This window comes from Dyella terrae (assembly GCF_004322705.1).
In the GTDB taxonomy this organism is placed as follows: domain Bacteria; phylum Pseudomonadota; class Gammaproteobacteria; order Xanthomonadales; family Rhodanobacteraceae; genus Dyella_D; species Dyella_D terrae.
The window spans coordinates 1-56,601 of sequence record NZ_SIZZ01000004.1 but is presented as its reverse complement, the minus strand read 5'-3'; the positions used below and the strand labels follow the sequence as shown (position 1 = coordinate 56,601).

Sequence of the window (56,601 nt, the reverse complement as noted above, 5' to 3'; positions counted from 1 at the left end):
ACTGTTCGGAGCCCAGCTGGCGCTGTTGAGCGCCGAGCTGGGTCTGGCCCGCAGCGCGGTGTTCTGGTTGTTACTGACGGCGCTGGCGGCCACGGTGGCCGGTGTCGGCATGGGCCTGAGCTTGCTGGCGCTCTCCGCCTTGTTGCTGGCCAAATGGTTCGGGTCGTGGATTTGGGCCCTGCTGGTGCTGTCGGTGCTTGAAGGCCTGTTCCTGCTCGGCATGATCGTATTCTTCCGCCGCTGCATGCACTGGATGACCTTGCCGGAATCCCGCCGCGAATGGCGTGCGACCCTGCAGCAGGCCATGCACCGGGCCGATCGCCAGGACCGGCCATCGCCGGAAACGGACGCGGAGAAAGACCGATGAGCGTGTTCAAGCAGGTAAACCGGGTGCGCGAGGCGCAGGCGCGGGTGGTGCTGGCGCGCGAGGCGGTGGCCGAACCGGCAACGGCCTTGCTCGACCGGGCGCGTGGTCGTCCTTTGACCACCGTGGGCGTCGCCACCGGGCTGGGCTTCGTGCTCGGCCAGCTGGGCGTGCACCCGTTGCGCGTCCCGGGGCTGGGCGCCTTGCTCAGCGGCAGTGCCGCCGAACTGGTCACCCAGGCCGTACACTTGGTCTCCGAGTTCAGCCAAGGCGGTTTCGACCGGTCATGAACGACCCCAACCCGATTCCCGCGTCGCCGGCCCCTGCCGACGGCGCCGAAGTGCTGGGCGCCGTCGAGGCGCTTGAGAGCGGTTATGCCTGGCGCCGGACCATGCATCGCGTGCATGCCGTCCGCTCGATGCGCCGGCATCTGCGCGGCATCCGCATCGTGCTCAATATCCTCGCGGCGCTGGCATTGCTCTATACGGTGACGCTGGCCAAGGCGCTGCTGATTCCGCTGCTGCTGGCGGCCTTCATCGGCCTGGCGCTCAACCCGATCGTCGCCACGGGCGCGCGCTGGCGAATCCCGCGCTGGCTGTCGGCCGTCGTGCTGATGGTGGCGCTGATCAGTGGCATCGTTGCCGGCATCGCATCGCTGTCGCAGCCTGCGCTGGAGTGGTTCCACCAGGCGCCGACGGCGGTGCGTACCTTCGTTCCCAAGTTGCGCAGCATCACGCAACCGCTCGAGGCCGCCAACCGCGCGACGCAAACCCTGGTCGGCGGGGCGACGACCCGCGTGCAGGCCGCCCGCCCGCCGGCGGTCTCGTTCAGCACCTGGGACGTGTTGCTCACCACACCTAAGATCCTTGCCGCCGTGCTCACCGTGCTGCTGCTGGTGTTCTTCTTTTTGATTTACGGCGACACGTTGTTGCGACGACTGGTCGAGATCGCACCCAACTTCCGCTTCAAACGGCACGCGGTGTCGATCGTGCGCAGCATCCAGATCGAAGTGTCGCGCTACATTCTCACCACGGTGCTTATCAATGCCGTGCTTGGCACCATCACGGCGGGCATGTTGTGGCTCTATGGCATGCCCGATCCGCTGTTGTGGGGCACGGTAGCTGCGCTCGCCAATTTCATTCCGTACGTGGGCTCGATCACCACCACGACCGTGCTTGCGCTGGTCGGCCTGATGAACTTCGATCAAGTCGGACAGGCGCTGCTGCCGGCCCTTACCTTCGCCGGCATCACCGCCATCGAAGGCAACATGATCACGCCGCTGATCCAGGGCCGGCGCATGCGCCTGAGCCCGGTGGCCATTCTTTTGTGGCTGCTGATCTGGGGCTGGCTGTGGGGCATTCCGGGCGCTTTGCTGGCCGTACCGATGTTGACGAGCGCCAAGCTGGTGGCCGAGCGTGTTCGCGGCTGGACCTGGTTCGCCATGCTGGTGCAACGCTGACATGACCCTGGTCCGCGACGCCCGCATTGCCGACGCCCCCGCCATCACCGCGCTACTCGATGCCCTGGGTTATCCCGGCACCGCGCCTTTCATCGAAGAGCGCATCGCGCAGATGGAAGACCATCCTGACGCCGAGCTCGTGGTCGCCGTGCAAGCCGGTGAGGTGGTCGGCGTGCTGTCGCTCAACTTCATGCCACAGCTGGCGCTGGCGGGTGATTTCTGCCGGATCAGCTATCTGTGCGTCTCCGAACAGGCCCGCGGATCGGGCGTGGGTGCCCTGCTGGAGGCCCATGCCGTGGAACGGGCGCGCGTGCGCGGTTGCGACCGGGTGGAACTGCACTGCCACGCCCGCCGTACCGATGCCCATCGGTTCTACGATCGCCAGGGCTATGACGACTCGCCGCGCTACTTCGTAAAGTCTCTCGACTGAGTCCCCAGTACTTCTACGGGTGACACCCATCGCGGAGGTTTTTACCATCGGCGGGTGATTCCATTCATGCAGGGGGACGCATGGCCACGGAACCGATGATCCGCCTCGACGGCGGAGTGCTTCGGGTGGGTACGGACGGACACGTCCAGGTCGACAGTTTCTGGATCGACCGGCGTTGTGTCACTAACGAGGAGTTCGCGTGCTTCGTCGACGCCACGGGCTTTTCGGCCGACGCACCCGATGACCCTTATGTCGCGCAGGTAAGCTACGACGACGCCTGCGCCTTTGCGTCGTGGGCGGGGAAGCGATTGCCGACCACGGTCGAAGCGGCGTTTGCCCGGGCCAGCGGCGTGGAGCTCGCCGATAGCGAGTGGACCGCCGACCGCGCGCATGGCCGGCGGAGTTTCCGCTGCGTGCGCGATCTCCTCTAGAGCGGAATCGTGGCGCTGATCATCGCCGGGTTGCCTTTCAGGCGATTGGTCACGTCGAACTCGTGCAGCCAGCGTGCCTGGAATTCCACCTTGCTCTTGCCGAAGGTGTGGGCGTAGCTCACGAGGGGGCCGAGGGCGACGGAGCGGCCCTTGAAGCCGTTGAGGCGGTCAGCCGTGGGGCCGGTGTCCTTCTCCAGCTGGTAGATCCAGCCACCGACGACGCCCAGTCCCCAGCCCGAGGGCCAGCGGTTGAGCAGCATCGAATCGATACGGAACACATCGCCGTTCTGGTAGTCGGTGGCGCCGTCCTTGGTGTAGATATCCACCGCCGCCGTCGTGCTCCATTCAAGCGTGCCCTTGTTGAACAGCGCCGTGTAGCCGACGGTGGGCGAGAAGGTCCAGTTGTGCAGGCTGAGATTGGTCAGGTCGCCCTTGTGGTACTCGCCGGTTGGCGCATAGACATACAGCGCCAGCGACATGTGTTGCGTCTGGCTGAAGTGGTGACTGGCGATCAGCGGCACGAACGTCATGTCGTAGAGGCCGGTCTTGCTCTGGCTCTTGGAGCCGGTAAACCGACCGATATCCAGCGTGGCGTCCACGTTCGCGTAGGCAAGCGGCACCGTCACCATCGAGGCGAAATTCCACGCGCCGGGTTTGGTGTCCCAGATGTACAGGGCGCTGGCGGTGAACATCTGGAACTCAGCATCCAGACCCAGCGAACTGCCGCCACCGACCAGCGGCACTTCGCGCTTGGCGCCGATGGAACCGCTGTAATAGACGTAACCGAGCGCGAGCGTCCAGCCGGGCGTCGGCGGAACCAGGCCGGTATACGACTGCACCTGGAGGCCAGTGATGGGTCGACCGAGCGCGCCTTCGGTGGCATGCGCGGGCAAGGCGGCGGCGAGTCCCAGCAGGAGGGGCGCGAGGGTGAGCTTTTTCATGACGGGGCACATGCGGCACGAATTCGACTTCCAGCGTGTATCCCGTGCGCAACACCGGCAAGCGAAAATCCACCTAGGTCGATGCCGTAGAACTACTGAACGCCCCCCGACGTTGTTCAGCCGGGAGTCCGAAGGCTGAAGCGATCGCAAACCCACACGCAGCAAGCACAGCCTTTCAACACAACCGCCACATCCTCCCGTCGACATTGGCTCCGGCACCAAAGGAAGAGGGATGAGCCATGTCTCGAACCACCACGGCGGGCACCTGCCTGTTGCTGCTCGGACTGGTCGCCTGTGCAGGCGCGGCAACGCCGCCGGGCGTGCAGATCAAGGACACGCACACGCTGAGCTATCACTGCGCAAACGACAAGAAATTCGACGTCACTTACTGGAATGCGACAAACGGGCAGAGCTTTGCGTTGGTGCCCGTGGATGGAAAGGGTTTGCTCTTCGTCGACACGCTGGCGGCATCAGGCGTGCGCTACGTGGCGGGCCGCTATGCGTGGTGGAGCAAGGGCGAGCTGGCGGATCTGTATGACACCTCGCAGGGGGAGAAGGCGCCGCCGCTGGTGTCCGATTGCCAGGTGGTGAAGGGGAAGAATCAGAAGGATGCGGCGAATACGGGGATGATTTGAGGCATGGCGTTGCCCGCGGCTGAAACGACAGCAACGCTTGCGCTTTGCAGGTCACCCGCTGTTTTCCAACATGGCCGTCATTTCGGCAGGCCACCTGCTACTTTCCACCATGGCCGTCATTTCGGCAGGCCACCTGCTACTTTCCACCATGGCCGTCATTTCTGCAGGCCACCTGCTACGTTCCACCATGGCCGTCATTTCTGCAGGCCACCTGCTACGTTCCAACATGGCCGTCATTCCGGCGAAAGCCGGAATCCAGTGGCGATATCGTCGGGTTGTCGCGACCGACCCACGGCCCTCGCATTCTTGATGCTTCGCTCGATATCCAAACGTGGTCGCCACTGGATGACTCGCTTCGCTCACCCCTTCGGGGCCGACCTTCGGTCGTTCTCCGCCCTTTGGGCTCCGTCCGGCTTTCGTCGGAATGACGACATCGGGGGGAGGTGCTGCAGGTTTAAACTGTACGTATGCGACCCACCCCCGACCTGCTCCGCGCCCATTTCGAAACCATCGAGTCGCTTGAAACCCTGCTCGAAGAGGATCCCTCGCAGCGCGAACAGGTAACCGAACATCTTGACCGGCTCGATCAAGTTACCCGGAGTTTCATCGAGCCGTATCGCCGCGCGATCGCCGAAGGCAACGGTCGGCGAGCCCTGCTGCCCTTGCTGACCGAAGGTAGCGATTCGCCGCCAAGCGCCCACAGTTACGACCACCTCGACAGCTTTCTCGCCGAACTCCTTCCATTCGACGATCCGGGCGACCCCGTCGCGCTCTCGCCGGACATGGTGTTCTATCAACCCACCCCGGCACGCCACGCCTTCGCCTTCCTCCACGCGGCGCAGCTCACCGCGAACGACACCTTGATCGACATCGGCTCCGGGCTAGGCCACGTGCCCTTGCTTGCAGCGATCACCAGTGACGCCTCATGTATGGGTATCGAACAGGACATGGGCCTGGTGCGGTCTGCCACCTCATGCGCCGAAGCGCTGCACCTGTCGCGTATCGCATTCCACACCGAGGATGCACGCGATGCGGACTTCAGTCGTGGCACGGTGTTCTATCTGTATTCGCCGTTCACCGGCGCGATGCTCGATCAGGTGATCGAGCGACTCCGTCTGGAAGCCGCCCAACGTCCCTTTCGCATCGGCACCCTGGGACCGTGCACGAATGTCTTCGCGCGCCAGCCGTGGCTGCACGCCGCCTCTGTCGACGAACATCGGCCGACGCTGTTCTACACCTGAGCCGACCGCCGCGGTGCCAGCCACGCAAGCACGGCCGCCGCGATCAAAAGCGCAGGCACATCGCCCATCAAATGCCCCATGCGGCCCTCGTGCATGAACGACTGCACCGCCATGATCGCGCCGTGGACCACGCTGGACCACACGGCAAACCAGATCAGGCTGGCGTGCTGCGCGGGATGGCGCGCCGCGCGAATCAGGAATACGCCAAGCGTGGCGTACACGCCGACGAGCATCATCGGATAGTCCGAATACCCGCTATGCCACGCCCAGCCTGAGGGCCACAACAGCATCAGGGGATACAACGACAGGGAGACCAGTCCGGCCACCCATAACGCGATGCGCAGCAGGGTCATGCGTTGGTGTTCGGTCATCGTCGTGCCTCCGTGGATGGGGCGAGCATGCGCCCGCCGCATCCATGAGGCGAGTGCCTACCAGTCGATGGGCTGGCGATCGCGGAAGAAGCCGCCGGTGACCGCGCCCGCCGTGGGCAGGCAGGCCGCCCAGACGATGCCGGCCGCGCCGTCCGCAACGGGTCGCCCGCCAGGGCCGCCCATGTCGGTGGCCACCCAGCCGGGACACACCGCATTGACCACGATGCCGCTGCCGCGCAGTTCGCTTGCCAGCATGCGCGTGTACGTATTGAGGGCGGATTTGGAGATGCGGTAGGCGGCGCAGTCTTCACCGGTGCTGCCGCTGGCGCCGCAGCCGCTCGAGACATTCACGATGCGGCCGTAGGCGTGGCGTCGCATCATGGGCAGCACGGCTTCGCTCAGGCGCCAGGCACCAAGCAGATTGGTGTCGAGCGCGCCGCGCACCTGGCCGAGGTCGGCCGTGGATGCCCGGTCATTGAGATCGAAGAAGGCGCCGGCGTTGTTCACCAGCACATCGAGGCGGCCGTAGTCGCGCTCGATAGCGCGGGCCGCGGCATCGACGTCGTCCTGGGCGGTGACGTCCAGCTTCACCGCCACGACATCACCGCCCTCGCGCCGCAGCTGCCGCGCCATCTTCTCGCCCGCCGCCAGCTGCCGCGATCCCAGCAGCACGGTCATGCCTTGCGACGCCAGCTGGCGCACCACTTCCAGGCCCAGTCCGCGATTGCCGCCGCTGACCAGCGCGATGCGCTGATTCAACGGCGGTTCGACCACCGCACGCTCACGCGGAGAGCGGCGAGGGAAGGCGACGGCATTCATGACTCACGGGGCCTGGGCCAGATCCGAGCACTGCTCGTTGCCACAGGCTTCCCAGCCACCACCGATCGCCTTGTACACCGCGACGGCGCGGATGTTGATCCCCGCTTCCGCTTCGGCCAACGCCTGCTCGGCAAACAACTGCGTGCGCTGCGCATCCAGCAAGGTCAGGTAATCGACCGCGCCTTCGTCGTAACGGATCTGCGCCAGATCCGCCGCGCGCCGGCTCTGCTTCACCTGTTCGAGCAGCTTTTGCACGCGCTCACGTTGCAGGTTGAACCCCACCAGCGCATTGCTGACGTCTTCCACGGCGGCAAGCACCGTGCGCTGGTAGGTGGCCATCGCCGCGTCGGCACGTGCCTCGCTGGCATTCACGTTGGAACGCACGCGCTGCACGTTGAGTCCAGGCCAGCTGATGCTCGGCGCGATCGACCAGGCCCGCGTATTGGCGCTGCCGAAGTCGTTGGCCTGGCCAGCGAGGAAACCGACGAAACCACCCAGCGAAATGTGCGGGAACCAGTCGGCCTTGGCCACGCCGATGCGCGCGTTGGCGGCTGCCAGCTCACGTTCGGCGATGCGAACGTCAGGGCGACGTGCGAGCACATCACCGGCGTTGCCGATGGGCAGGCTCACGTCGATGGGCCTGAAGCTCTTCGCGCTCAGGTCGATGTCCAGCTCACCGGGACGCTCGCCCAGCAGCACCGCCAGATGCGCGGCATCGGCATGCGCCTGCGTTTCCAGCACCGGCAACTGCGCTTCGACCGAACTCAGTCGCGCATTGGCACTGGCGACATCCTGCTCCGAACCACTGCCGACCTGGGTGCGTGCTTCGATCACCCGCAGCGACTGGCGCTGGTTTTCGATATCGCGCTTGGCCACGTCAATCTGCAACTGCGTGCCACGCAGGTCGAAGTAGTAGCGCGCGACGTCGGCGAACAACGTTACCTGCGCATCCTGCAGCGAGGCCGCACTGGCCTGCGCCTGTGCACCTGCCGCTTCGACCGAACGCCGCACACCGCCGAACAAGTCGATTTCCCAGCTGGCATCGAAACCGGCCTGGTACTGCTCGACCGTCGTGCGTTGCGAGGTGAAGCCCGGCTGCTGCCCGCGGCTGCGCGAATAGCTGGCATCGGCGTTCACCGTGGGCCACTGGTCCGAACGGGCCACGCCGAGCAGGGCGCGCGATTCACGCAGGTGCGCCATGGCGATCTTCAGGTCCGGCGCATTCTTCGCCGCGCGCTGGATGAGGGCATCCAGTGTGGGGTCGTTGAACTGCGTCCACCAGCGGGCCTGGAAATCCTGCGCGACCACTTCCGTCGACTGGCTCACCGACAACGGCGCCGTATCGGGCTTGTGATAGTCCGGGCCGACGCTGGCGCAACCGGCCAGCAACAGCGCGCTGGCCATGGCGGTCAGCTGCTGCCGCCGGACTCGTGCCCGCAGGGCAGGCACGAGTTGGACAAGGCGTTGCGGCATGGCGACCGCAAAGACATAACGAAGGTAACTAAGCATCTCAATGTTCCTCCAGCGCCGGTGCCGGCAGGCCATGGGCGGCCTTGCGCGCGCGGCGGCGTTCAATGATTCGCTCACTCCAGCCGCGAATCAGCACATAGAACAGCGGCGTGAAGATCAGGCCGAAGAAGGTGACGCCCAACATGCCGGCGAACACCGCCACACCCATCGCATGACGCATCTCCGCACCGGCACCGTGCGAGGTCACCAGCGGCACCACGCCCATGATGAAAGCGAACGAGGTCATCAGGATCGGGCGCAGTCGCAGGCGGGCGGCTTCCAGCACGGCCTGCACGCGGTCCATGCCTTCGTGGATCTGCGCTTCGCGGGCAAACTCCACGATCAGGATCGCGTTCTTGCACGCCAGGCCCACCAGCACGATCAAACCGATCTGGGTGAAGATGTTGTTGTCACCACCGGACAGCCACACACCGCTGATGGCCGACAACAGCACCATCGGCACGATCAGGATCACGGCCAGCGGCAGGGCGAGGCTTTCGTACAGCGAAGCGAGCACCAGGAACACCAGCAGCACGCACAGCGGGAACACCAGGCCTGCGGTATTGCCGGCGAGGATCTGCTGATAGGTGAGTTCGGTCCATTCGAAGCTCATGCCATTGGGCAGGTTCTGGCGCGCAATGCGTTCCATCGCTTCCTGCGCCTGGCCGCTGCTGTAACCCGGTGCCGGGCCGCCGTTGATTTCGGCGGTCGGATAACCGTTGTAGTGCTGCACGCGATCGGGGCCGACGCTCTGGCGCACGGTAACGAACGAACCCAGCGGGATCGCCTCGCCGCTCGCATTGCGCGTCTTCAGTTGCAGGATGTTCTCAGGCTCGCTGCGGAAGCTCTGTTCCGCCGACACATTCACCTGGTAGGTACGACCGAAGCGATTGAAGTCGTTGACGTAGAGCGAACCGAGGTAGGCCTGCATGGTCTGGTACACATCAGCCAGATCCACGCCTTCGGCCTTGGCCTTCTCGCGATCGATGTCGGCGTCAATCTGCGGCACGCTCACCTGGTAGCTGGAGAACAGCCCCGCGAGTGCCGGTTCCTTGTGGCTGGCGGCGATCAGGTTCTGCGTCTGGTTGAACAGTTCCTCGAAGCCCGCATCCGAACGATCTTCCACCTGCACGCGGAAACCACCGATCGTGCCCAGGCCCATCACCGGCGGCGGCGGGAACACCGCGATATACGCATCCTGGATGGCGGCGTATTTCTGGTTAAGCGCACCGGCAATCGCACCGGCCGACAGCGACGCATCACGACGTTCCTCGAAGGGCTTCAAGGTGACGAACACGATGCCTGCATTGGTGCTGTTGGTGAAGCCGTTGATCGACAGGCCCGGGAAGGCCACCGCGCTTTCCACGCCCGGCTGTTTCAGCGCGATGTCGCTCATGCGACGGATCACCGCTTCCGAACGATCCAGCGACGAGGCATCCGGCAACTGCGCGAACGACACCAGGTACTGCTTGTCCTGCGGCGGCACGAAGCCGGTCGGCACCTTGGCGAAACCGAAAGCACCCAGCAGCACCAGGCCACCGTAGATCACCAGCGCGATGCCGCCGCTGCGCAGGATGCGCTTCACGCCACCGACGTAGCCATTGGCACTCTTCACGAACATGCGGTTGAACGGACGGAAGATCCAGCCGAACAGGCGATCGATCCAGATGCTGAGCTTGTCCTTCGGCGCGTTGTGCTCTTTAAGCAGCACGGCGGCAAGGGCGGGGCTCAGGGTGAGCGAGTTGAAGGCCGAGATCACCGTCGAGATGGCGATGGTCAGCGCGAACTGGCGATAGAACTGGCCGGTCAGACCGCTGATAAAGGCGGCCGGCACGAACACCGCGCACAGCACCAGTGCCGTGGCGACGATGGGGCCGGTCACTTCGCTCATCGCGCGCCGCGTCGCATCTTTGGGATGCATGCCGTGCTCGATGTGTCGTTCGACGTTTTCCACCACCACGATGGCGTCATCAACCACGATGCCGATGGCCAGCACCAGGCCAAACAGCGACAGCGCATTGAGCGAGAAGCCGGCCAGATGCATCACGGCGAACGTGCCGATCAGCGACACGGGGACGGCGACCAGCGGAATGATCGAGGCGCGCCAGGTCTGCAGGAACAGGATCACCACCAGCACGACCAGGCCAATGGCTTCGAACAGCGTATGCACCACCGCGTCGATCGAACCACGCACGAAGATGGTCGGGTCGTAGACGATGCTGAAATCCACGCCCTGCGGGAAATCCTTCTTCAGCTCCGCCATGGTGGCGCGGACTTCGTCGGAGATCTGGATGGCGTTGGAGCCCGGGCGGGCAAAGATCGGCAGCGCCACGGCCGGACGGTTGTTGAGCAGGCTGCGCAGGGCGTAGTTGTTCGAGCCCAGTTCCACGCGGGCGACGTCGCGCAGATGCGTGACGGCACCGGTGGCGGCGTCCGTGCGCACGATGATGTTGAGGAAGTCTTCCTCGTTGATCAGGCGGCCCTGCGTATTGATGTTGAGCTGGAACGCGGCGTTGCTCGGGCCGGGGGGCGCATTGAGCGCACCGGCGGCGACGGCAACGTTCTGTTCCTGGATCGCATGGATCACGTCACCGGTGGTGAGCTGGCGGATCGCCAGGCGCTGCGGGTCCAGCCACACGCGCATGGAGTATTCGCCGGCACCGAAGATCTGCACGTCGCCCACGCCGTTGAGGCGCGCGAGCTGGTCCTTGATGTGCAGGCGCGCGTAGTTCGACAGATACAACATGTCGTAGCGCTGATCGGGCGAGATCAGATGCACCACCATGGTGAGGTCGGGCGAGCTCTTCTGCGTGGTGACACCCAGGCGCTGCACTTCCTGTGGCAGCTTGGTGAGCGCCTGCGCGACGCGGTTCTGCACCTGCACCTGGGCGTTGTCCAGGTCCGTGCCGAGCGCGAAGGTCACGGTCAGCGTCATGGCGCCGTCGCTGGTGGCCTGCGAGGCGGTGTAGAGCATGCCTTCGACGCCGTTGATCTGTTCTTCCAGCGGCGTGGCGACGGTTTCGGCGATGACCTTCGGGTTCGCACCCGGATAGCTCGCTTTCACCACCACCGTGGGCGGCACCACTTCGGGGTATTCGCTGATCGGCAGCTGGAACAGCGAGATCGCGCCAGCAATGACGATCAGTACGGATAGGACGCCGGCCAGAATCGGCCTGTCCACGAAAAATTGGGCGATTTTCATCGAATCGGTCCTGTTGGTTGCCCGCATGCAGGCATGCAGGGCTCCATCACGCCGGCACCTGCCGGCATGTGAGGTATGGCTCGGGGCATTCGGTGTTACGGGGTGGGCGCTATCCCGCGACCCACCCGTGAATCAGTTCTTCTTCGCGACCTGGGCCAGCTGGCGATCCGCATCCTGTGCGCGGCTGTCCATCGCCACCTTGGTCGGATTCACTTCGGCACCCGGGCGGATGCGCTGCAGGCCGTTCACCACCACCACATCGCCGGCACCGAGGCCGTCATTGACCACGCGCAGGCCATCGAGGATCGGGCCGGTGGTGATCTTGCGGTACTCGACCTTGCGGTCCTTGGTGAGTACGTAGACGTACTTGTTGCCCAGGTCCGTGGCCACAGCGCGGTCGTCGATCAGGGCGCGCTTACTCTGTGCATCGCTGCGCAGTTGGACGCGGACGTAGAGACCGGGCGTGTAACGGGCATCGGCGTTGTCGAACACGGCGCGCAGGCGGATGGTGCCGGAGCCGGCGCGCAGCTGGTTGTCGACGAAGTCGATGCGACCGGCGTGCGGGAAGCCCTTCTCGTTGGCCAGCGCCATCGCCACGCGCGGCGCACCGCCGTGGGCGCGACGCTGTTCGTCGAGCTTGAGGTAGCTGTGCTCGTCGACGTCGAAGTAGGCGTAGACCGGGTCCACGCTCACCACGCTGGTCAGCACGTCATTGCTGGTGACCAGGTTGCCCGGGGTGACCAGGGCGTTGCTGACGCGGCCGTCGATCGGCGCGCGCACCTCGGTGAAGCCCAGGTTGAGGCGGGCGGCCTGCAGCGCGGCGGTGGTCGAGGCGACCTGGGCCTTGCTGCTCTGGGAGGCGGTGTCGAGGCGGTCGGCCTCTTCGCGCGAGATGGCGTGCTGGTCGAGCAGCTTGCGGCCGCGGCCGGCGTTGGCTTCGGCCAGGGCCTGTTCGGCACGGGCCTGGTTGAGATTGGCGGTCAGACGATCCACTTCAGCCTGGAAGGGACGCGGATCGATACGGAACAGCAGCTGGCCTTTCTTGACCGCCGCGCCTTCGGTGAAGTGGATCGAATCCACGTAGCCGCCGACGCGGGGGCGCAGCTGGACGGTGTCCACGGCCTGGAGGCGGCCGGTGAATTCGTCCGAATCGCTGACCTGGCGCACCAGTACCTGGGCGACGGTCACTTCCGGCGGGCCACCGACGGCGGCGGTTTGGGCGTGGCTTTCACCACGGGTGCCGACAACAGCCCAGCTGCCGGCAATGGCCACGGCGGCGAGGGAGGCGAAGATCCATCGTTGTTTCATGGGGAGGAGCTCCTTGAATTAGTGAACCGTTCGGTCCAATTCGTTCGAGGCGCGAGAGAATAGATGTACTTTGCGGTATAGAAAATCCGTTTCTTGTGCAATGCAGTGGTGACTGGCAGTCACGAATAGGCGGAGAATCGTCCCTATGGAAGACTTTGCAGCAATTTCGGCCTTTGTCCGGGTGGTGGAAGCCAAAAGCTTCGCCGCGGCGGCGTCCCAACTGGGCATGACTCCCTCGGGTGTCAGCCGCGCCGTATCGCGCCTGGAGGAACGCCTCGGAGCGCGCCTGCTGTTCCGGTCGACCCGGTCCCTGCGCCTTACCGACGATGGGGCCGCGTTCCATGCACGTTGCAAGGAGATCCTCGCCGATCTCACCGAGGCGACCGAGGCCCTGAACTACGCCACGCGCAAGCCGACGGGGCGTTTGCGGGTTGGGCTGTCGCTGGCCGTGGGCCGGGCGGCGCTGATTCCGCGCCTGGACGAGTTCGAAGCGCGCTATCCGGATATCCGCCTGGAGCTGTCGATGAACGACGCGCCGGGCGACCTCAATGAAGAGGGTATGGATTGCGCCATTCGCGTGGGCCAGTTGGAGGATTCTTCGCTGATCGCCCGCAAGATCGGCTATCTGCGCAACGTGGTCTGCGCCTCGCCGGCCTATCTGGCCCGCTACGGCGCGCCGCAGAGCATCGAGGACCTGCGCCATCACCGCTGCATCAACTACATCATGCCCAACGGCAAGCCGCGCCAATGGCAGTTCGACACGCCCAGTGGCCAGGTCGGCGTGGATATCGATGCCCACCTGCTGATCAACGACGCCGAGTCGGTGATCCAGGCCGTCGGCGCCGGGCTCGGTATCACGCAGGCGCCGCACATGCTGGTGGCCTGCATGCTCGACAAGGGCATGCTGGAGCTGGTGATGACCGACACGGTGTCCACCGGCAAGCCGGTGTGGATCGTCTATCCCCAGAAGAAGCACTTGTCGGCACGGGTGCAGGCCTTCATCGAGTGGGTGCGCGAGCTGTTCGACCGCACCAACGAGCCGGGGCTGAAAAAGATCGTCGGCGTGAAGTCCGTGGGCGAGCAGCGGCTGAGTGCGTAAGCGACTGATTCGTCGCCACTTCATTTTTCTTCATTCGGGCATCAGGCACTTCATTCGCTGATCGGTTCCCGTGGGTCTCCCCTAACGGAGATCCACCATGAACACCCGGTTCCTGCAATCCGCCCTGACGGCCGCCCTCGTGTGGGCCGGTGCGGTAACGCCCGTAGTCGCTGGCGACTATCTGCCGCCAGCAAAATCCGACGACGGCTGGAGCACCGGCAACGCCGCCGCCCTGCATTGGGACACCAGCCGCTTCGGCGCGCTCGAAGACAAGCTTGCCGACAACACCTACAAGGGCATCACCAGTGTGCTGGTGGTCAAAGACGGTGCGCTGGTCTACGAGAAGTACTTCAACGGCAGCGACGCCACCCAGCTCAACGACATCCGTTCGGCTAGCAAGAGCATCACGGCCTGGCTGGTGGGCGCGGCGATCGACCGGGGTTTGATCCCCAGTGCGCAGGCGAAGGTCTATGGCTACTTCCCTGACAAGCAGCCGGTGCAGCACCCGGATGCGCGCAAGCAGGCGATGACGCTGGAAGACCTCCTCACCATGAGTTCGCTGTGGGAATGCGACGACGAAAACCAGTTCTCGTCCGGCAACGAGGAGCGCATGTACGTCAGCGAAGACTGGCTGCAGTTCGCGCTGGACTTGCCCATCAAGGGTTTTGCACCGTGGATGACCAAGCCCGCGGACAGCCCGCATGGCCGCGCCTTCTCCTACTGCACCGCCGGGGCTTTCGTCGCCGGCGCCGTGGTGGAGCGCGCCACGCACCAGCCGCTGTCGGCCTTCGCCGCCGAAGCGCTGGAGAAACCGCTGGGAATCACCCAGGTGCACTGGAACGCTTCGCCGCTGGGCATCGGGATGGGCGGCGGTGGCACCCGCTACCGCAGCCGCGACCTGGCCAAGCTCGGCGAGCTGGCGCTGGATGGCGGTCGCTGGAAGGGCAAGCAGATCGTGTCCGAAGCATGGGTGCGCAGCATGCTGACGGTGCACGCCCAGGCCCGCGATGATGCCGACTACGGTTACCTGTGGTGGCAGTTCCGGTTTCCGGTGAAAGGCACGGACGAACCGGTCTGGGCCATGTCGGGCAATGGCGGCAACTACGTATTCGTCATGCCCTCGCGCAAGCTCGTCGCGGTGGTGACCAGCAAGGCGTACAACCAGCGCTATGCGCATCCGCAATCGCAGGAGATCTTCCGCGATTACGTGCTGAAAGCGCTGCCGTGAGGTCGGGTGCTGCGCGCCCTGTTATGCCGCCCCGCGTGGCGGGGCCGTGAACGGGGAACGGAAAAGAGCGGGGTGTGGTTGCTGACAGGGGATGTCAGCAATGGGGTGGGATGGCATGGGTTTGGGTGGGGGGAGCTGTCATCATGACTACCCCACTTTCCCCGGTTACATCATGTCTTCCCGTTCTCCCGTTGCTGAAATGGCGCTGGCCGTTGGCGTGCTCGTCGTTGCGATGGTGTCGTACCAGTGCGGCGCGTCGCTGGCCAAGCATTTGTTTCCGCACGTCGGAGCGCAGGGTGCGACGGCGTATCGCCTGGGGTTGAGCGCGCTGATCCTGATCCTGTGGCGTCGTCCGTGGCGCCGCATGGATCAGTGGAAGGACTGGCACGCGATCTGGGGTTACGGCTTGTCGCTGGGCGCGATGAACCTGGTGTTCTACATGTCCCTGCGCACCATTCCGCTGGGCATCGCGGTGGCGCTGGAGTTCACCGGGCCATTGACGCTGGCGCTCGTCGGCTCGCGCCGACTGCTCGACTTCGTCTGGATCGCGCTGGTGATCGCGGGTCTCCTGCTGCTGCTGCCTTTGCGCGGGCAGGCGCAGGGCCTTGATCCCGTCGGCGTGATGTATGCGCTGGCGGCGGGCGTGGGCTGGGCGCTGTACATCGTGATGGGCCAGAAAGCCGGTGCCGGCTTCGGTGCCGATGCCGTCACGCTCGGGACGTCCATCGGCGCGCTGCTGGTGATTCCCTTTGGCGTGGCGCACGCCGGTACCGCGTTGCTGTCGCCCGAACTGCTGCCTTACGCGATCGGCGTGGCCTTCCTGAGCTCCGCCTTGCCGTATTCGCTGGAGATGATGGCGCTGACGCGCTTGCCGGCGCGCACGTTCAGCACGCTGCTGAGCCTTGAGCCGGCCATCGCGGCCATGGCGGGCGTGATCCTGTTGAGCGAACACCTCACCGCCGTGCAGTGGATGGCCATCGTGGCGATTATCGTGGCGGCGGCGGGTACCGCGATGAGTTCGCGGAGTAAGAGCGGGGATGTCGCGCCTGCGGCGCTGTAAACGGTAAACGGAAAAAGCTGAGCGAACGGCCGTCCGAACCTGCTCTTACCTGTTCACCGTTCACAGCGCCGCAGGCGCGAATTCACCGTTCCTCCGACCGGGCATCGATCTCCGCGCCAATCGCTTTCGCGTACTTCTCCAACGAACGGATCGTGGCCGGATCCAGCCGGCGCGGCAGGGGATCGACCGCACATAGCGTGCCGAAGAAGCGGCCATCCGCCCGATAGATCGGTATCGAGATGTAGCTTTCGAACCCGTACAGCGCCGGCGTCGGATGGCGGGAATAATGCGGATGCGCGCTGGCGTGGTCGATGGTGACGATATGGCCGTGCTCGCGGATCTCGTTGCAGATGGTGGTTTCGAGCACCAGGTCCTGGCCGGCGCGCAGGCCGAAATTTATCGTGTCGTACACGGCGCAGGCGGTCCAGCGCGTGTCGGATACGCGCGCGACGGTGGCGAAGCGCATGCCGGTTTCACGCGATACCGCTTCGAGGATTTTCCCGATGACGGGGATATGCGCCACCAGGTCGACGTCGCGCGTGGCGGCCTGGTTTTCTTCTTCGGGTGTCGATGACGACCCGGATCGCAGGCGCTCCATCACGCGCCGCTGCAGGCTGATGCGCGACACGCGGTGCACGAAGTCGCGCACCGTCGTGGTCAGTCCGCGCAGCTTTGCGATCGGGCCGGCGACGACAAGGCTGCGCACGTCCAGACGCACCTGCTCCAGTTCATGGCGCTTCCGGAAGGTTTCGACCTCGCAGGCGAAAGCCTCGATCCAGAAGTGGTCGGGTTGTGTATCGAGGAGGGCAATCATCACCGGCGGCACGTCGGGGTGCGTGGTGGACGAGGGCATGTCGAATCCGACCACGGACGGTGGCCAGGCGTAGTCCGACGATGACTCTTGCGTGGGCATGGCACCGGCTCCCCTCCGAGCTGCCTGTGCGGAGTATGACCACGGCAGCAGAGACTTGAATAGGAATAATTTCGGCTACGCCGAAAGTTGGGTAAGGCGTCTCAGGGCGATGGCGCGGCGAGGTCCGCCGGTCGCCAGGGGGCGGCCAGGACCTGCGCGCGTTGCGCGGCGACCCGGCGGCTGATGCTGTCGATGGCCTGGGCGTAAACCGGCTCGGCCGACAGCGACTTGAGCAGGGGCGAGACCTGCAGGTACGCCTGGTCCGAGTAGCCGGCATCGACGGCACGAGACAGCGTCGTCAGGGCATCCGCGCGCTGGCCGTGCGCCAGTTGCAGCATGGCCAGCTCCAGCTGGTCGGAGGGGTAACCCATGCCTTGTCCCAGCTGCTTGCGCATATCCGTGATGCGCGCCTCCAGCCACGCCGGGTCCGGTGCCTGGTCCTGGTAAAGGGCGACCAGGGTGGTGGGCATGCTCATCTGGGGGCGTAGCGCGGCGGCCTGCCTGAAGGCGGCCAGCGCCGCCGCCCGGTCCCCGCGAACCAGCGCCAGCTCGCCGGCCAGTTGGTAAAGGCCCACGTGCGGGGTATGTCGCGCCATGGCTTCGTCGAGCGCGGCCTGGGCTTCGGCAAAGCGCCCCTGCAGGTACAGGTGCTGGGGCCAGGCGATGTTGGAGAAGACATTGTCCGGATTGAGCTGGAAGCTCTTGCGAAAGCGCCCTTCGGCCGCGTCGTGGAAGCCGAGCAGGTCCATCTCCCGAGCGATCTGCACGTCGCGGTAGCGCACCCGCGCCGTCGGATCGCGCATGGCCAGATTGCTGCGCAGCGCGTCGGCCAGCTGGCCGCGCTCCTGGTAGAGGTAGGCGGCGGAGGAGCGGCTGGCATCGTCGTTCGGATCCAGCGCGACGGCTTTTTCATACGCATCGATGGCCGGCTGCATCTCACCGCGGCAGTCATGCGCATAGGCGAGGGCGGACCACGCCGTGGCGTCGTTCGGCGCGTCACGCAGCGCAGCCTGGGCCAGATCCTGCGCCTGGCGCGTCCATTCGTAGGGGAAGTTGTAGAGGCACACGCGTGCGCTGTAGGCGCGGCTCAAGCCCACCTTCGCGGCTACGCTGGTTGAGTCGATCGCGAGCAGTTGTTGATACAGCGCCGCCGCGCGTTCGTTGTTGTCACGCTGGCCGATGCCGGCGTAGTAGCTCGCGCGTTGCAGCAGCTCCTGTTGCGGTCCGGGCGCGGCGAGGGTGGGCGTGCGGTGCGCATGCCACCCGACAGCGAGTGCGGCCGCACCGACGACGATGACCGGCACGATCCACAGCCAGCGTCGGCGCGCTGACTCCCGCGTCACTGTCTCCTGCGGCACCAGCGCATCCAGCGCCACGGCCGGTTCGCACAGCTGGTAACCGCGCCCGCGCACCGAACGGATGTAGCGAGGACTGCGCCCGTCATCGCCCAGCGACTGCCGCAGCAGCTTCACGCGCTGCGTGACGGTTTCTTCGTTGACGACGGCTGGCGCCCAGACTTCCGCCATCAGCGTGTCGAAACTGACAACGTCGATACCATGGCGAAGCAGGCAGGCCAGTAACTGAAAACTCAGGCCCTGCACGTCCAGTTCCGTCTCGCCGCGACTCACGCGATGGCGAACCAGGTCGACGTGCAGGTCGATCCATCGATAGTGGCGTGGCGATTCCATGCCGCGTCCCGTCAGGCTCAGACGCCGGCGGGCAGCCACAGCAACAGCGCGATGCCCAGCGCGATGCGGTAGATGGCAAAAGGCGTGAAGCGATGCGAACGGATGTAGCCGAGCAGCCACTTCACCGCGATGAAGGCGACGATGGCCGAGACGATGAAGCCGACCATCAGCGCCATCCAGTCCTCATGCGCCGCGCCGCCACTCTTGAGCACTTTCAGCAGCTCGTAGCCCGTGGCCGCGTACATCGTGGGGATGCCGACCAGGAACGCGAACTCCGTGGCGGCTGCGCGATTGCTGGTGCCCGCGAGCATGGCGGTGAAGATGGTGGCCGCCGAACGGGACGTGCCGGGAAAAACGCCTGCGACGATCTGCGCGATGCCGACCAGGATCGCCACGCGCCAGGTCACGTCACTGCGATCGACCTGGCGCGCAGCAAGTCGCTCGGCACCGATCATCCAGATACCGCCGATCACCAGTGCCCAGGCAATGGGTGTCACGGCCTCGGGCAACTTGAAGCCGGCCTTGGTGACGATGAACCCGAGCACGGCCGTGATGGCGAAGGCGACAAACAGCTTCAGCAGGTAATCGCGGTTGGCCGGATCGCGCCACTGGGTGAACAGCTGCCAGATGCGTTTCCAGTAGATCAGCGTCACCGCGAGGATGGCACCCGCCTGGATGCCCACGTTGAACAGATCCGAGCGTTCGCCCAGGCCCAGCTTCTCGGCAATCAGCAGGTGACCGGTGCTGGAGATCGGCAGGAACTCGGTGATCCCTTCGATGATGCCCAGCAGGATGACGTTGATGATGTCGCTCACGAATGCACGGCCCCGGACTTTTGCAAAGGGGGCTAGCTTACGGGGATTGCGCGTGGGATGGATGGCTTTCTGATGACGGTGTCTCCATGCGCGAAGCGCTGCGACGAAGCATCGCCTGAACTTGCGTCGAGGGCGCCGTGCGCCTTACTTCGATGTCGGCTTCCCACCGTCGGGAGAGGCGATTCGACGCCGCGATGCACCGCCACATGCTGTCGTCGCCTGGCGGGCGTACGATGAACGATTCGCGTGCCACGTTGGGTTCAATTGCGTGCAATAGGGCACTCAGATTGCACTACTGTGGTGCAACCTGGCAGGCGCGGGATGCGGGGCAATCCTCGGAAACCCGCGCTACCAAGCCATTTCGCCCGCTGGCACGCGGTTTGCTAAATCCCTTGCAGCTTTGCTCTTCACTTCCCCTTCCCGCCCCAGAGGTTTGCCATGTCTTCCGTCCAGCAAGTGCTCGACCTGATCCAGGAACATGACGTCGAGTTTGTCGACCTGCGCTTCGCCGACATGCTTGGCAAGCACCACCATGTGACCTACCCGGCGCACGCCATCGACGAGAGCACCTTCGAAGACGGCAAGATGTTCGACGGTTCGTCCATCGCTGGCTGGAAGGGCATCAACGAGTCGGACATGATCCTGCTGCCCGACGCGGATACGGCCTACCTCGATCCGTTCAGCGCGCACACCCAGATGGTGCTGCATTGCGATGTGCTCGAGCCGAGCACCATGCAGGCCTACGGCCGTGACCCGCGTTCCATCGCCAAGCGCGGCGAAGCCTTCCTGAAGTCGACCGGCATCGCCGACACCGCCTTCTTCGGTCCGGAGCCGGAATTCTTCATTTTCGATTCCGTGCGCTGGCAGAACGACATGGGCCGCGTGTTCTACGAAATCGGCTCCGAAGAAGCCGCGTGGAGCTCGCGCTACAAGTACGAAGACAACAACACCGGCCACCGTCCGGGCGTGAAGGGCGGCTATTTCCCGGTCAGCCCGGTCGACTCGCTGGGCGACCTGCGCGCCGACATGTGCAAGGTGCTTGAGTCGCTGGGCCAGGTGGTGGAAGTGCATCACCACGAAGTCGCCAATGCCGGCCAGTGCGAGATCGGCGTGAAGTTCAACACGCTGGTGAAGAAGGCCGACGAACTGATGACCATGAAGTACGTCATCAAGAACGTCGCCCACCAGAACGGCAAGACCGTGACCTTCATGCCCAAGCCGATCGTCGGCGACAACGGCAGCGGCATGCACGTCCACCAGTCGCTGGCGAAGGACGGCAACAACCTGTTCGCCGGTGACCTGTACGGCGGCCTGAGCCAGACGGCGCTGTGGTACATCGGCGGCATCTTCAAGCACGCCAAGGCCATCAACGCGTTCGCCAACTCCACCACCAACAGCTACAAGCGCCTGGTGCCGGGCTTCGAAGCGCCGGTGATGCTGGCTTACTCGGCCCGCAACCGTTCGGCCAGCTGCCGCATTCCGTACGTGTCGAGCCCGAAGGGCCGTCGCATCGAAGTGCGCTTCCCCGATCCGATGAACTCCGGTTACCTGGTCTTCACCGCGCTGATGATGGCCGGCCTCGACGGCATCATCAACAAGATCGATCCGGGTGCGCCGGCCGACAAGGATCTCTACGACCTGCCGCCGGAAGAAGAGAAGAACATCCCGCAGGTCTGCGCCAGCCTCGACGAAGCGCTCAATGCGCTCGACAAGGACCGCGAGTTCCTCAAGGCCGGTGGCGTGTTCACCGACGACTTCATCGACGCCTATATCTCGGTGAAGATGCAGGAAGTCACGCGCTACCGCGCGAGCACCCACCCGCTGGAATTCCAGATGTACTACGCGCTCTGACCGGCGCGTCACTGGCGGGAAGAACAGACGGGCGCTTCGGCGCCCGTTTGCTTTTTTGGACGCCTGGGCAGAAAACATCGGACGAACGGCCATAAACGACACGGGAATCCGTCACCCGATGTCCAAATCCGTACATTAGGTTCAAGGCTCGTCACTGCATGAGCTTGGCCATGAGCGCAAACGGCATCTCGAACTCTCTCCTGACTTGCACCTTGCCCCAGCTGGCGAAAGGCATGAATCCAGCGCGTGGTCTGCACATTCTGCGCTTTGGCGCCGTCAAGAATCGCCCGACGCATCCGTCGATGCCGAAGCGGGCACAAAACCCGGAACCTGCGCCTCTTCCTGATGCGCTGAAGCACAATCGCATCGCCTTGGCCGACTTCGCCCGGCCCTTGCAAGAAGACCCGGCCATGAACGGCTGGAACATCCAGGACGCGCACGACTACCTGCATCATCTCGTCGCGGGATTGGCCGGCAAATCCGGTGAACTCACGAGTGTGCTTGAGGCGATGCGCGAACTGGATGTTGCCCATCCAGGCGTCGCGCGATCGCATTCGGTCGCGCAGGCACGCGCATGGCTTGTCGTTCGCACGCTCGCGCGCAGTGCCATGGGACGGGACATCCTGCAGGCGCTGTACGCCAAACGCGCACCTTCGGGCATCGCGATGGTGATGCTTCAAGCCGCCGACGAATGGGACGGCAGGGGGCAAAGACTGGCGTCGGTATTGCAGCAGCTGGAAATGGCGGCGCAGCAGGATCTCGCGCCAGATACGCCGCTCGAGTGGTCATGCGATCCATCACCGCATGCGTTGATGAATGCCCGTCGCTCCAACCTGCAGCCATTTGCCCTAAGAGTCTGGCAGGCCGCCGAACGCGCCATGCGCGAGGGAGAGGCATCGCTCGACGACGCTCAACGCAGCGCGCTGGCCAGTTGGCGACAAGGTTATCGGGACGATGGGGAAGACACGCCACTGGCCCGGGTGAAGGCGCAGTTGAATGCATTTCAGCAGCGCACCGTTCCCCAGGCCGGTCAAACCGTGCACCCGATCAAGAAGCTTGGAGGCGCCTACGTGTCGCCGCTCAACGCCATGCCCAGGCAAGCGGGACCAACACCACAAGCGACGCAGCGCCGTGAGCAGATCAAGCAAGACCTGATCAACTACATCATGGAGGCGCATCCTGGCGACCAGATGGAGTTGTGCACCGGTCACCGCTTCTTTGTCGGTGGCGACGCAATTGCCCTAGTGCTGACCGCTGTCAGTGCGATGCTCGACCCCAGTGGTACGTTTGCCGTTGCCATCGATCCCCACCTTCAACTCGCGCGCGATCAAGTGGTGAGCATCCGCCGCACGCACGAGTTCACCGAGATACACGTTGGTACGCGTAAAGAGCTTGAGTTGACCGGCGGCGTTGGGGTCCTGATGGGGCGCAACGTGGGTCTGGGCGCACCGTTCTCCGCGCGAGCGGCCGGCGGCATGCTCTACGTGGGCGGAGGGCGCCAGGCGTCGCACAGTACGGGCGTGACCGTGCGCTTGACCCACCCATCCGACGCAACGCAGAGGCAAGGGCTGGACGACTGGTTTCGTGCCGATAGCGGTCCAGGCGCCACCTCGGAACCGACCAACTGGAACACACTGGCAGGCAACCCTCATCTGTCGCTCAGCTGGCACGAACAGCGTCATCGTCAGCACTCGCTCGGCGGCGTGGTCGAACTCGGCGCTAGCGCTGCAGCCGATGTCTCCAGCGACGTGCAGTCACGCGCGGGCCTGGGTCTTCAGGCAAGCGCCACCTCTTACCGCTCGCGCACCCTGTCGGGCGATCAGGGGGGCACGATCCGATCCGTTCGCGTCAAGGTGGCAAAAGGCGTGCGGCTGAATGCCAGTCCCTTTATCGGTGCGTCGGTCGCCGTAGCCCAAACCAGCGAAGCCCATCCGATGGTGGCGATACCCGCCTGGTTCAAGGACAGCGCCATCGGTCGCATCCTTCCGGCACGGCTGGCGCGTTGGGTGCGGCCACGTTCACGCGATACCGGCAAGGCAACGACGATCGAACTGTTGATGCGAAACGGCAAGCTGTTGCCGTCGACCTCATTGGAAGTAGACGTCGCATCGTTCGATTCGTTCGAGCGTTTGTTGAAAGGCGAACGCTATCTGTGGACGCCCGAACTGGCCGCGCGGATGCATGGACAATCCCGGGAAGCACAGGATGCGATGGTGGGGCAGGCCCGCGTGCAGCTAGGCGAGTTCCTCGATCGGGTTCGACAACAGCCCCGTGGCGATCAGTACGTCTTGCGCTATGGACTGTCGGCCAGCGCGCGGCAGGACGTTCAAACCGATCTGGCCTTGCTCGAGCAATGTCCCGCACACGACGCACGCACGCGATCGACACTGGAGCGGCGCATTGCCGCTCGCCTGGAGCAACCGGGCGCCTGGCAATTGGAGGAAGCGTCCACCCAGTCCAGCACCTCGACGGCGCGTCCGAGGCGCTTCCACTTCATCGTCGAATGGGGGGCCCACAAGCGCTTCAGCGAGACCAAGGTAACCCACCGCCTGAATGGCAATGGCGCGTGGACAAGACCCGCGGAGCCAGCCCCGCCCGGTCGACCGGCCAAACCCGGTTTCTTCGCCACGATAGGGCAGGGCCTCTCGCGGCTCATACACCGATGAAGCCGGCTCAGTTGAGGAACAGCAGCGCGCCGTCGCCGCGACCGGCGGCGTCGCGGTAGAAGTCCATCATCAGACGATAGTGATCGACGACGAAATCGCGCGCCAACTCGCCTTCCGTCAACCAGATCTGCGGATAAATTTCCGCTTCGTGCAAGGCGCGGGCATTGAAGCGCTCGCTGAATTGCGCGGGCGAAAGATGGACGAGCGCGTGCGCGATATCGCGCACTTCGCCAGGCGTCAGGAAGCGCGCCGGGCCGTAGCCGATGTCGTCGCCAATTTCCTCCCCACCCATCACCGCCTGCCCGAGCGGGCCTTCACCACCCCACACCTCGCCATTCAGCACGAAGTGGATGGCATGCCAGGCCTTGTCGACATCAAGGTGATGCGGAATGGCGGCCTCGTCCTCGGGATAGATGAAGGCATCGATCGCTTCCGGATCGTCTTTCAACTCGGCCAGTTTGTCCGGTCGCAGGGCGACAAAATTCCCGATCATCGACATCGCGCACACCTCCCCCAAGGCCCCCTCAGGCACGAGCCGGCGATCCTGCCACAAGACCCTTGGCCGTCGCCAATGCCCCGCTGGCAACCCCATCCACAAAGCCGCGAGCATGCTGAACTGCGCGCATCGACCCGGTGCCTGATTGACGGCCTGTCAACGACCTCCGTGCTTACTGGAACACGCAGGGGCCGAACCAATGGGAGGCAGCACATGCCCGAGAAACGGACACGACAAGCGGCCGCGCGCGACAAGCGGCAGGGCAAAGCGCCGAGCACCCAGGCGGGTGAGTTCGTCAAGGAAGAAATTGAACACGTGCGCGAAGGCAAGCATGGTGCTCGTTCGGCCAAACAAGCCATCGCCATCGGTCTGTCGAAGGCACGGCGGGCCGGAGTGAAGGTGCCGGTCAAGCGCACCGCCAGCAAGACGGTGCGCCAGCGGGCTGCCGCGGATGAAGAGGCCGGGGCGCACCCGCACAAGGCCAATCCGACGCGATCGCGCGCCACCAAGAGTGCGCTCAAGCGCGAAGGTCACAGCGCCGCGTCCACGAAAGCCTTGTCAGCGCATGCAAAAAAAGCAGCCAGCAAACGCACGGCGGCATCGCGCTCCGCGGCAGCAAAAAAGGCGGCACGGACCAAGGGCGCAGGTGGGCGCGCGGCCGCGGCCAAGAAGGCCGCGAGAACACGGGCAGCACGATCTCGTTGAGGTCGGCGTCTTACAGGACGCCTTGCACGCCCGCCCCGAATGCCGTGATCAAGCGCGTATAGATGGACTTCGGCGATCCGGCCACGTCGGGAAAGTCACCCACCGGCGTGTAGCAGGTAAGAAAGGCCGGATCGCTGGGCCGCATGGGCGTGCAGCCGGGCTTGAGTTCGTAGCTGGTAGCGTAGCGATAGGGCCAGAAATCGAACAGCGGGAGCGAGGAGGACACATCCTCCATCGCCGAGTCGAGCGAGGATTGCTGGCGCGGGCCGATGACCCAGGCGTTCTCCGGCTGGGTGTCGCGCATGATGCTCTGGCGCAGTGCCTGCGCGAAATCGTTGTCGTACACGATGACGCCGGCTTCGGTGTTGTAGTGGTCCGAGCGCGGGTCGAAGTTGTGCGAGCCGACCATGGCGAAGGTGTCATCGACCACGATGGACTTCGCATGCAGGCCGAAGCGCCGGCCCAGGCTGATCAGCGGCGGCGGGCGGTTGCGCTTGCCATTGCGCTTGACGCTCAGGCTGCTGCGGCTTTCCGTACCGATCACGCGTGCACTGCTACTTCCGCTGCCGCCGCTACCGGCCACGCGGGTGGACTCGCGCTTGGTTGTCACCGGCACATCCTCCACGGGCGGGCCATCCTCGCTGCTAGACAACGCATTGTCCTGCGCAGGGCCGATGGCATGCGGCTTCAGCTCGTAGATTTCGAAACCGAACTCCGTGAGATACCGTTTGCGGTGCTTGTACGACAGCGCGTACACCGCGAAGGCGTCCGTGGAGGCCAGCGAATTCGTCGAGACGATGATGCGTGGCGGGTCGGGTTGCTTGTGCAGTCGTTCGAAGATGGTCTGCGCGCGCTTGCTCATCACCAGGTAGGGCGTTTGCAGCAGCACTTCGCGCTTGGCCGAGCCAACCATGCGCATGACGTTGGAGGTGAATTCGTGTGCGTCGCGTTCCTTGGGCTGTTCCGTCTTCGCCGGAAGGTCACTGAAGAACTCCACGTGCGACGTATGAAAACTGGGCAGCAGCAGGTAGTCCTCGATCCAGTCGGTATCGGCGGCCTCGGCCTGGACGCGCGCGACGCGTTCGGGGTGGGCGTACACGGGAGTGGTCCAGGGTTGCGCCTCGTGCTTGCGCAGGAGCGCATTGATGTCGCGAAGCCGGCTCAGTGACACGGAGCGCTTGTGGTTCCAGAACAGCTCGAAGCTCGCGCCCATGGCCTGCGCCGCGGGGCCGGCCACCATGACGTCGCGATCGACATAGTCGAAGTCGTTGTCCCAGTCGAAGTAGCGGTTCTGGTAGTTGCGACCGCCGGTGATTCCGATGACGTTGTCCGCGACCAGCACCTTGTTGTGCATGCGCTGGTTGAATTTGTAGAAGCAGCACACGATGCCGGCGGCGAATTCGACCGGCGATGTCTGCGCTTCATTGAACGTGGGGTTGTACAGGCGAATCTGCAGGTTCGCATGCGCGAACGCCAGTTGATCAAGCCAGCGCGGATCGTTGAACGAGAACAGCTGGTCGGCCAGGATGCGCACCTTGACGCCTCGCTTCGCGGCCTGCACCAGTTCATCGAGAATGACGTCACCGGCATCGTCGCGGTCCCAGATATAAGTCTGGATATCGATCGAGGTGCGCGCCGCGCGAATCAGATGGATACGCGCGACCATCGCCGCTTCGCTGTCACCCAACAGGGTCACGAAGTGTGCCGGGCGCTCGTCCGTGGAGTCGGTGAGGACTCGATGGGCTTCATCCATCAGGGGCGAAGGGATCGCGCAGTGATCGTCGCTGGCACAAGTGGACGTGCGGTCGGCGCCGAGCACGATGGCGTTGTCCGCCGCCCTGACAGCCGTGTGCGACACACTGCAGCCGGTGAGCAGCAGCATCGTCACTACGGCGATGGAGAGGGCAACACTGAGCCGGCGCATGCGCCAATGATAGGGGGCAGGCTGGTGGCCTGTCCCCCTTTGCGGCGCGGTCGCTCAGCCGTCGTTGGCTAACGTGTCCAGTGCCTGTCGCACGGCCGGGGCAAAGGTGCGTACCGCATCCCAGGAGATGTGATCCAGATCGTCCTGCGGCGTGTGACTTGTCGATGAATAGGGTTGGCCTGATTCGCCGCCGAAGAGCTGTTGCTCTTCGAGGGTTTTGGTGCCGTGGTCGCCGAAGGCACAAAGGCCTCCCACGGGTATGCCAGCTTCAAGAAACGCTGCGCTGTCGGAACTTCGTGGAACGTTGCGACAAGGGATCCATGCCTGGTCGGTCCGGTCGAAATGAACGGTAAACGCACGTCGTAATGCAAGGCTGGCCGAATCGTGCCGACCCGTTTCGTAAACGCCGATGATGGGATTTGGCGATGCTACGGCATCGAAATTGAAGTAGCCCGCCAGGCGCGCCTGGCGTAGAGGCGTCAGTTGGGCAACAAAGTGGCGAGAGCCTTCAAGCCCAACTTCTTCTGCACCCCACCAGGCAAATCGAAGCGTCTGTGGGTGGCGAAGGTTTGCCAGCGATACCGCCGACGCAAGCACCAAGGCGCTTCCTGCAGCGTTGTCTTCGACGCCTGGAGAATCCGGGACGCTATCCAGGTGCGCACCGGCCATGAACATCTTGCCTCCCGTGCTCCCGACCTTCTCCGCAAGAACATTGAACGAGCGAAGCGTCGTCTGCGTGGATGCCAGGTCCAGATGCATGGTGACCTTGCCGCGTTCCAAGGCGGCATTGAGGCGATGCGCATCGGTGCCGGTGATGATGGTTGCCGGAAGCGCTCCGGATCCGTCGTCGCCCAGGCCCTCGTAGGGCTCCGCGCGATTCGAATCCGCGACATAGGTGACGACGGCAAGCGCGCCGTGCTGCCTGGCGCCGATCAGCTGGGCGTTCAGACTGCACTGCGTGCTACGGGTGAGAGGCATCAGAAGGATCGTATCCCGCACGTTCCTACCCTCCCAGTCGGACGCATGGCACCCGTCATGCGGACCAAGGCTGGCGACGAGTGTCCTGATCCCACCCGCGGGCGTGGCAGGGGTTCCGGCAACCGGGCGATTCAACACCTGTGCTAGTTGGGGAACATTGGTTGCCGCGCGTTTCTTGTGCACCTTCTGGCCAACGTAATGGAAATACTGGCGCCAGGGCCGGTAACCGGCCTGGCGAAGCACCGTCTCGACGTATGCTGCGGACGCTTCGAAACCGGGCGAGCCATCGGATCGATCGTTTCCGTGCTCACGTGCGATGCGTTCGAACGCGTGAATGTGTGCTTTGGCCGCGTGATACAAGTCCTGAGACCCGGTGTCGGATGCCGCCGCGGCACCGGCGAGGGCCATGGCCGTGACGGCAGCGAGGGACCGCCGCGCGAAGGTGGAGTACGGAACGGTGTTCATAGGTTTCTACTTGCCAGATCAGCGAATGCTGGGTGCAAGTTCAGCCTAGGCACCGTTTCTGAAGGCGCGACATCCCGTCCTTAGCGATTTGCCTAAGCAATCATGAGCGCGGGATGGCCGACGAATTAATTTTCCATCGGTGGCGCCAGCCGGATGGTCATGCCCAGGTCGACCTTGTCCGACAGCGCGGTGCGGTGTCCCGTCATGCCAAAGTCGCTGCGCTGGATGGAACCGCGTACTTCGATTTCGCATTCGTAGGGTTTGCCCTGCACGCATGGCGCCGACACCAACTGGAAATGTGCTGGTCGGCTCACGCCCCGAATGGTCAGTTCGCCAAACAGTTCGCCGCCGTCGCGCAAGGCCGCCAGCATCACCGGTTCGGAGACGAAATGGATGGTGGGGTAGTGCTCCGCGTCGAAGAACTCCGGTGCCAGCACCCAGCGGCGAAAACGGTCGGAACTCATCGTGATGCTGTCGACGGTGATCCGCGCGTTGACCACGGCGGCATCGCGCTGGGCACTCAGCGTGATGTCGCCATCGATGTGTTCGAAGCGGCCGTTGATGGTGGTCAGCCAGAACAGTCGTACGCCGAAATCCGCATGCGACTGCGCGGGGTCGATGCGGTAGTCGGCGGCGTGAAGACAGGTGGATGCGGGAAGGAGCAGTGCAACGATGAAGCGGGCGAGCAAGTGTTTCACGGCGACCAGAAGGCATCCAGACGGGCAATGCCCGGTTCAAGCGGGGTCTCCAGGTGGAGAACCGCCAGGCCCGCGGGTGGCATACCGCGGAATTCATCCGAGCGACCCTCGACCAGCAGGGCCACCAGGCGTTCGATGCCCGGATTGTGGCCAACCAGCATGACGGTTCCTGCATCGCCGTGTTGGTCGAGCAACGCCAGCAGCTCGCCCGGGGTGGCATCGTAGATCTCGTCGGCAAGCTGCATGCCGGGTGCGTTCTTCAGGGCCTGCAGCGCCAGCGTGGCCGTTGCGCGCGTTCGCTCTGAAGGGGAGCACAGCACGCGATCCGGCCTGGCGCCATGCGAGGCGAGCCACTTACCGGCCTCTTTCGCCTCCTGCTCGCCACGCCCGCTCAGTCGCCGGCCCATGTCGTCACCACCGGCCTGTGCGGGCTGGGCTTCGGCGTGACGCAAGAGGATGAGTTCATGCATGAGTGACTCCGGCGATTGCTTTGGTTTCAATGCTGACGCTTGATCCAGCGCAGCAGCTGTTTCCAGTCTTCCTGGTGACTGCGGACATTTTCCGAGGCGTAGTCGAAGATGCCCTTGCCCAGGGCGGTCAACAATACGTAGGCCTGGCTGTCGCGCAATTGCGCCACCACGGGGAAGGGCGACCCTTCCGCCAACTGCGTCATCGCGTCCTGGCTGGCATTCGTCCAGGGCTTGAGGCGATTGCCCACCACGCCTACGGGCAGCTTGCCGCGTTTGACGCGCGGAATCTGCTGCAGGTGTTCCAGGAATGCGAACGTGGCGTCCATGTCGAAGGTTGACGGCAGCGCCGGCACCAGGATCACGTCGGCCTGTTCGAGATAGGGTTCGAGGTCCTTTTCGTGGGACCCGGCAGGCGTATCGATCAGCACGCGCTGCGTGTCGGAGGGAATCTTGTCGAGCGCCCGGCGCCCGCCTTCCAGCGCAAGCACGCCCGGAACGTTGTCCGCGCGGCGTGCGGCCCAGCGGAAACTGGAACCCTGGCGGTCGGCATCCACGATGGCCGTGTTCTTGCCGTCCTGCGCCCAATGCGAAGCCAGCTGGGTCACCAGCGTGCTCTTACCGCAACCGCCCTTGCTGCTTGCCACCAGCACCGTCAGCATGCGTCGCCCCCTTGTTCAAGGTGGGGCCAAGGTTAGTAGCCCGCTTCGCGAACTGTAAAGACGCTCGCGTTGCTCGCTGTGAAGGCGCCCGCTGTGCGGGCGGTAAACGGTAAACGGTGAAAAGCAGGCTCGGGTGACCCCGCGCTTTGCTTTTACTGTTCACCGTCTACAGCCCGCACAGCGGGCGACCTCACAGGCGGCGCCGCCGGCCTCACCTCAACCCTTGGAGGGTTCCCAGTCGGCGGGGGCGTCGGTGCCGATGTTGTAATCGCGCAAGGCGGCCAGCATCAGGCTCATTTCCGTGCCGCCGCTGCGGGCAAGCGCCAGCATGTGCTGGCACAGGGCCGCATCGCCCTGGGCACGGGCGGACAACTGGGCGAAGTTCTGGACCTGCCAGATCAGGTTGCGACGGGCGCGGCGGGCGTCCTCCTGCTGGGCGGGCTCCTCGGCGAGGACCTCGCGCAGGTGCAGGCCGAGGGAGCGGGCCAGCGGGCTGGAGCTCCATTCCAGGGTGCGACCAAGCTTGAGGCAGTCGTCCTTCAGCGCCTTGTCATCACCGGCGCCTTCGCACAGGCGGGACGTGGCCTGCAGGCCAGGTTGCGGCTGGGTCGAGGCCAGGCCGAAGACGAGCATGACCTGCACGCCGGCGGCGCCGGAGGCCGACAAAGGGGGAATGACGTCAGCCGGCGGCGGCAGCAGGGTAACCGTGCTGGCGAGGGCCTTCAGGCTGACGCCGGTGTAATCGTCATAGAGCTTGGCGGCGGCGGCGCGCGCCAGGTCCTCGCGCGCGGCCTTGTCGTTCTTGTCGCGGGTGTCGATGCCCAGCTTGAGTAGCCACACGGCGGCGTTGTCGGGGGCTTGTTCGACCAGCTTGGCCATCGCATCCGGATTGGGGCAGGCATCGGCCTTGGTGTCGCAGTCGCTCAGACGAATCCACGTGACCGCCGGAACGGTGTCGGAGGCCTGGGCTGCGCGGTCGATCAGCGTATGGAAGTCGTTGTATTTCGGCTGGTTCTGCAGGGGGCGCGCCATCAGTGCGGCGCCGAGCAGCGGAATGGCATTGGCCTGTGGGGCGATCACGCTGACCAGATCGCGCTGGAAACCCAGCAAGGCCTGGCTGCGTGCGGCTTCCGCCTTCTGCGTCTTGGGCGCAGGCTTGGCGGCCGGCGTGGCCGCGAAGACCTGGCCCGCTGCGAGCGAGGCGGTCAATGCCAGAGCGAGGTAGCGCCATCCGCGCATGCTTTTCTCCATGGGAGCCGATTCAGGGCCCGGATGTAGCCCGGGGCATGTCACTTCCGCGTGGACGACACACCCCGCGTATCGGCCTGCGTGAGCCGCCGAAACCCGGACGTAACAAAGCGGCCAGCATACTCGCGAAGTATTAAGCCCGCCTGATTCACGGGGACGCCCAGGGCTTATCCGCCGCGCCGTGCTTGTTAGCATGGCCCTTTCCGGCGTCGCATGGCGCCAGCTTTTTCGCGCCTTGCGTGACACAGGAGACTTGCCAGTGGATCAATGGTCGATGATGGCGGACGCGCGTGCGCCCTGGTTCGTGGGCTGGGGCACCCTTGCACTGATCAATGCGGGCCTGGCCCAGGGGAAGAATCGCAGCGGATTGCTGTGGTTTCTGCTGTCGCTGGTACTGGGACCGATAGCGACGCTCATTCTGGTGGTGATGCCGAAGGTGCGGCCGACGCTTTTTTGAGCGTGGGGAGGGGCGGCAGCTGCGCTGCCTGTTAACGGTGAACGGTGAACAGGTAAGAGCGGAGTTCGGTCGCGTGTGAGTTTGGAAACAAAACAGGGAAGAGCGAATGCCGAAGCGGCCCCGCTCTTCCCCGTTGACTGTTTACCGTTTACGGCGGCGAAGCCGCCAGGCCGGCAACGCCGGCCAAACTCACTCGCCGAGCTGCTCGCGCATGAATTCCGGCTGCGCCAGCGCGCCCTTGTGCACTTCAGCGTTGTAGTACTTCGTCGGGAAGTTCTTGCTGATGGCGCCGCGCTCGCGGAAGCCGGCCAGGTCGCCGCCCTTGCGGGCCATGGTGCAGCTCCACCAGCCGGTCGGATAGCACGGCTGCGGGAACGGCAAGGTCTTCACGGCATTGAAGCCGGCAGTGCGCATGGCCGAGCGCATCGACTTGATCAGTTCGATGTGGGCCAGCGGCGATTCGCTCTGCTGCACCAGGATGCCGCCGTGGCGCAGGGCCTTGTAGCAGCTGGCGTAGAAGGCGGCGTTGAACAGGCCTTCGGCCGGGCCCACCGGGTCGGTCGAGTCGACGATGATCAGGTCCAGCGATTCCGGCTCGGCTTCGGCCATGTACTTGATGCCGTCGATGAACAGCAGCTCGGCGCGCGGATCGTTGTTGGAATCGCACAGTTCCGGGAAGTACTGCTCGGCCAGGCGCGTCACGCGCTCGTCGATTTCCACCTGCACGGCGGACTCGACTTCCTCGTGCTTGAGCACTTCACGCAGCGTGCCGCAATCACCGCCGCCGATGATCACCACGCGCTTGGCGCGCGCATGGGTGAACAGCGCCGGGTGGGTCATCATCTCGTGGTACAGGAAGTTGTCGCGGCTGGTCAGCATGACGCAGCCGTCGATGACCATCAGATTGCCCCAGTCGGTGGTCTGGTAGATCTCGATGGTCTGGAACGGGGTCTTCTCGGCATGAAGCAGCTTCTCCACGCGGTAACCGATGGAGGAGCCGGAAGCCTGGTGGGCTTCGGTGAACCAGCTGAGCTGCGACATGGCGTTGTTCCTGAATGGAGCGGGGGCAAAGGGCGCCAATTGTACCGGGTTCGGGTGTGAAGAGGACTGGCCGGGCGCCCTTTGTGGGGTCGGCGGCGGTGGGATGGTCGCGTGGGCGCTGGCGCGCCCTGTGAGGGCGGCGGGGCCGCCGGTGAAGTCGCCCGCTGCGCGGGCTGTAAACGGTAAACGGAGAGAAGCAGAGCTCACGGTTTCTTGGGCCCGCTCTTACCTGTTCACCGTTTACAGCGCCGCAGGCGCGACTTCACAGGCCGCGCAGCGGCCGGCCCCACCCCGGTTGCCATACCCCTGACACCACGATCCATTACAATCCGCTCATCCCTACAAGTTAAACGAGCCCCCCGGCCCCGCGGCGTGCGAGGCTTCCGGCCGGCTGGCTCTTTATTCGTCAAGGCTCGCCGCTGCGACGACATGAACCTCCGGGCGCGCCTGCGCCCGCCGAAAGCAAGGAACCTGTCCATGTCGAAGCACTGGAATATTGAGGCTGCCCGTCACACTTACGCCGTCCCGCACTGGGGCGATGGTTACGTGGACGTGGACGCCAAGGGCCACATCGTCATGCGCCCGCACGGCGCCAGCGGCCCGAGCCTCTCGCTCCCAGAGATCGTCGATCGCGCGCGCGCCGAAGGGCTGCGCCTGCCGCTGCTCGTGCGTTTCCCCGACATCCTGGCCGACCGTCTCAAGCGCCTGCAGGACGCTTTCGCCAAGGCCATCGGCGAATGGAACTATCCGGCCGGCTATACGGCTGTCTATCCGATCAAGGTGAACCAGCAGCGCGGCGTCGCCGGTGAGCTGGTGGCCGCGGGTGAGCATGGTTTCGGCCTCGAAGCCGGTTCCAAGCCCGAGCTGATGGCCGTGCTCGCCATGGCGCGCCCGGGTAGCGTGGTGATCTGCAACGGTTACAAGGACCGCGAGTACATCCGCCTGGCCCTGATCGGCCGCAAGCTCGGCCTGCGCGTGCACATCGTCATCGAGAAGCTCTCCGAACTCGACCACGTGTTCACCGAAGCGAAGGCCCTTGATGTCGAGCCGCTGCTGGGCGTGCGCGTGCGCCTGGCTTCCATTGGCGCCGGCAAGTGGCAGAACACCGGTGGCGACAAGGGCAAGTTCGGCTTGTCGCCGAACCAGGTGCTGACGCTGGTGCGTCGCCTGGAGCAGGCTGGCCTGATGCACACGCTCAAGCTGCAGCATTTCCACATGGGCTCGCAGATTTCCAACGTGCGCGACATCGCCGCGGGCATGCGCGAAGCCACGCGTTATTTCGTGGAGCTGCGCCGCATGGGCGTGCCGCTGGACATCGTCGACGTGGGCGGTGGCCTGGGCGTGGATTACGAGGGCTCGCGCTCGCGCAGCCACAACTCGATCAATTACTCGATCGAGCAGTACGCCTCCACCATCGTCCAGTCGCTGGCCGAAGCCGTGGCCGAGGAAGGCCTGGACGCGCCGCACATCATCACCGAAGCGGGCCGCGCGATGACCGCGCACCACGCGGTGATGGTCGTCAACGTCACGGAAGTCGAAGAAGTGCCTGCTGGCACCATTCCGCCGGCCCGCAACGACGAACCGGCCGTGCTGCGCCGCCTGCGCGAAACCTACGATGAACTGGGCAGCCGCCCGGCGCTGGAGCTGTTCCACGAAGCCCAGCATCACCTCGCGGAAGGCCAGACCCTGTACGCCCTGGGCCAGCTGCCGCTGGCCGATCGCGCGCAGCTGGACGAGATGTACTACGCGATCGCCAACGCCGTGCGCACCCGCCTGCTGCCGGCCGAGCGCTCGCATCGCCAGGCGCTGGACGAGCTGGACGAGAAGCTGGTCGACAAGTACTTCGTCAACTTTTCGGTGTTCGAGTCGGTGCCGGATATCTGGGCGATCGAGCAGATCTTCCCGATCGCACCGATCGCGCGACTCGACGAAGAACCCACCCGTCGCGGCGTGATCGTCGATCTCACCTGCGATTCGGACGGCCGCATCGATCACTACGTCGATGCCGAAGGCGTGGACGTGAGCCTGCCGCTGCACGCCATGAAGGATAACGAGAGCTACCGCCTCGGCATCTTCATGGTCGGCGCGTATCAGGAAACCCTGGGCGACATCCACAATCTGTTCGGTGATACCGATGCAGTGAACGTGCGCGTCGACGGCGATTCGTATGTTTTCGCGCATCGCCGTCGCGGCGACACCACCGACCTGATGCTCGATTACGTCGGCTACGACCTCAACGTACTGCGCGACAGTTACCGCGAACGCATCGCCACCGCCGGCATCGGCGGCGAAGAGGCGACGGCGCTGTTTGCCGCGTTGGATGGCGGGTTGACGGGTTACACCTACCTGGCGGAGTGAGGCCGCCGCCGGTCAAGGCGCGCCTGCGGCGCTGTAAACGGTGAACGGAGAAAAGCAGAGCACACGGTCCCTTGTGGCCCGCTCTTACTGTTCACCGTTCACAGCCCGCACGGCGGGCGACCTCACAGCCCGCGTAGCGGGCGCCTTCACCTGCCCTTTCGTAGCATGGCGGCTGTCACATGGCGTGTGTCACGCTGTGCCGAACATCCCCATCGAAGGAAAGGTCATGGCAAGTCTCGACGGCAAAGTAGCCCTGATTACCGGCGCGGCCAGTGGCCTCGGCAAGGCGATCGCGGAGCTGTACGCGAAGAACGGCGCGAGCGTCGCCATCGCCGACATCAATCAGCAGGCTGCCGATGCGGCGGCGAAAGAAATCAACGCGGCGGGCGGCAAGGCCATCGGCGTTGCCATGGACGTGTCCGACGAAGCGGCGGTGAATGCCGGCACCGACAAGGTGGTGGAAGCCTTTGGCGCGCTGGATATCCTCATTTCCAACGCCGGCGTGCAGATCATCAATCCGATCGAGCAGTTCGCCTTCGCCGACTGGAAGAAGATGCTTGCCATCCACCTCGATGGCGGTTTTCTCACTACCAAGGCCGCGCTCAAGCATATGTACAAGAACGATCGCGGCGGCATCGTGATCTACATGGGTTCGGTGCATTCGCACGAAGCGTCGAAGCTGAAATCGGCGTACGTCGCGGCCAAGCACGGGTTGCTGGGTCTGGCGCGCACGCTGGCGAAGGAAGGCGCGCCGCACAACGTGCGCTCGCATGTCATCTGCCCGGGTTTCGTGCGCACGCCGCTGGTCGAAAAGCAGATTCCGGAGCAGGCGAAGGAGCTGGGCATCAGCGAAGCGGACGTCATCAAGAACGTCATGCTCAAGGACACCGTCGATGGCGTGTTCACCACGGTGGACGACATCGCGCAGACGGCCTTGTACCTGGCGACGTTCCCGTCCGCCGCGCTCACCGGCCAATCCATCGTGGTGAGCCACGGCTGGTACATGCAATGAACGACCGGCCGGCGTCGCTGCACAGCGTGGCCGGCAACTACGGCACGCTCGCCCTGGTGCTCCAGGGCGGCGGTGCGCTGGGTTCGTACCAGGCTGGCGTTTATGAAGGTCTGGCCGAAGCGGACTTGCGGCCGCACTGGATCGCCGGCATTTCGATCGGTGCCTTGAATGCGGCAATCATTGCCGGCAACCCGCTGGGCCATCGGGTCGAGCGGTTGCGCGAGTTCTGGGAAACCATTTCCCGCCAGCCGTACTTTCCTGTGCTGCCGACCTTCGACATGACGGGTTGGCCGCTCACCTGGCAGAACCAGTGGAGCGGGTTGTCGGCATGGCGCGCCCTGTGGGAAGGTCAGGCGGGCTTCTTTCATCCGCGCATGCCGCCGGCTTTTCTTGGCCAGGCCGCCAGCCCCGCGTCGGTCAGCTGGTATGACACCGCGCCGTTGCGCGCGACGCTGGAGCGGCTGGTCGACTTCGATCTGATCAATCACCCGAAAGGGCTGCGCGTGTCGATCGGCGCGGTGAACGTTCGCACCGGAAACTTTGAGTACTTCGACAACCGGCGCGGCAAGCTGCGCGTGGAGCATTTCATGGCATCCGGTGCCTTGCCGCCTGGATTCCCGGCCGTGGAAATTGACGGTGAGTACTACTGGGATGGCGGCATGGTCTCGAATACGCCGCTATACAAAGTGTTGTCGGATCGGCCGTGCCACGATGCCCTGATCTTCCAGGTCGATCTGTGGCGCGCCTCGGGCCAGCTTCCGCGTGACCTTGCCGGTGTGGCCGAACGCGCCAAGGAGATTCAGTACTCCAGTCGCACGCGTCTCATTACCGAGTACATGCGCCTCACTCAGGAAAATCAGCGCCTGCTGCATGACCTGATGGCGCTGGTGCCGCCGGACAGGCATAACGACCCGGCGTTCCGTCGCGCCGAGGCGCGTTCCTCGGGAGCACTGACCAACCTGATCCACCTGATCTACAGCGACAAGCCTTACGAAGGCCACTACAAGGACTACGAGTTCAGCCTCGGCACCATGCGCACGCACTGGCAAAGTGGTCTGGACGACATGCGCCACACGCTGGCGCACCCCCAATGGCTGGCGCCGCCAACCCCTGACGAGCCCTTCGTGACACACGACGTGCATCGACGTTGAGGAGTACCATGGGCGGCTCGGTATTTAGCCGTCCAAATCCCCGAACCTGAGGACTACCCATGACTTTGCAAGCAGCCTTTATCGGACTTGGCGCGATGGGCGCGCCCATGGCTGGCCACCTCAAGGCCAGGGGGCTGCTGCATGCCGTGGGTAATCGCACGCAGTCCAGGGCCGACGCCCTGGCGCGCGAGCTGGGTGTGGTGGCGCCGTCCTTGCCGGAGCTGGCCGCGCAGTGCGATGTCATCGCGTTGTGCGTGACGGCGGATGCCGATGTGCTTGCCAATGTCGACGCGCTGGCCCCGCACCTGAAGAAGGGCGCGATCGTCATCGATCATTCGACCGTTGCCCCGTCCACCGCCAAGGCCGCTGCGGCAAAGCTTCAGGCCGTGGGCGCGTATTTCCTCGATGCGCCGGTGTCGGGAGGCGTGGAAGGTGCGCGAAACGGCAAGCTGTCCGTGATGGTGGGCGGTGACGCCGAGGTGCTGGAGCGCGCGCGCCCGGTGCTGGAGGCATATGCGCTGCGCGTCACCCATTTGGGCGACATCGGTGCGGGACAGGCGACCAAGGCAGTCAACCAGGTGCTGGTGGCCGGCATTGCCCAGGCGGTCTGCGAAGGCCTGGCGCTGGGTGAGGCGCTGGGCCTGGATCCGGAGCGGCTGATCCCCACGCTTGGCGCGGGCGCGGCGGGCAACTGGTTCCTGGAAAAGCGCGGCGCGACCATGTTGCGCAACGAGTTCTCGGTGGGCTTCAAGCTGGGCCTGCTGCACAAGGACCTGGGCATCGTGCGCAAGATCGCCACGGAAGCGGGCACCGATCGCAGCGTGATCGAGCGCTCGCTGTCGGATTACGCGGACCTGATGAGCCAGGGTTACGGCGATGACGACATCTCGGGGCTCATCCGCCTGAAGCGAAAGCAGTAAGGGGCACGCGTTCCGCGCTGTGAAGCCGCCTGCGGGGCAGGCGGTAAACGGTGAACAGCGTAGAGCGTCACCGCGCATTTACCTGTTTGCGGTTCACCGTTTACCCGCTCGCGCAGCGAGTGACTTCACCAAACCCGAAGCGCCCTCTGCACCTCCAGCATCGCCTGCTGGGAAACCAGGATCGATCCGGAAGCTGGCCGATCGAGGTCGGCCACGCAACTGACCGAAAGCACGATCAGCAGTATGGCCAGTGCGCTGGCTATGGGCTGGTGCCCACGCCGGAAGCCCATCAGCATGGCGGCGAGAAGGCAAAAGGCGAGGAGGGTCGCCAGCAGGGTCGCGGGGAGACGGGCCTTGCGCGATACCTCCCGTGCGCTGGCGACTTGGAACATGTACGCCGTTGCCTCCGTCAGCGCAGGTGGCACGCGAAAGTCGTGCAACACGGTCTGCACCCGCGACCAGATCTTTTGCTGGAGTTCGCCGGTGCGCTGGATGCCGGCCTCTTCCTCCATGGGTGTCGGAGCCCTGCCATAGGCGAGGCGCGCGTCGACGTAAGATCGAAGCAGCGTGCGCCAGGCGGCGCGCTCGCTGGCTTCCAGGCGATCGGCGTGGTTCCAGACGGCATCGATGGCGCTGGCCTCCCTGACGACCAGCTCACCTCGCTCGTCATAACGATGCAGAGCGAGCACGAGGACGAATCCGATCGACAAAGCCAGCAAACCCAGTATCGACGCCAGCAGAAAGCTGTCGTCCGATGCATGCGTCTGGCGCCGGCCGGCGCACGCACGGACCTGGCGTCCAACGCACCAGGCGGCGCTCATCATCAGGAGCAGGCAGAGCGCCAGCAGCCAGACGGGAAGGTGAAGCATGGTCTCCCACATCCTGAGTATCCTTGTTCCGCGCGATCCGTCGTAAGGAACATCTTGACCCAGTGCGCGAGGTATGACGCTGACACAGGACAGAAAAAAAGCCGCAGCTCGCGCTACGGCTTTTCCAAACGACGTGAAGGCCGACCCTTCGCTTAGCGGCCTTCCTTCAGGGCGATGGCATTGATGCCTGCCGAGGAGAGGCGCTGCTTGGCCGACTCCAGCTCGGTGGCCGACTTGAACGGGCCCAGGCGCACGCGGTTGTAGGTCTGGCCGTTGACGTTGACGGACGCGACATTGGCGACGAAGCCCTGCAGCGCCAGCTTGGCCTTGAGGGCTTCAGCGTCGGCAGCACTCGGGAAGGCACCGACCTGCAGCAGGTAGCCCGTGCCGGCGGCCTGCGGAGCCGGCGTTGCGGCCGGTGCGGCGGTGATGTTTTCGGTGACGGCGGCCGGGGTATTGGCCGGCGGGCGCTGCTGGGCCGCCTGCTGGGCGGCAGCCTGTTGCTGTGCCTGCTGCACGGCGGCCTGTTTCTGCTGTTGTTCGGCACGGGCCTGGGCGCTGATTTCAGCATCCGGAATGCGCACTTCCTTTTCCGACAACACGGAATAGAAATCGAACTGCGGCTTTTTCGGCGCCGGTGCCGATTCGTTGGCCGACGGCTCGACTGCGCCCGCGTCGCTGCCGCGCTGGGCGGTGGCTTCGGCATTGGGCTGCGGGGCATCGCTGGGACGCGCACCGATCGGCAACTTGCCACGCATCGCGAACATCAGCACGGCACCGACCAGGATGCCGACGATGGCCCAGCCCCAGGCCGGGAAACCACCGCTGTTGTTGCGCACGGCCTGACGGCCTTTGCCCTTGCGTGGTGCCATTTACATGCTCTCCGGGGCGCTGAGGCCCAGCAAATCCAGACCGTTCCTGAGCACCTGGCGTGCCGCCACCACGAGGGCGAGGCGGGCGTCGCGCAGGTCCTTGTCGTCCACCAGGAACTGGTACGAGTTGTAGTAGGTGTGGAACGCGTTCGCCAGTTCACGCAGCCAGTTGGCGATCACGTGCGGCTCGAGGTTGGCCGCAGCCGCCTCGACCTGCTCCGGATACTTCGACATCTCCGTCAGCAGGATCTGCTCGTGTTCGTTGTCCAGCCTGGCGAGCTGAGCGAGCCCATTGTCCAGATCGAAGGTGAACCCTTTCTCGCCGGCCTGGCGCAGCACGCTGCAAACGCGCGCATGGGCGTACTGGATGTAGTACACCGGGTTGTCGTTGCTCTGCGAGCGGGCCAGGTCGATGTCGAACACCAGCTGCGAGTCGGCCTTGCGCGAGATCAGGAAGTAACGCGTCGCGTCCTTGCCCACTTCGTCGATAAGGTCGCGCAGGGTGACGTAGCTGCCGGCGCGCTTGGAGATCTTCACCTCTTCGCCGCCGCGCATGACCGTGACCATCTGGTGCAGCACGTATTCCGGCCAGCCCTTGGGGATGCCGCAGTCGAGCGCCTGCAGGCCGGCCTTCACGCGAGCGAGGCTGCCGTGGTGATCGGAGCCCAGCTCGGTGATGGCGCGCACGTAGCCGCGCTGCCACTTGCTGCGGTGGTAGGCCACGTCCGGGACGAAATAGGTGTAGGTGCCGTCGGACTTGCGCATCACGCGGTCCTTGTCGTCACCGAAATCGGTGGAGCGCAGCCACAGCGCGCCGCCTTCTTCATACGTGTGGCCGTGGGCGACCAGCTCGCGCACGGTCTCGTCGACCTTGCCGTCGGTGTAGAGCGACGACTCCAGGAAGTACGTGTCGAAGCCGACGCCGAAAGCCTGCAGGTCCAGGTTCTGCTCGCGGCGCAGTGCGGCCACGGCGAAGTGGCGGATGGCTTCGAGATCTTCCGCATTGCGCGCGCCGGTGACGATTTCACCATCGGCCTCGACCGACTCGCCCGCCATATAGGCGTTGGCGACGTCGGCGATGTAATCACCGCGGTAGCCATCTTCGGGCCAGCCCTCGACGCCCGGTGCCAGGCCGCGCGCACGCGCCTGCACGGAAATGGCGAGGTTCTGGATCTGTACGCCGGCATCGTTGTAGTAGAACTCGCGCTTGACCGACCAGCCGGCCGCATCGAGCAGGCGGCTGAGGCAGTCGCCGATCGCGGCCGCGCGGCCGTGACCGACATGCAGCGGGCCGGTAGGGTTGGCCGAAACGAATTCGACGCCCGCGACCACGCCCTGGCCCATGCTGCTGCGGCCGTAGGCATCGCCTTCCTGCATCACGCGGCGCACTTCCGCGTGGTAAGCGCCTGGCGCAAGGAAAAAGTTGATGAAGCCCGGGCCGGCGATATCGATCTTTGCCACGAGGGCGTTGGTCGGCAGGGCGGCCACGATCTTCTCCGCCAGTTCGCGCGGCTTGGCGCGCGCCGGCTTGGCCAGCAGCATCGCCACGTTGCTGGCGAAATCGCCGTGCTCCCGGCTGCGCGTACGCTCGATCACGAAGTTAGGCACCTCGAGGTCGGCGGGCAGGGTGGAGTCGTTTTGCAGGGACCGAATGGCCTGCAGCAGCAGTTCGCGCAGCGCTTGTTTCACGGGAAGAAATCAGTGTTCGACAGGACCGGCAATGCTAGCAGAGCCGGCCTTCCGACTTGGGGTCATCGGGGGCATAAATTCGGGCCGGGAAGCGACCTGGCGCGCCCTTCGCCGGGCACTGGGCGATCGCGTGACCGTCCCTGGGACGTATCCACCCCAGACCGACCCGCCTGTGGATAACTCTGTGGGGAAAGTTTTTTGCGACGAAGCCCGAATGCGAGCTTTTCACGGGCGAAATGCAAATGAAATCTTTGAAAAGCCATTTAATCAATAGCTTAGAATGCACTTCTGAGGTCGCCGCCACATCCCGCCCCGGAATGGCCGCCACTGGGCCGGTGTGCATAAGTTTTGCGGCTATTTCCCCGGGCAGAGCACATCACCCCTTCCGAAATGGCGTCACGTGCCTGTCATGATGCGTTGCGACAATGCGTCCCGTATCCCCCAGCACCCTCCCCGCTGGCGCGGTACGCGAGACACCGTTCCTCTCAACTCCCCAAAAAACGGTCCACGGCGCGGTCCCTCACCGCGCCGTTTTCTTTTGGGGTGGGGCCGCTCGCTGCGCGAGCTGTGAATTCGCCCGCTGCGCGGGCTGTAAACGGTGAACAGGTAAGAGCAGGCCCAGGCGACCGTGAGCTTTGCTTTTCTCCGTTTACCGTTCACAGCGCCGCAGGCGCGAATTCACAGCGAGCGCAGCGAGCGGCCCCACGGCGCGCCGACTCACACCCACCCGCGTTCGGCCATCGATACCGGGTCGCCGGATCCGATGACGAAGTGATCGAGCACCCGGACGTCCACGAGGCCCAATGCCTGGACCAGTTCCTTCGTGATGCTGCGATCGGCGGCGCTGGGTTCTGCGACGCCCGAAGGATGGTTGTGGGCCAGGATCACCGCACAGGCGTTGTGACGCAGGCAGGCGCGGACGACTTCGCGGGGATGGACGCTGGCGCTGTTGACGGTCCCGCGGAACATCTCTTCGAAGGCCAGCACGCGATGTCGGTTGTCGAGGAAGAGGCAGGCGAAGACTTCATAGGGAAGGTGTCGCAACTGCGCGCGCAGGAAGGTGGCGCTGGCCTGCGGGCTGGTGAGCGGGTCGCCACGGGTCAGTTGCTCGGCCAGCGAACGGCGCGCCAGTTCGAGCGACGCGATCAATCGTGCCCGCTTGGCCGGCCCCAGGCCGGTGACGCGGGGAAGGGCCTCCGGCTGCGCAAACAGGGCGTGCAGGCCGCCGGCCTGCGTGATGAGCTCGCGTCCCAGGGCGATCGCGTCCATGCCGCGCACGCCACTGCCCAGCATGACAGCCATGAGCTCGGCATCCGACAGGGCCGAGGGACCGCGGGCGATCAGTTTTTCGCGCGGGCGTTGCCCCTCGGGCCAGTCTCGGATGCTCATCCGTCCAGCATGGCAAGGCGGGTTCCGGGCGTGCATCAGTGCCTGAACATGAATCCGGTAAGCTACCGCTCCGCACGTTTGTAAGGCCGGTCCGATATGCAGCTTTCCAACCGACGCATCCTGCTGGGCGTGTCCGGCGGCATCGCCGCCTACAAGTCCTGTGAGCTGGTCCGCCGCCTCCGTGACCTGGGCGCCGAAGTGCGCGTGGTGATGACCGAAAGCGCGACCCACTTTGTCAGCGCTACCACGTTCCAGGCCCTTTCCGGTCAGGCTGTGCGCGTCAGCCTGTGGGACGAGCAGGCCGAAATGGCCATGGGCCATATCGAGCTGGCGCGCTGGGCCGAGCGCATCATCATCGCGCCGGCCAGCGCCGATCTGATTTCCCGCCTTGCCCACGGCATGGCCAATGACCTGCTGACCACGCTGTGCCTGGCCAGCGGCGCCCCGTTGTTTGTGGCGCCCGCGATGAACCAGCAGATGTGGGCCCATCAGGCCGTGCAAGAAAACATGGATACGCTGCGCCGCCGTGGCGTGCACGTGCTGGGCCCGGCCTCGGGTGACCAGGCCTGCGGGGATATCGGCTCCGGCCGCATGCTTGAACCGCACGAGATGCGCCAGGCGCTGGTCGACTCCTTCGGCAACGGTGCCCTGCGCGGCCTCAAGGTGGTCGTCAGCGCCGGCCCGACTTACGAAGACATCGATCCGGTCCGCTTCATCGGCAACCGCAGCTCCGGCAAGATGGGTTTCGCCGTCGCCGAGGCGGCCGTGCATGCCGGTGCCCAGGTGACCCTGATCGCCGGCCCGGTCGGTCTGCCGTCACCGGCTGGTCTTCGCCAGCGTGTCGACGTCCGCAGCGCGGCCCAGATGCATGCCGCGGTGCTGGCGGCGTCCCAGGACGCCCAGATCTACATCGCCGCCGCCGCCGTGGGCGATTACCGCCCGGCCGAAGTGGCCGATCACAAGATCAAAAAGCAGGCCGGGGCCGACCTGACCCTGCAGCTGGCCGAGAATCCGGACATATTGGGCAGTCTTTCTGCTCAAACCGTGCATCCCTTCTTGGTCGGATTCGCCGCGGAAACGCATGATGTAGCGGCTTACGCCCAAGACAAGCTCAAACGTAAAGGACTGGACATGATCGCCGCCAACCAGGTGGGCGGTGGCCTCGGTTTCGAAGCCGCCGACAACGCCCTGCAACTCTTCTGGCCCGGCGGTTCGCTGTCCCTGGCGCGTGCGAACAAGGATGAGCTGGCGCGCCAGCTGGTGGCCCAGGTGGCCGAGCGTTACCAGGCGGTGCGTGCATGACCGGTCGCGCCGTGGTCGACGTGGAACTGAAAATCCTGGATGCCCGACTGGGTGACTCGATCCCGCTGCCCGAGGCGGCGACCATCGGCAGCGCCGGCATGGACCTGCGCGCGGCCATCCACGAGCCTCTGACGCTGGCGCCCGGGGAAAGCGCGCTGGTCGCCAGCGGCATCTCCATCCATATCGGCGATCCGGGCTGGTGCGCGCTGATCGTGCCGCGTTCAGGGCTCGGGCATAAGCACGGACTGGTGATGGGCAATCTGGTAGGTGTCATCGACGCCGACTACCAGGGCCCATTGATGATTTCCTGCTGGAACCGCGGCCAGCAGCCGTACACCGTGGCGGTGGGCGACCGCATCGCCCAACTGCTGCTGGTGCCGGTGGGTCAGGCGCGGCTCAAGGTCGTCAGCGAATTCGCGCCCTCGCAGAGGGGTGAGGGCGGTTTCGGTTCGACTGGCGTCAACTAACGAGATTCGACCTGTAGGGGACAGGGCATGGCAAAAGACTCCACGAGGGGGCGGCTGGGCAGGCAGGTCGATGTGCGCGGGCTGATCATGCTCGCGCTCGGAACCTTGCTTGTGATGGTCGGACTATTCGGGCTCTGGCAGACATGGATGGTGTTCGACGAAAACGACGCCAACGCACGCGTGCACCACGCGCAGGATCAGGCTGCCCAGGCCATCGCCGGTGAGATCGCCCAGCAGCGCGTCGCGCTGATGAGTGCCCTCGGTGGCCTCGATCCGCACACCATCCAGACAACGCCCAGGGAAACGGCCGACAGCCTGCGCGGACGCCTCCCGCAAGTGAAGGTGCTGGAGTTCTACTCCGGCTCGCTTGACGAGGTGCTTCACGCGAATTTCCGCGATTTCGGCTATGCCAAGGCGGCTCAGCTGATGGCGGCGCAATCGGCTGACGGTGCCACCCTGGCTCAGTCAGTCGTGGCACGCGATGGCGAGCGCCGGCTGACCCTGGTGTTGCCTGTGGGACAGGCGCAGAGGCCTCAGGCGTGGGCGTGGTTCGAGTTGCCGTTCGAGGGCGTGAAGCAGCGTTTCGAATCCATTCCGCCTGAGGGGGGCAGACTGGAACTTCGGCAAGGCGATGACCGCACCGATCTGCGCCTGTTGGCCAATGGTTCGTCATCGGCCTTGAGCGAAAATGTCGGTAAGCAGGTTGCGGGAAGCACGCTGACTATTGTGGCAGCGCTCCCTGGCGCCTATATCGTCGTGCCGCGTACGTGGTGGCTCGATGCATTGGTGGCATTGCTGTGCCTGGCAGGCGGTGGCTATTTGTTATGGATGCGCGCCCACCCCCGTGGCGCCAGGATTCAACCCGAGGAACCGATTTTGTCCGACCTGATTGAGAACACCCCGGAACCGGCAACGCCGGCCCAGACGCCCAAGGCCAAGCCCGCCGTGGCACCGCCCGCACCTGTGCAGGTCGACCCGACCATTTTCCGCGCCTATGACGTGCGCGGCGTGGTGGGCAAGTCACTCACGGCTGACGTAGCGCGGCTGCTCGGCCAGGCCATCGGCACCGTGATGCGCGAGAAGGGCCTCTCTGAAATCATCGTGGGCCGCGACGGTCGCCTGTCGGGCCCCGAGCTCGCTGGCGCCCTGTCCGATGGCCTGCGCGAAGCGGGCATCGACGTGATCGACGTCGGCGCAGTGCCGACGCCGGTCGTTTATTACGCCGCTTACCGCTTCAACACAGGCAGCGGCGTGGCCGTGACCGGCAGCCACAATCCGCCGGACTACAACGGCTTCAAGATTGTCGTTGGCGGCGAGACGCTCTCCGAAGGCGCGATTCAGGATCTCTATCACCGCATCGCCAACAACGCGCTTGAGCGCGGTGGCAAGGGCAAGATCCGTCAGATCGACGTGGTGCCCGATTACATTGACCGCATCACCTCCGACGTGCAGGCCGAGCGCCCGATGAAGATCGTGGTCGATTGCGGCAACGGCATCCCGGGTGCCGTGGCGCCGAAGGTGCTCGAAGGCATTGGCTGCGAAGTCATCCAGCTGTATTGCGAGGTCGATGGCACCTTCCCGAACCATCACCCGGACCCGTCCGATCCGCACAACCTCGAAGATCTGATCCTTGCCGTGAAGAGCACCGGCGCCGATCTCGGCGTGGCGTTCGACGGCGACGGCGATCGCCTGGGCGTGGTCACCAAGGAAGGCGAGATCATCTTCCCGGACCGCACGCTCATGCTCTTCGCGCGCGATGTGCTGTCCCGCCAGCCGGGCGCCACGATCATTTATGACGTGAAGTGCACGGGCCACCTCAAGGGCCAGATCCTCGATGCCGGCGGCAGCCCGTTGATGTGGCGCACCGGGCACTCGCTGATCAAAGCGAAGATGCGCGAAACCGGCGCGGAGCTGGCTGGCGAGATGAGCGGCCACTTCTTCTTCAAGGAGCGCTGGTACGGCTTCGACGACGGCATCTATGCCGGTGCGCGACTGCTGGAAATCCTGGCAGGCGACCTCGAAGAGCGCACGCCCGAGCAGATCTTTGCGACCTGCCCGAAGGGCGTGTCGACACCCGAACTGAAGATCGAAATGGCCGAAGGTGAGCACTACAAGTTCATCGAGAAATTCCGCCAGGTGGCGACCTTCGGCGACGCCGCCCTCACCACCATCGACGGCGTTCGCGCCGACTGGCCGGATGGTTGGGGCCTGGTCCGTCCGTCCAACACCACGCCGATCCTCGTGCTGCGTTTCGATGCGGACAACAACGAGGCGCTCAAGCGCATCCAGGGCGTGTTCCGCGAGCAGTTGCTGAAGGTGGATGCGGGGTTGAAGCTGCCGTTTTGAGGCGGTGGGGCCGCCCACTGCGTGGGCTGTGAACAGTAAAAGGTGAACGGAGAAAAGCGCGCTTCTTTGAAGGGCGCTTTTTCTTTGGGTAATGCCACGGAATCCGATAGCAAAAAAGCGCACCCTGTGGAGCGCGCTTTTTCTGTTCACCGTTCACCGTTTAACCCTTCACAGCCCGCAACGCGGGCCAACTCACTTCCCCTGCGCCGCCTTCAGATCCCGATAGTGCCGCAACTGCAGCTCCATCCGCTTCGCGGTGGCGTCGCGATTGTCCTGCTGGCGCTCCAGCGTCGTGCGCTGGTTGGCGACCACGCCGCGTTGCTTGGCAATGGAGTCGGTGAGGTATTTCGGCACCGGCTGCTTGGCGCGCTCCAGGTCGCCGGCGCGGCCGAGCAGGTCGGTCAGTGCCTTCTCCTGGCTGCGCAGGTTGATCTGCGTGGTGTTGATCTGCTGGTCGATATTGTCCAGTTCCTGCCTGAGCACGGCGCGATAGGCATCTTCGTTCGGATAGGCGGACAACATCTGCGAATCGCTGCGCACCTGCTCCTGGGCCGAGCGCTGCTGCGCGGCGAGGGCATCGGCCTGCTTCTTGGCTTCGACCTTTTCCTCGGCGTTGAGCGTGCGATCGATGTGCCGCACCACGATGCCGCGGTCATTGACGATGTCATAGCCGTTCTTGATGGCGTCCGTCGTCAGGCTGTCGCTGAAATGCAGGTTTCCCTGGCTGTCATGCCATTTGTAGCGAAGGGAACTTGGCGAAGTTTTGCTCGGAAAGGCGTGTGCGGCCATGCAGGCCATCATCGCCACGCCAGCGATTATCGAAACGGTTTTGCGCATGGACTTCCCCCTTGAAGGGCGAAGTATAGCCTTCGCTGTCCCGGGGTCAGTCGCCGTCACCGATGTTGGTGTGACGCCGGTCCCCATTTGATGTGGCTTGCTCATGCGGTCACGCCATAGGTATCCCGATAGGCCAGCAGGCGAGCGTAATGATCGGCCAGGTCGGGCCGCTCGCCGGTATAGGCCATGACATCGGTCAGGCTGGTAATCGCGATGACCGGGATGCCGTAATCGGCGGTGACTTCCTGGGCCGCGGACAGCGCGCCCTGGCCGCGCTCCTGGCGGTCGAGCGCGATCAGCACGCCGGCGGGCGTAGCGCCCTGGGCGCGGATCAGCGCCAGCGATTCGCGCACCGCGGTGCCGGCGGTCATCACATCGTCGACGATCAGCACGCGGCCCGTCAGCGGAGCGCCCACCAGCACGCCACCCTCGCCGTGGTCCTTGGCTTCCTTGCGGTTGTAGGCCCAGGGCAGGTCGCGGCCGTGCTCGTCGGCCAGGGCGATGGCCGTGGCCGCCGCGAGTGGAATGCCCTTGTAGGCTGGCCCGAACAGCATGTCGATCTGCAGGCCCGAATTGACCAGGGCAGAAGCATAGGCGCGACCCAGCCGGGCCAGTGCGGCACCCGTGTCGATGCGGCCCATATTGAAGAAGTACGGGCTCAGCCGGCCGGACTTGAGCGTGAATTCGCCAAAGCGCAGCACGTCGCGCTGCAGGGTCAGATCGATGAAGTCGCGCTGGTAGTCGTGCACGGGAGGTCTCGCTGGCGGTCGGTCAGGGAAGGGGACGCACGAGCACGTGTTGCGGCCCGGCGCGGCCACCATGGTACAGCCCCCCGTGCTGGACGAAGCCGGCTCGACAATAGAGCGCCAGCGCGGCGGTATTGCGGCAATTCACGGTCAGCACCACCTGGCGCGCCTCGTGGTGGCGTGTGGCCATGTCGCGGATCAGTGCCGTCATCACAGGCTGGCCCAGACCACGCCCCTGCCAGGCGGTATCGATGAAAAAGGAGCGCAGGCCGATCGAGGGAACCTCGAAGTCCCGGTCGACCACGCTGCTGGCCGCATGTTCGATGCGGTAGTAACCGATCGGCACGCCGTCGCGGAGAATCGCCATCGGCGTGCTCCCCGCGCATTGCTCGGCATCGAGCAGGGAGACCTGCACCGGCCCGACGAACGCGGCCTGCTCCGGGCGCACGCTCAGTGCGAGCACCGCCGCCCGGATGTCCGGCGTCACGATGGCCACGACAATCGGGAAGGCGAGTGTGGACATGGTTGCTATGATGGCGCACCCCACCAGGAATTCACCATGCGCATCATCAGCTTGAACGCCAATGGCATCCGATCCGCCGCCAACAAGGGCGTCTTCGAGTGGTTGCGTGCGCAGAAGGCCGACGTGGTCTGCCTGCAGGAAACCAAGGCGCAGGAAGACCAGCTCAGCGATCCGATGTTTCGCCCGGATGGCCACCATTGCTTCTATCGCGATGCGACCAGCAAGAAGGGCTACAGCGGCGTGGCGATTTACGCCAGGCGCGAACCCGACCAGGTGATCACCTCGCTGGGCTGGGACGAGTTCGACAACGAAGGGCGTTACATCGAAGCGCGTTTCGGCAAGCTCAGCGTGGTGTCGCTCTATGTGCCGTCGGGTTCGTCCGGCGATGAGCGTCAGCAGTTCAAGTTCAAGGTGATGGACTGGATCACGCCGATCTTCCAGGAATGGCTCGAAAGCGGCCGCGACTACGTGATCTGCGGGGACTGGAACATCGTCCACACCAGGAACGACATCAAGAACTGGACCTCGAACCAGAAGAACTCCGGCTGCCTGCCCGAAGAGCGCGCCTGGCTGGACCTGCTGTTCCAGCAGCGCGGCTGGGTGGACAGTTTCCGCGCCATCCGCGGCGCGGACGATGTCGAGTACACGTGGTGGTCCAACCGCGGCCGCGCGCGAGAGAACAACGTGGGTTGGCGCATCGATTACCAGGTGGTGTCGCCGTCGCTGCGCGAGCGCCTGAAGCATTGCTCGGTGTATCGCGACGAGCGTTTCTCCGACCATGCGCCCTACACGGTGGACTATGCCGACTGAGGTCAGCGCCGATACGCCCAAGCCCGCTCGCGTTTCGGTCTGGAAGGCGTTTTCGCAGCCAGCGGCGTGGACGATGTGCCTGCTGGGTTTTTCCTCTGGCCTGCCGTTCTTGCTGGTGGCCGGTACCCTGGCCTTCTGGTTGAAGGAAAAGGGCATCGACCTGAAGGACATCACCATGATCGCGAGCGCGGGCATGACCTACGCGTTCAAGTTCATGTGGGCGCCCTTGCTCGACCACTGGCAATTGCCGGGTTTCCGACGCCTCGGGCAACGCCGGGGCTGGTTGTTGTTTTCACAGATTTGCGTCGCCATCGGCTTGCTGGCCATGGCCGTGCTTACGCCGGTGCAGCTGGCGCCTTTCGTGGCGGTGACCCTTTTGGTGGCGTTTTTCGGCGCGACGCAGGACATCGCGGTCGATGCCTATCGCATCGAGATTGCGCCCGTGGAAGCGCAGGGCGCGCTGGTGGCGACGTACGCCCTGGGCTATCGACTGGGTCTGCTCCTTGCCGGCGCCGTGGCGCTGATCCTGGCCGATCACCTTCCCTGGCACGTCGTCTACCTGATCATGGCCTTCTCCATGCTGGTGCCGATGGCCGTGACGCTGGTCGCGCGTGAGCCTGATGTAATTCGCGTGCGTCCACAGGGCTGGGGCGAGGCCATGCGCGAGGCGGTGGTCGATCCGTTTACGGATTTCTTCCGGCGCTATGGCTGGTGGATCGCCGGGCTGACGCTGCTGTTCATTCTGCTGTTCAAGATTCCCGAGCAGGCCACGATCGGTGGCGTCATGAGCCCGTTCTACCGTGACATGGGTTTCACCAAGACGCAGATTGGCGCGGTGACCAAGATCTATGGCGTCTGGATCGGCATTGCCGGTGTGTTCGTCGGCGGTGCCGCCGTGGCCCGCTTCGGTGCCTGGCGCACGCTGGGGGCGGCCATGGTGATCTGCGGCTGCAGCAACCTGCTCTATCTGTGGCTGATGGTCCACCCCGGCAATCTGATGGTGCTCACGCTGGTGATCTCCTGCGAGAACTTTACGCTGGGCGTGCTGGGGCCGCCGACGGTGGCGTTCCTTTCATCGCTGGTGAACCGGCAGCACACGGCCACGCAGTACGCGTTGCTTAGCTCCCTGGTGAACCTGCCGGGCAAGGTGCTGGGCTTTTTCGCGGGCGGCATCGCCACGGCTGCCGGATACAGCGGGTTCTTTGTGCTGACGGTGGTAGCCCTCATTCCGGCCAGCCTTCTGTACGCCGCCCTGTGGCGCTTCCATCGGAGCAAGGAAGCCGAGCGGCTGGCGTCCTAGCGTTCGCGATGTCCACGAAAGGGGCCCGCGATGGCCCCTCTTGCGTCGCAGCCCTCACGCGACCTCGCCGGCGCACTTCACGCTTTCGCAAACTCATGCGTCCTTGCGCCTCCAGACTGCCAAACAGCCCGCAGATTCAGCCAAACGGCCGACTTGCGCCGCCGTAACCGCACCGTCACCATCCCTCGCACAGGGGCCCATGCGTGATTAGTCGGAGCGAGCGCTGTGCCGGACATCGTCATTCGTCACATCGACAGCCTCATGGCCGAGCGCATCAAGCAGCTGGCCAAGGAGCGGCAGTGGTCGATCAACGACGTGGTGCTGCATGCACTGCGCCACGGCCTGGGCATGAGCTCGGGCAACATCTTTGCTGAAACCATGCTCGATCCCGGCGAGCTTACGGTGCTGGCCGGGCAGTGGGACGCGAAGGAGAAAGCCGTTTTCCAGGAAGCCATCCAGGCGTTGTCGCTGGCGCGACCGACGCAGCTGGCGCCGGCCAACCTGGGACTGGACGATACGCTGGGCGCTTAGGCCCGGGGCGCCGGATACACCGCGCCGAGCACGCGAGGGCCGCGTGCGCCCGTCACGGCGGGCAGATTGCCGGGAAGACCCAGCAGCCGTTGCCGCGCGAGCCACGCAAAGGCCGTGGCCTCAAGGAAATCCGGATCGACGCCGAACCGCGCCGTGCTCAGCACGTTTGCTGGCGCAAGCAATTCGCCGAGGCGCTGCATGAGCGCAGCGTTATGGACGCCACCGCCGCAGGCGAGGACGTCCCGCGCATCGGCCGCGTGCTGACGGATGGCATCAGCGACAGTCCACGCAGACAGCTCGAGCAGCGTCGCTTGTGCATCCTCCGGCGAGAGTTCGGCCACGCGCGGGTGCGCGTCGAACCAGTGGAGATGGAAGTGTTCGCGTCCCGTGCTCTTGGGCGGTAGGGCAGCAAAATAGCTGTCGGCCAGCAGCGCATCGAGCAAGGCGGCGTCAACGCGACCCTGTCGCGCGAACGCGCCGTCGCGATCAAAACCTTCGCCGAGATGGCGCAGGCACCACGCATCCATCAGGCCATTGGCCGGCCCGGTATCGAATCCGAACACATGCCCATCGGCGCGCAACACCGTGATGTTGGCGATGCCGCCAAGATTGAGCACGACACGCGTCTGGCCTGGCTGGGCCAGCAACATCGCATGCACGGCCGGCAGCAAGGGCGCGCCTTGTCCGCCAGCGGCCACGTCGGCACGACGGAAATCGGCCACGGTGTCGATGCCCGTGCGTTCGGCGATCACGCTGGCATCGCCCACCTGGAGCGTAAAGGGATGTTCGCCTTGCGGACGGTGGCGCAAGGTCTGACCGTGCGAGCCAACGGCGCGAACCGTGGCCGGATCGGTTTGGGTGTGCGCGAGCAGCGCGAGCGTTGCTTGCGCGAACTGCTCGCCGATGGCGACATCGAGGCGACCGTAGGCGTCCAGATCCAGCCGCGTTTCATCCTGTGCCACGGCAAGGATGCGTTCGCGTAGCGGCGCCGGCCACGGATGGGCGATGGCACCGACAAGACGTGGTTGATCGTGATCGAACTGCACCAGCGCGGCATCGATGCCGTCAGCGCTGGTGCCGGAAATCAGGCCGATATACAGCGCCGAAGCATCATCCACGTTGTGGGAACTCAGTCGTCGTTACGCGTAGCGCCGCTGACGCGGGCCAGTTTGACGTTGGCATCGAGCGCCTTGAGGCGAGCCAGCTGCGGCTGCACTACGGTCGACTTGAACTTCGCCAGCTGCACGGCCGGAAGGGGCTCGGGCTTGGGCAAGGTGACCGTCTGCGGATCGCGCTGCAGGTTGTTGACGCGGAATTCGTAATGCAGGTGCGGGCCGGTGGCCAGGCCGGTCATGCCGACGAAGCCGATCACCGCACCCTGGCTCACGCGCTGGCCGAGCTTGACGTTGGCGAAGCGCGACATGTGGCCATAAGCGGTGCTGATGGAGCTGTTGTGCTGGATCACCACGAAGTTGCCGTAGCCATTCATCCAACCCTTGTACTTCACCACGCCGTCGCCAGCTGCATGGATCGGCGTGCCCGTGGGCGCGGCGTAATCCACGCCCTTGTGCGCGCGCATGCGGCCGAGCACCGGATGCATGCGTGCGGCGCTGAACTGCGAGGAGATGCGGGTGAAGTCGACGGGGATGCGCAGGAAGGACTTCTGGATCGGGCGACCGTCTTCGCTGAACCAGCCGTAGTTGCCATCGTCCTTCTTGAAGCGATACGCGGTGTAGCGCTTGCCCTGGTTCACGAACTCGGCGGCGACGATTTCGCCTTCGCGCAAATAGGAGCCGTCGCGATACACGTCGTCATAGATGACGGTGAAGCTGTCGCCGGCGCGCAGGTCTTGCACGAAGTCGATGTCGTATTTGAAGAGTTCGGCGAGCTTGAGCACCATCGCGCTGCTCATGCCCGCCTTGGAGCCTGCGGCAAACAGCGAGCTGTCGATCGTGCCGTGCGATACGTGTTCGCGACGCTCCACCTCGCGCACCTGCGCGGTTACGGTGGCTTTATTGCCGTCGTCGAAGCGCACGATGGCGCGATTCGATTCGTCTTTGTCGAAGCGGATGCCCTTGAGGCCGCCGTCGCTGCCCAGCAGGAAATCGAACTCCTGGCCAGGGCGGATATTGTGAAGTGCGGATTTTGCGGAGCCGGCTTCATCCATCACGCGCTGAAGATCGGTGAGGCTCAGGCCCTGGCTCTGGAAAATATCGGAGAGGGTCTGGCCGGGACGCACCTGCACGATGTGCCAGTCCTCGACCGTCGGGGCATGCACGACTTCGGGAAGGGTCTTGGGCAGGGCCAGCGGCAGCATCGCGTGCGCGGCGGGCGTCGGATCGGGCCGCATCGCGCTGGCCCAGGCGGGAATGATGAAACCGGAGAGTGCCGTGATCAGGAGGGCCGTGCCGGCGAGCATCCAGCGCTCGCGATGCCAACGAATCGGCTCATGCTCGGTGTGACTGCAGAAAGACCAGTGCGAGAAGCGTTCGTAGAAATGAGAGTGGCGACGCTGCGCCTTGCGGCGGATAGCCTGCTTCCGCGCTGCGCGCGCAATCTGCTTTCCCTCTCCCATGCCCTGTTGCCCCGCGGTACAAATTCTAATAATGGGGCGTACCATAACGGCCCCGTGTAAAGGGCGTCAACGCCTTTTCCATCAATGATTTGCGTGAACTTTCCGGTTAACGCACAATTAACGCCCCGATGTGACAGCCATCGTCAATTTCGACTGTCGAGACACATAAATCGTTGAGGATTCCATGAAAGAGCTTGAGCAGGCGCTAGCTACGATTGCGCGCGGCGCCGACGAAATCATCAAGCAGGAAGAACTGCTCGAACGCCTTAAGAGCGGTCGTCCGCTCCGCATCAAGGCGGGTTTCGACCCCACGGCGCCGGACCTGCACCTGGGCCATACCGTGCTGCTCAACAAGATGCGGCAGTTCCAGGATCTCGGCCACCAGGTCATTTTCCTGATCGGCGACTTCACCGGCATGATCGGCGATCCGACGGGCAAGAACGTCACGCGCAAGCCGCTGACGCGCGAAGACGTGCTGGCCAACGCCGAGACGTATGCCGAGCAGGTCTATAAGGTGCTGGACCGCGAGAAGACCGAGCTGCGCTTCAATTCCGAGTGGTTCGGCCAGATGACGGCGGCCGACATGATCAAGCTCGCCGCGCAGCACACGGTGGCGCGCATGCTCGAGCGCGACGACTTCGCCAAGCGTTATGGGTCGCAGCAGCCGATCGCCATTCACGAATTCCTCTATCCGCTGGTGCAGGGTTACGACTCCGTCGCGCTCAAGTGCGACGTAGAGCTGGGCGGCACCGATCAGAAGTTCAACCTGCTGATGGGGCGCGCGCTGCAGGAGCACCACGGCCAGCTGCCGCAGATCGTACTGACCATGCCGCTGCTCGAGGGCCTGGACGGCGTCAACAAGATGTCCAAGTCGCTGGGCAACTACATTGGTATCAATGAGCCGGCCATCGACATCGTCACCAAGACCATGAAGATCGGCGACGAACTGATGTGGCGTTGGTTTGAGCTGCTTAGCTTTGACGTGTCGCTGGCCGAACTGGCCCAGATGAAGGTGGACATCGCCAGCGGGGCGCTCAACCCGCGTGACGCCAAGCTTCGCCTGGCGCGCGAGCTGGCCGCCCGCTTCCATGGCGCCGAGGCCGCCGAGCTGGCCATCGCCGGCTGGCATGCCGTGGTGCGCGGGGAGGGCGACACGAGTCTGCTTCCTCTTACAGAGGTAGTGGTGCCGGCCGAAGGCCTGCGCCTGCCCGCGCTGCTGACGGCCGCCGGCCTCACGGCCAGCAACTCCGAGGCAAACCGCAAGCTCAAGGAGCGGGCGGTGCGTATAGATACAGAGGTGGTGGAAGACGCCCAGCGCGTTTTCGAGGCCGGTTTCGAGGCCGTGCTGCAGGTGGGCAAGCGCAATTTCGCCCGCGTGCTCCTCAAGAACGGCTGACTACGGCGAGTTTTCGGCCGTGGCACGCCCTGGCCGAAAACTCGATTCTCAGCGTGAACAAGCGCTTACGTGAAACTTCAAAAAATCTTCACGAAATCGCTTGCCAAGGGGTGGGGGTCTACCTATTATTCGCCCCCCGCCGCAGGCCAACGCCTTCCGACGGCAACACCACGAAGCAAAAGATTCTCGCAGAAAGGTGTTGACGGATACGGAAGACGATGTATAGTAAGCGGCTCACCCGGGACGAAATGTTTCGGGGCGATCGGAAGAAACGGTCGCAAGTGATTGATCTTTGACAGTGTGCGCAGGTGACTTGTGTGGGCGTCTTGCGGTGGAT

51 protein-coding genes (1 of these 51 only partly in view) are annotated in these 56,601 nt (G+C 64.7%); 25 read left to right on the top strand and 26 right to left on the bottom strand.

The features are described from left to right. The 5 genes from EYV96_RS17670 to EYV96_RS17650 form a co-directional block, all read left to right on the top strand. Positions 1–367 carry the 3' portion of an ABC transporter ATP-binding protein gene (locus EYV96_RS17670; protein WP_131152919.1) on the top strand. Its footprint begins 110 nt before the window's first position, so only the last 367 of its 477 coding nucleotides appear in the window; the start codon falls outside the window, past its left edge; its stop codon occupies positions 365–367. Next, positions 364–654 (top strand): hypothetical protein, encoded by a 291-nt coding sequence (locus EYV96_RS17665; protein ID WP_131152918.1) that lies wholly within the window; start codon positions 364–366, stop codon positions 652–654. The genes EYV96_RS17670 and EYV96_RS17665 overlap by 4 nt, the downstream gene beginning before the upstream one ends. Further along, the gene (locus tag EYV96_RS17660; protein ID WP_131152917.1) at positions 651–1,823 is read left to right on the top strand and encodes an AI-2E family transporter; all 1,173 of its coding nucleotides are present in this window, start codon (positions 651–653) and stop codon (positions 1,821–1,823) included. Before EYV96_RS17665 ends, EYV96_RS17660 begins: the two co-directional genes overlap by 4 nt. 1 nt (position 1,824) lies before the next feature. Continuing rightward, positions 1,825–2,253 carry a GNAT family N-acetyltransferase gene (locus EYV96_RS17655; RefSeq protein WP_131152916.1) on the top strand — a complete coding sequence of 143 codons (429 nt, stop codon included), beginning with the start codon at positions 1,825–1,827 and terminating at the stop codon, positions 2,251–2,253. Between the two features lie 80 nt (positions 2,254–2,333). Next, a complete protein-coding gene (locus tag EYV96_RS17650; protein ID WP_131152915.1) occupies positions 2,334–2,684 on the top strand; it encodes a formylglycine-generating enzyme family protein in 351 nt (116 codons plus the stop codon). Here EYV96_RS17650 and EYV96_RS17645 read toward each other — a convergent pair. Then, a complete protein-coding gene (locus EYV96_RS17645; RefSeq protein WP_165488727.1) occupies positions 2,681–3,625 on the bottom strand; it encodes a SphA family protein in 945 nt (314 codons plus the stop codon). The genes EYV96_RS17650 and EYV96_RS17645 overlap by 4 nt on opposite strands. Before the next feature lie 239 nt (positions 3,626–3,864). Between EYV96_RS17645 and EYV96_RS17640 the strand changes: the two genes are divergently transcribed. Beyond that, positions 3,865–4,260: an MliC family protein gene (locus EYV96_RS17640; RefSeq protein ID WP_131152913.1), complete on the top strand. Its 396-nt coding sequence runs from the start codon at positions 3,865–3,867 to the stop codon at positions 4,258–4,260. Positions 4,261–4,727: 467 nt separating this feature from the next. After that, on the top strand, positions 4,728–5,501 hold the full coding sequence (locus EYV96_RS17635) for a class I SAM-dependent methyltransferase (RefSeq protein WP_131152912.1): 774 nt from the start codon (positions 4,728–4,730) through the stop codon (positions 5,499–5,501). Here EYV96_RS17635 and EYV96_RS17630 read toward each other — a convergent pair. The 5 genes from EYV96_RS17630 to EYV96_RS17610 form a co-directional block, all read right to left on the bottom strand. Next, positions 5,492–5,872: a DUF6632 domain-containing protein gene (locus tag EYV96_RS17630; RefSeq protein WP_131152911.1), complete on the bottom strand. Its 381-nt coding sequence runs from the start codon at positions 5,870–5,872 to the stop codon at positions 5,492–5,494. The two genes, EYV96_RS17635 and EYV96_RS17630, sit on opposite strands and share 10 nt — an antisense overlap. Before the next feature lie 57 nt (positions 5,873–5,929). Continuing rightward, positions 5,930–6,691 (bottom strand): SDR family oxidoreductase, encoded by a 762-nt coding sequence (locus tag EYV96_RS17625; RefSeq protein ID WP_131152910.1) that lies wholly within the window; start codon positions 6,689–6,691, stop codon positions 5,930–5,932. A 3-nt stretch (positions 6,692–6,694) separates the two neighbouring features. Beyond that, the gene (locus tag EYV96_RS17620) at positions 6,695–8,095 is read right to left on the bottom strand and encodes an efflux transporter outer membrane subunit (RefSeq protein WP_240732655.1); all 1,401 of its coding nucleotides are present in this window, start codon (positions 8,093–8,095) and stop codon (positions 6,695–6,697) included. A gap of 106 nt (positions 8,096–8,201) precedes the next feature. Next, positions 8,202–11,402 carry an efflux RND transporter permease subunit gene (locus EYV96_RS17615; RefSeq protein WP_131152909.1) on the bottom strand — a complete coding sequence of 1,067 codons (3,201 nt, stop codon included), beginning with the start codon at positions 11,400–11,402 and terminating at the stop codon, positions 8,202–8,204. A gap of 132 nt (positions 11,403–11,534) precedes the next feature. Next, entirely contained in the window at positions 11,535–12,710 is a 1,176-nt protein-coding gene (locus EYV96_RS17610; RefSeq protein WP_131152908.1) for an efflux RND transporter periplasmic adaptor subunit, read from the bottom strand. Between the two features lie 145 nt (positions 12,711–12,855). Here EYV96_RS17610 and EYV96_RS17605 point away from each other — a divergent pair, with 145 nt between their 5' ends. The 3 genes from EYV96_RS17605 (at position 12,856) to EYV96_RS17595 (ending at position 16,097) form a co-directional block, all read left to right on the top strand. Continuing rightward, a complete protein-coding gene (locus EYV96_RS17605) occupies positions 12,856–13,809 on the top strand; it encodes a LysR family transcriptional regulator (protein WP_131152907.1) in 954 nt (317 codons plus the stop codon). 97 nt (positions 13,810–13,906) lie between these two features. Next, complete coding sequence (locus tag EYV96_RS17600; RefSeq protein ID WP_131152906.1) at positions 13,907–15,037, top strand: serine hydrolase domain-containing protein; 1,131 nt, start codon at positions 13,907–13,909, stop codon at positions 15,035–15,037. A 172-nt stretch (positions 15,038–15,209) separates the two neighbouring features. After that, complete coding sequence (locus tag EYV96_RS17595) at positions 15,210–16,097, top strand: EamA family transporter (RefSeq protein ID WP_131152905.1); 888 nt, start codon at positions 15,210–15,212, stop codon at positions 16,095–16,097. Positions 16,098–16,179: 82 nt separating this feature from the next. Here EYV96_RS17595 and EYV96_RS17590 read toward each other — a convergent pair whose 3' ends face one another. From EYV96_RS17590 to EYV96_RS17580, 3 genes are all read right to left on the bottom strand, one after another. Continuing rightward, on the bottom strand, positions 16,180–17,010 hold the full coding sequence (locus EYV96_RS17590; protein WP_131152904.1) for a GAF domain-containing protein: 831 nt from the start codon (positions 17,008–17,010) through the stop codon (positions 16,180–16,182). Positions 17,011–17,111: 101 nt separating this feature from the next. Next, a complete protein-coding gene (locus tag EYV96_RS17585) occupies positions 17,112–18,698 on the bottom strand; it encodes a winged helix-turn-helix transcriptional regulator (RefSeq protein ID WP_131152903.1) in 1,587 nt (528 codons plus the stop codon). Positions 18,699–18,715: 17 nt separating this feature from the next. Next, positions 18,716–19,513: an undecaprenyl-diphosphate phosphatase gene (locus EYV96_RS17580; protein ID WP_131152902.1), complete on the bottom strand. Its 798-nt coding sequence runs from the start codon at positions 19,511–19,513 to the stop codon at positions 18,716–18,718. A 438-nt stretch (positions 19,514–19,951) separates the two neighbouring features. Between EYV96_RS17580 and glnA the strand changes: the two genes are divergently transcribed. After that, positions 19,952–21,364: a type I glutamate--ammonia ligase gene (gene glnA, locus EYV96_RS17575; protein WP_131152901.1), complete on the top strand. Its 1,413-nt coding sequence runs from the start codon at positions 19,952–19,954 to the stop codon at positions 21,362–21,364. Between the two features lie 233 nt (positions 21,365–21,597). After that, positions 21,598–24,030 (top strand): hypothetical protein, encoded by a 2,433-nt coding sequence (locus EYV96_RS17570; RefSeq protein WP_131152900.1) that lies wholly within the window; start codon positions 21,598–21,600, stop codon positions 24,028–24,030. 7 nt (positions 24,031–24,037) lie between these two features. On the opposite strand, the gene EYV96_RS17565 is transcribed toward EYV96_RS17570, so the two are convergent. Beyond that, a complete protein-coding gene (locus EYV96_RS17565) occupies positions 24,038–24,529 on the bottom strand; it encodes a YfbM family protein (RefSeq protein WP_165488726.1) in 492 nt (163 codons plus the stop codon). A gap of 210 nt (positions 24,530–24,739) precedes the next feature. Here EYV96_RS17565 and EYV96_RS17560 point away from each other — a divergent pair, with 210 nt between their 5' ends. Further along, positions 24,740–25,231: a DUF6496 domain-containing protein gene (locus tag EYV96_RS17560; protein WP_131152898.1), complete on the top strand. Its 492-nt coding sequence runs from the start codon at positions 24,740–24,742 to the stop codon at positions 25,229–25,231. 10 nt (positions 25,232–25,241) lie between these two features. Here the strand turns inward: EYV96_RS17560 and EYV96_RS17555 are convergent, their stop codons facing one another. The 6 genes from EYV96_RS17555 to EYV96_RS17530 form a co-directional block, all read right to left on the bottom strand. Then, a complete protein-coding gene (locus EYV96_RS17555; RefSeq protein ID WP_131152897.1) occupies positions 25,242–27,155 on the bottom strand; it encodes a phospholipase D-like domain-containing protein in 1,914 nt (637 codons plus the stop codon). A 54-nt stretch (positions 27,156–27,209) separates the two neighbouring features. Next, positions 27,210–28,493 carry a M28 family peptidase gene (locus tag EYV96_RS17550; RefSeq protein WP_165488725.1) on the bottom strand — a complete coding sequence of 428 codons (1,284 nt, stop codon included), beginning with the start codon at positions 28,491–28,493 and terminating at the stop codon, positions 27,210–27,212. A 230-nt stretch (positions 28,494–28,723) separates the two neighbouring features. Continuing rightward, positions 28,724–29,296, bottom strand: a complete 573-nt coding sequence (locus tag EYV96_RS17545; RefSeq protein ID WP_131152895.1) for a YceI family protein — start codon at positions 29,294–29,296, stop codon at positions 28,724–28,726. After that, positions 29,293–29,766 (bottom strand): SixA phosphatase family protein, encoded by a 474-nt coding sequence (locus EYV96_RS17540; protein WP_131152894.1) that lies wholly within the window; start codon positions 29,764–29,766, stop codon positions 29,293–29,295. Before EYV96_RS17540 ends, EYV96_RS17545 begins: the two co-directional genes overlap by 4 nt. Positions 29,767–29,792: 26 nt before the next feature. Next, positions 29,793–30,425: a ParA family protein gene (locus tag EYV96_RS17535; protein ID WP_131152893.1), complete on the bottom strand. Its 633-nt coding sequence runs from the start codon at positions 30,423–30,425 to the stop codon at positions 29,793–29,795. A gap of 216 nt (positions 30,426–30,641) precedes the next feature. Continuing rightward, on the bottom strand, positions 30,642–31,664 hold the full coding sequence (locus EYV96_RS17530) for a hypothetical protein (RefSeq protein WP_131152892.1): 1,023 nt from the start codon (positions 31,662–31,664) through the stop codon (positions 30,642–30,644). 283 nt (positions 31,665–31,947) lie between these two features. On the opposite strand from EYV96_RS17530, the gene EYV96_RS17525 reads away from it, so the two are divergent. Next, positions 31,948–32,130 carry an antitermination protein NusB gene (locus EYV96_RS17525; RefSeq protein ID WP_165488734.1) on the top strand — a complete coding sequence of 61 codons (183 nt, stop codon included), beginning with the start codon at positions 31,948–31,950 and terminating at the stop codon, positions 32,128–32,130. Between the two features lie 189 nt (positions 32,131–32,319). On the opposite strand, the gene speE is transcribed toward EYV96_RS17525, so the two are convergent. Next, the gene (gene speE, locus EYV96_RS17520) at positions 32,320–33,171 is read right to left on the bottom strand and encodes a polyamine aminopropyltransferase (protein ID WP_131152891.1); all 852 of its coding nucleotides are present in this window, start codon (positions 33,169–33,171) and stop codon (positions 32,320–32,322) included. 477 nt (positions 33,172–33,648) lie between these two features. On the opposite strand from speE, the gene speA reads away from it, so the two are divergent. From speA to EYV96_RS17500, 4 genes are all read left to right on the top strand, one after another. Continuing rightward, complete coding sequence (gene speA / locus EYV96_RS17515; RefSeq protein WP_131152890.1) at positions 33,649–35,529, top strand: biosynthetic arginine decarboxylase; 1,881 nt, start codon at positions 33,649–33,651, stop codon at positions 35,527–35,529. Between the two features lie 226 nt (positions 35,530–35,755). Beyond that, positions 35,756–36,541 carry a 3-hydroxybutyrate dehydrogenase gene (locus EYV96_RS17510; protein WP_131152889.1) on the top strand — a complete coding sequence of 262 codons (786 nt, stop codon included), beginning with the start codon at positions 35,756–35,758 and terminating at the stop codon, positions 36,539–36,541. Then, complete coding sequence (locus EYV96_RS17505; protein ID WP_131152888.1) at positions 36,538–37,692, top strand: DUF3734 domain-containing protein; 1,155 nt, start codon at positions 36,538–36,540, stop codon at positions 37,690–37,692. The genes EYV96_RS17510 and EYV96_RS17505 overlap by 4 nt, the downstream gene beginning before the upstream one ends. Positions 37,693–37,751: 59 nt before the next feature. Further along, positions 37,752–38,612 carry an NAD(P)-dependent oxidoreductase gene (locus EYV96_RS17500; protein WP_131152887.1) on the top strand — a complete coding sequence of 287 codons (861 nt, stop codon included), beginning with the start codon at positions 37,752–37,754 and terminating at the stop codon, positions 38,610–38,612. Positions 38,613–38,737: 125 nt separating this feature from the next. Here EYV96_RS17500 and EYV96_RS17495 read toward each other — a convergent pair whose 3' ends face one another. The 4 genes from EYV96_RS17495 to radC form a co-directional block, all read right to left on the bottom strand. Further along, the gene (locus EYV96_RS17495; protein ID WP_131152886.1) at positions 38,738–39,481 is read right to left on the bottom strand and encodes a bestrophin-like domain; all 744 of its coding nucleotides are present in this window, start codon (positions 39,479–39,481) and stop codon (positions 38,738–38,740) included. Positions 39,482–39,633: 152 nt separating this feature from the next. Further along, the gene (locus tag EYV96_RS17490; protein WP_131152885.1) at positions 39,634–40,353 is read right to left on the bottom strand and encodes an SPOR domain-containing protein; all 720 of its coding nucleotides are present in this window, start codon (positions 40,351–40,353) and stop codon (positions 39,634–39,636) included. Further along, positions 40,354–42,042 carry an arginine--tRNA ligase gene (argS, locus tag EYV96_RS17485; RefSeq protein ID WP_131152884.1) on the bottom strand — a complete coding sequence of 563 codons (1,689 nt, stop codon included), beginning with the start codon at positions 42,040–42,042 and terminating at the stop codon, positions 40,354–40,356. 717 nt (positions 42,043–42,759) lie between these two features. Then, positions 42,760–43,431 (bottom strand): RadC family protein, encoded by a 672-nt coding sequence (radC, locus tag EYV96_RS17480; protein ID WP_131152883.1) that lies wholly within the window; start codon positions 43,429–43,431, stop codon positions 42,760–42,762. Positions 43,432–43,527: 96 nt separating this feature from the next. On the opposite strand from radC, the gene coaBC reads away from it, so the two are divergent. Genes coaBC through EYV96_RS17465 form a run of 3 tightly spaced genes read left to right on the top strand, consistent with a single transcriptional unit; the run spans position 43,528 to position 47,546 of the window. After that, entirely contained in the window at positions 43,528–44,733 is a 1,206-nt protein-coding gene (gene coaBC, locus EYV96_RS17475) for a bifunctional phosphopantothenoylcysteine decarboxylase/phosphopantothenate--cysteine ligase CoaBC (protein WP_131152882.1), read from the top strand. An 11-nt stretch (positions 44,734–44,744) separates the two neighbouring features. After that, entirely contained in the window at positions 44,745–45,200 is a 456-nt protein-coding gene (gene dut / locus EYV96_RS17470) for a dUTP diphosphatase (RefSeq protein WP_131153082.1), read from the top strand. 27 nt (positions 45,201–45,227) lie between these two features. Continuing rightward, positions 45,228–47,546: a phosphomannomutase/phosphoglucomutase gene (locus tag EYV96_RS17465; protein WP_131152881.1), complete on the top strand. Its 2,319-nt coding sequence runs from the start codon at positions 45,228–45,230 to the stop codon at positions 47,544–47,546. A 192-nt stretch (positions 47,547–47,738) separates the two neighbouring features. On the opposite strand, the gene EYV96_RS17460 is transcribed toward EYV96_RS17465, so the two are convergent. From EYV96_RS17460 to EYV96_RS17450, 3 genes are all read right to left on the bottom strand, one after another. Further along, the gene (locus EYV96_RS17460; RefSeq protein WP_131152880.1) at positions 47,739–48,383 is read right to left on the bottom strand and encodes a DUF4124 domain-containing protein; all 645 of its coding nucleotides are present in this window, start codon (positions 48,381–48,383) and stop codon (positions 47,739–47,741) included. A 101-nt stretch (positions 48,384–48,484) separates the two neighbouring features. Further along, the gene (gene pyrE, locus EYV96_RS17455; protein WP_131152879.1) at positions 48,485–49,132 is read right to left on the bottom strand and encodes an orotate phosphoribosyltransferase; all 648 of its coding nucleotides are present in this window, start codon (positions 49,130–49,132) and stop codon (positions 48,485–48,487) included. A 22-nt stretch (positions 49,133–49,154) separates the two neighbouring features. Next, positions 49,155–49,652 (bottom strand): GNAT family N-acetyltransferase, encoded by a 498-nt coding sequence (locus tag EYV96_RS17450; protein WP_131152878.1) that lies wholly within the window; start codon positions 49,650–49,652, stop codon positions 49,155–49,157. 36 nt (positions 49,653–49,688) lie between these two features. On the opposite strand from EYV96_RS17450, the gene EYV96_RS17445 reads away from it, so the two are divergent. The 3 genes from EYV96_RS17445 (at position 49,689) to EYV96_RS17435 (ending at position 52,293) form a co-directional block, all read left to right on the top strand. After that, positions 49,689–50,462, top strand: a complete 774-nt coding sequence (locus tag EYV96_RS17445; protein ID WP_131152877.1) for an exodeoxyribonuclease III — start codon at positions 49,689–49,691, stop codon at positions 50,460–50,462. After that, positions 50,452–51,762, top strand: a complete 1,311-nt coding sequence (locus EYV96_RS17440; RefSeq protein ID WP_425478756.1) for an AmpG family muropeptide MFS transporter — start codon at positions 50,452–50,454, stop codon at positions 51,760–51,762. The genes EYV96_RS17445 and EYV96_RS17440 overlap by 11 nt, the downstream gene beginning before the upstream one ends. Positions 51,763–51,987: 225 nt before the next feature. Next, positions 51,988–52,293, top strand: a complete 306-nt coding sequence (locus EYV96_RS17435; protein WP_131152876.1) for a hypothetical protein — start codon at positions 51,988–51,990, stop codon at positions 52,291–52,293. Here the strand turns inward: EYV96_RS17435 and EYV96_RS17430 are convergent. Next, the gene (locus tag EYV96_RS17430; RefSeq protein ID WP_131152875.1) at positions 52,290–53,411 is read right to left on the bottom strand and encodes an anhydro-N-acetylmuramic acid kinase; all 1,122 of its coding nucleotides are present in this window, start codon (positions 53,409–53,411) and stop codon (positions 52,290–52,292) included. The genes EYV96_RS17435 and EYV96_RS17430 overlap by 4 nt on opposite strands. A gap of 11 nt (positions 53,412–53,422) precedes the next feature. Further along, positions 53,423–54,868 (bottom strand): OapA family protein, encoded by a 1,446-nt coding sequence (locus EYV96_RS17425; RefSeq protein ID WP_131152874.1) that lies wholly within the window; start codon positions 54,866–54,868, stop codon positions 53,423–53,425. A gap of 184 nt (positions 54,869–55,052) precedes the next feature. On the opposite strand from EYV96_RS17425, the gene tyrS reads away from it, so the two are divergent. Continuing rightward, positions 55,053–56,264, top strand: coding sequence for a tyrosine--tRNA ligase (gene tyrS / locus EYV96_RS17420; protein WP_131152873.1), 1,212 nt, complete (start codon positions 55,053–55,055; stop codon positions 56,262–56,264). The last annotated feature ends 337 nt before the right edge of the window (positions 56,265–56,601 follow it).

Bases quoted from the DNA above. Each gene is read 5' to 3' on its own strand.
- EYV96_RS17585 (WP_131152903.1), bottom strand. From the start codon at position 18,698: ATGGAATCGCCACGCCACTATCGATGGATCGACCTGCACGTCGACCTG.
- EYV96_RS17640 (WP_131152913.1), top strand. From the start codon at position 3,865: ATGTCTCGAACCACCACGGCGGGCACCTGCCTGTTGCTGCTCGGACTG.
- EYV96_RS17540 (WP_131152894.1), bottom strand. From the start codon at position 29,766: ATGCATGAACTCATCCTCTTGCGTCACGCCGAAGCCCAGCCCGCACAG.
- EYV96_RS17555 (WP_131152897.1), bottom strand. From the start codon at position 27,155: ATGCGCCGGCTCAGTGTTGCCCTCTCCATCGCCGTAGTGACGATGCTG.
- EYV96_RS17570 (WP_131152900.1), top strand. From the start codon at position 21,598: ATGAATCCAGCGCGTGGTCTGCACATTCTGCGCTTTGGCGCCGTCAAG.
- EYV96_RS17495 (WP_131152886.1), bottom strand. From the start codon at position 39,481: ATGCTTCACCTTCCCGTCTGGCTGCTGGCGCTCTGCCTGCTCCTGATG.
- EYV96_RS17610 (WP_131152908.1), bottom strand. From the start codon at position 12,710: ATGAAACAACGATGGATCTTCGCCTCCCTCGCCGCCGTGGCCATTGCC.
- EYV96_RS17650 (WP_131152915.1), top strand. From the start codon at position 2,334: ATGGCCACGGAACCGATGATCCGCCTCGACGGCGGAGTGCTTCGGGTG.
- EYV96_RS17440 (WP_425478756.1), top strand. From the start codon at position 50,452: ATGCCGACTGAGGTCAGCGCCGATACGCCCAAGCCCGCTCGCGTTTCG.
- EYV96_RS17645 (WP_165488727.1), bottom strand. From the start codon at position 3,625: ATGAAAAAGCTCACCCTCGCGCCCCTCCTGCTGGGACTCGCCGCCGCC.
- EYV96_RS17620 (WP_240732655.1), bottom strand. From the start codon at position 8,095: ATGGCCAGCGCGCTGTTGCTGGCCGGTTGCGCCAGCGTCGGCCCGGAC.
- EYV96_RS17445 (WP_131152877.1), top strand. From the start codon at position 49,689: ATGCGCATCATCAGCTTGAACGCCAATGGCATCCGATCCGCCGCCAAC.
- EYV96_RS17450 (WP_131152878.1), bottom strand. From the start codon at position 49,652: ATGTCCACACTCGCCTTCCCGATTGTCGTGGCCATCGTGACGCCGGAC.
- EYV96_RS17425 (WP_131152874.1), bottom strand. From the start codon at position 54,868: ATGGGAGAGGGAAAGCAGATTGCGCGCGCAGCGCGGAAGCAGGCTATC.
- EYV96_RS17635 (WP_131152912.1), top strand. From the start codon at position 4,728: ATGCGACCCACCCCCGACCTGCTCCGCGCCCATTTCGAAACCATCGAG.
- EYV96_RS17625 (WP_131152910.1), bottom strand. From the start codon at position 6,691: ATGAATGCCGTCGCCTTCCCTCGCCGCTCTCCGCGTGAGCGTGCGGTG.
- EYV96_RS17565 (WP_165488726.1), bottom strand. From the start codon at position 24,529: ATGTCGATGATCGGGAATTTTGTCGCCCTGCGACCGGACAAACTGGCC.
- EYV96_RS17560 (WP_131152898.1), top strand. From the start codon at position 24,740: ATGCCCGAGAAACGGACACGACAAGCGGCCGCGCGCGACAAGCGGCAG.
- EYV96_RS17525 (WP_165488734.1), top strand. From the start codon at position 31,948: ATGATGGCGGACGCGCGTGCGCCCTGGTTCGTGGGCTGGGGCACCCTT.
- EYV96_RS17490 (WP_131152885.1), bottom strand. From the start codon at position 40,353: ATGGCACCACGCAAGGGCAAAGGCCGTCAGGCCGTGCGCAACAACAGC.
- EYV96_RS17605 (WP_131152907.1), top strand. From the start codon at position 12,856: ATGGAAGACTTTGCAGCAATTTCGGCCTTTGTCCGGGTGGTGGAAGCC.
- EYV96_RS17510 (WP_131152889.1), top strand. From the start codon at position 35,756: ATGGCAAGTCTCGACGGCAAAGTAGCCCTGATTACCGGCGCGGCCAGT.
- EYV96_RS17465 (WP_131152881.1), top strand. From the start codon at position 45,228: ATGGCAAAAGACTCCACGAGGGGGCGGCTGGGCAGGCAGGTCGATGTG.
- EYV96_RS17615 (WP_131152909.1), bottom strand. From the start codon at position 11,402: ATGAAAATCGCCCAATTTTTCGTGGACAGGCCGATTCTGGCCGGCGTC.
- EYV96_RS17500 (WP_131152887.1), top strand. From the start codon at position 37,752: ATGACTTTGCAAGCAGCCTTTATCGGACTTGGCGCGATGGGCGCGCCC.
- EYV96_RS17660 (WP_131152917.1), top strand. From the start codon at position 651: ATGAACGACCCCAACCCGATTCCCGCGTCGCCGGCCCCTGCCGACGGC.
- tyrS (WP_131152873.1), top strand. From the start codon at position 55,053: ATGAAAGAGCTTGAGCAGGCGCTAGCTACGATTGCGCGCGGCGCCGAC.
- EYV96_RS17505 (WP_131152888.1), top strand. From the start codon at position 36,538: ATGAACGACCGGCCGGCGTCGCTGCACAGCGTGGCCGGCAACTACGGC.
- EYV96_RS17530 (WP_131152892.1), bottom strand. From the start codon at position 31,664: ATGCGCGGATGGCGCTACCTCGCTCTGGCATTGACCGCCTCGCTCGCA.
- radC (WP_131152883.1), bottom strand. From the start codon at position 43,431: ATGAGCATCCGAGACTGGCCCGAGGGGCAACGCCCGCGCGAAAAACTG.
- speE (WP_131152891.1), bottom strand. From the start codon at position 33,171: ATGTCGCAGCTCAGCTGGTTCACCGAAGCCCACCAGGCTTCCGGCTCC.
- EYV96_RS17600 (WP_131152906.1), top strand. From the start codon at position 13,907: ATGAACACCCGGTTCCTGCAATCCGCCCTGACGGCCGCCCTCGTGTGG.
- speA (WP_131152890.1), top strand. From the start codon at position 33,649: ATGTCGAAGCACTGGAATATTGAGGCTGCCCGTCACACTTACGCCGTC.
- EYV96_RS17595 (WP_131152905.1), top strand. From the start codon at position 15,210: ATGTCTTCCCGTTCTCCCGTTGCTGAAATGGCGCTGGCCGTTGGCGTG.
- glnA (WP_131152901.1), top strand. From the start codon at position 19,952: ATGTCTTCCGTCCAGCAAGTGCTCGACCTGATCCAGGAACATGACGTC.
- EYV96_RS17535 (WP_131152893.1), bottom strand. From the start codon at position 30,425: ATGCTGACGGTGCTGGTGGCAAGCAGCAAGGGCGGTTGCGGTAAGAGC.
- EYV96_RS17590 (WP_131152904.1), bottom strand. From the start codon at position 17,010: ATGCCCACGCAAGAGTCATCGTCGGACTACGCCTGGCCACCGTCCGTG.
- EYV96_RS17630 (WP_131152911.1), bottom strand. From the start codon at position 5,872: ATGACCGAACACCAACGCATGACCCTGCTGCGCATCGCGTTATGGGTG.
- EYV96_RS17665 (WP_131152918.1), top strand. From the start codon at position 364: ATGAGCGTGTTCAAGCAGGTAAACCGGGTGCGCGAGGCGCAGGCGCGG.
- EYV96_RS17460 (WP_131152880.1), bottom strand. From the start codon at position 48,383: ATGCGCAAAACCGTTTCGATAATCGCTGGCGTGGCGATGATGGCCTGC.
- coaBC (WP_131152882.1), top strand. From the start codon at position 43,528: ATGCAGCTTTCCAACCGACGCATCCTGCTGGGCGTGTCCGGCGGCATC.
- EYV96_RS17655 (WP_131152916.1), top strand. From the start codon at position 1,825: ATGACCCTGGTCCGCGACGCCCGCATTGCCGACGCCCCCGCCATCACC.